Origin of the sequence: Scrofimicrobium canadense, from assembly GCF_009696615.1 — a bacterium.
Classification (GTDB): domain Bacteria; phylum Actinomycetota; class Actinomycetes; order Actinomycetales; family Actinomycetaceae; genus Scrofimicrobium; species Scrofimicrobium canadense.
Window position 1 is genome coordinate 1 of record NZ_VULO01000004.1, and the last position, 57,671, is coordinate 57,671.

57 protein-coding genes, 1 tRNA gene and 1 riboswitch (1 of these 59 running past the window's edge) are annotated in these 57,671 nt (G+C 51.1%); of the genes, 19 read left to right on the forward strand and 39 right to left on the reverse strand.

Translation table 11 applies throughout. From position 1 onward, the window contains the following. Positions 1–446: 446 nt before the first annotated feature. Positions 447–523: transfer RNA gene (locus FYJ24_RS03675), tRNA-Pro, on the reverse strand. A gap of 81 nt (positions 524–604) precedes the next feature. Here FYJ24_RS03675 and proB point away from each other — a divergent pair. The 11 genes from proB to FYJ24_RS03730 all read left to right on the forward strand — a co-directional run bounded on the left by proB (position 605) and on the right by FYJ24_RS03730 (position 12,636). Then, positions 605–1,750, forward strand: coding sequence for a glutamate 5-kinase (proB, locus tag FYJ24_RS03680; RefSeq protein ID WP_318656507.1), 1,146 nt, complete (start codon positions 605–607; stop codon positions 1,748–1,750). A gap of 13 nt (positions 1,751–1,763) precedes the next feature. Further along, positions 1,764–3,023: a glutamate-5-semialdehyde dehydrogenase gene (locus FYJ24_RS03685; RefSeq protein WP_154543730.1), complete on the forward strand. Its 1,260-nt coding sequence runs from the start codon at positions 1,764–1,766 to the stop codon at positions 3,021–3,023. Further along, entirely contained in the window at positions 2,987–4,369 is a 1,383-nt protein-coding gene (locus FYJ24_RS03690; RefSeq protein ID WP_206192481.1) for an aldehyde dehydrogenase family protein, read from the forward strand. Before FYJ24_RS03685 ends, FYJ24_RS03690 begins: the two co-directional genes overlap by 37 nt. Then, a complete protein-coding gene (locus FYJ24_RS03695; RefSeq protein ID WP_206192482.1) occupies positions 4,356–5,381 on the forward strand; it encodes a glycosyltransferase family 2 protein in 1,026 nt (341 codons plus the stop codon). Before FYJ24_RS03690 ends, FYJ24_RS03695 begins: the two co-directional genes overlap by 14 nt. Positions 5,382–5,400: 19 nt before the next feature. Beyond that, entirely contained in the window at positions 5,401–6,258 is an 858-nt protein-coding gene (locus FYJ24_RS03700; protein ID WP_154543732.1) for a potassium channel family protein, read from the forward strand. Positions 6,259–6,349: 91 nt separating this feature from the next. Beyond that, positions 6,350–7,414, forward strand: coding sequence for an N-acetyl-gamma-glutamyl-phosphate reductase (gene argC / locus FYJ24_RS03705; RefSeq protein ID WP_154543734.1), 1,065 nt, complete (start codon positions 6,350–6,352; stop codon positions 7,412–7,414). Then, positions 7,411–8,568, forward strand: a complete 1,158-nt coding sequence (gene argJ / locus FYJ24_RS03710) for a bifunctional glutamate N-acetyltransferase/amino-acid acetyltransferase ArgJ (protein ID WP_154543736.1) — start codon at positions 7,411–7,413, stop codon at positions 8,566–8,568. Before argC ends, argJ begins: the two co-directional genes overlap by 4 nt. Continuing rightward, positions 8,565–9,476, forward strand: a complete 912-nt coding sequence (gene argB, locus FYJ24_RS03715) for an acetylglutamate kinase (RefSeq protein ID WP_154543738.1) — start codon at positions 8,565–8,567, stop codon at positions 9,474–9,476. Before argJ ends, argB begins: the two co-directional genes overlap by 4 nt. Continuing rightward, positions 9,439–10,656: an acetylornithine transaminase gene (locus tag FYJ24_RS03720; RefSeq protein WP_225871981.1), complete on the forward strand. Its 1,218-nt coding sequence runs from the start codon at positions 9,439–9,441 to the stop codon at positions 10,654–10,656. Before argB ends, FYJ24_RS03720 begins: the two co-directional genes overlap by 38 nt. After that, positions 10,653–11,468 (forward strand): PfkB family carbohydrate kinase, encoded by an 816-nt coding sequence (locus FYJ24_RS03725; protein WP_154543740.1) that lies wholly within the window; start codon positions 10,653–10,655, stop codon positions 11,466–11,468. The genes FYJ24_RS03720 and FYJ24_RS03725 overlap by 4 nt, the downstream gene beginning before the upstream one ends. A gap of 103 nt (positions 11,469–11,571) precedes the next feature. Next, a complete protein-coding gene (locus FYJ24_RS03730) occupies positions 11,572–12,636 on the forward strand; it encodes an aspartate-semialdehyde dehydrogenase (RefSeq protein WP_154543742.1) in 1,065 nt (354 codons plus the stop codon). A gap of 116 nt (positions 12,637–12,752) precedes the next feature. On the opposite strand, the gene thrB is transcribed toward FYJ24_RS03730, so the two are convergent. The 8 genes from thrB to phoU all read right to left on the reverse strand — a co-directional run bounded on the left by thrB (position 12,753) and on the right by phoU (position 20,679). Further along, entirely contained in the window at positions 12,753–13,694 is a 942-nt protein-coding gene (thrB, locus tag FYJ24_RS03735; protein ID WP_154543744.1) for a homoserine kinase, read from the reverse strand. Further along, the gene (thrC, locus tag FYJ24_RS03740) at positions 13,679–14,746 is read right to left on the reverse strand and encodes a threonine synthase (protein WP_154543746.1); all 1,068 of its coding nucleotides are present in this window, start codon (positions 14,744–14,746) and stop codon (positions 13,679–13,681) included. The genes thrB and thrC overlap by 16 nt, the downstream gene beginning before the upstream one ends. Position 14,747: 1 nt before the next feature. Further along, positions 14,748–15,968, reverse strand: a complete 1,221-nt coding sequence (locus FYJ24_RS03745) for a cobalamin-independent methionine synthase II family protein (RefSeq protein WP_154543748.1) — start codon at positions 15,966–15,968, stop codon at positions 14,748–14,750. Between the two features lie 89 nt (positions 15,969–16,057). Then, entirely contained in the window at positions 16,058–16,837 is a 780-nt protein-coding gene (pstB, locus tag FYJ24_RS03750) for a phosphate ABC transporter ATP-binding protein PstB (protein ID WP_154543750.1), read from the reverse strand. Then, the gene (pstA, locus tag FYJ24_RS03755) at positions 16,834–17,934 is read right to left on the reverse strand and encodes a phosphate ABC transporter permease PstA (protein ID WP_154543752.1); all 1,101 of its coding nucleotides are present in this window, start codon (positions 17,932–17,934) and stop codon (positions 16,834–16,836) included. Before pstA ends, pstB begins: the two co-directional genes overlap by 4 nt. Beyond that, the gene (gene pstC, locus FYJ24_RS03760) at positions 17,927–18,877 is read right to left on the reverse strand and encodes a phosphate ABC transporter permease subunit PstC (protein WP_318656508.1); all 951 of its coding nucleotides are present in this window, start codon (positions 18,875–18,877) and stop codon (positions 17,927–17,929) included. Before pstC ends, pstA begins: the two co-directional genes overlap by 8 nt. Before the next feature lie 9 nt (positions 18,878–18,886). Further along, positions 18,887–20,011: a phosphate ABC transporter substrate-binding protein PstS gene (gene pstS, locus FYJ24_RS03765; RefSeq protein ID WP_206192483.1), complete on the reverse strand. Its 1,125-nt coding sequence runs from the start codon at positions 20,009–20,011 to the stop codon at positions 18,887–18,889. Positions 20,012–20,028: 17 nt separating this feature from the next. Then, the gene (gene phoU, locus FYJ24_RS03770) at positions 20,029–20,679 is read right to left on the reverse strand and encodes a phosphate signaling complex protein PhoU (protein WP_154543756.1); all 651 of its coding nucleotides are present in this window, start codon (positions 20,677–20,679) and stop codon (positions 20,029–20,031) included. Between the two features lie 123 nt (positions 20,680–20,802). On the opposite strand from phoU, the gene FYJ24_RS03775 reads away from it, so the two are divergent. The 4 genes from FYJ24_RS03775 to FYJ24_RS03790 are packed head-to-tail and all read left to right on the forward strand — an operon-like array spanning position 20,803 to position 25,783. Continuing rightward, positions 20,803–21,927: a sensor histidine kinase gene (locus FYJ24_RS03775; RefSeq protein ID WP_154543758.1), complete on the forward strand. Its 1,125-nt coding sequence runs from the start codon at positions 20,803–20,805 to the stop codon at positions 21,925–21,927. Continuing rightward, positions 21,902–22,585 carry a response regulator transcription factor gene (locus FYJ24_RS03780; protein ID WP_154543760.1) on the forward strand — a complete coding sequence of 228 codons (684 nt, stop codon included), beginning with the start codon at positions 21,902–21,904 and terminating at the stop codon, positions 22,583–22,585. Before FYJ24_RS03775 ends, FYJ24_RS03780 begins: the two co-directional genes overlap by 26 nt. Before the next feature lie 24 nt (positions 22,586–22,609). After that, complete coding sequence (locus tag FYJ24_RS03785) at positions 22,610–24,025, forward strand: L,D-transpeptidase family protein (RefSeq protein ID WP_154543762.1); 1,416 nt, start codon at positions 22,610–22,612, stop codon at positions 24,023–24,025. Between the two features lie 21 nt (positions 24,026–24,046). Beyond that, positions 24,047–25,783, forward strand: a complete 1,737-nt coding sequence (locus FYJ24_RS03790) for an FUSC family protein (protein WP_154543764.1) — start codon at positions 24,047–24,049, stop codon at positions 25,781–25,783. A gap of 31 nt (positions 25,784–25,814) precedes the next feature. Here the strand turns inward: FYJ24_RS03790 and FYJ24_RS03795 are convergent, their stop codons facing one another. Genes FYJ24_RS03795 through FYJ24_RS03805 form a run of 3 tightly spaced genes read right to left on the reverse strand, consistent with a single transcriptional unit; the run spans position 25,815 to position 29,584 of the window. Then, positions 25,815–26,585 (reverse strand): SGNH/GDSL hydrolase family protein, encoded by a 771-nt coding sequence (locus tag FYJ24_RS03795; RefSeq protein WP_154543766.1) that lies wholly within the window; start codon positions 26,583–26,585, stop codon positions 25,815–25,817. Beyond that, positions 26,582–28,024: a ribosome biogenesis GTPase Der gene (gene der / locus FYJ24_RS03800; protein WP_154543768.1), complete on the reverse strand. Its 1,443-nt coding sequence runs from the start codon at positions 28,022–28,024 to the stop codon at positions 26,582–26,584. The genes FYJ24_RS03795 and der overlap by 4 nt, the downstream gene beginning before the upstream one ends. Before the next feature lie 12 nt (positions 28,025–28,036). Next, positions 28,037–29,584, reverse strand: coding sequence for a UDP-N-acetylmuramoyl-L-alanyl-D-glutamate--2,6-diaminopimelate ligase (locus tag FYJ24_RS03805; RefSeq protein ID WP_154543770.1), 1,548 nt, complete (start codon positions 29,582–29,584; stop codon positions 28,037–28,039). Between the two features lie 131 nt (positions 29,585–29,715). On the opposite strand from FYJ24_RS03805, the gene FYJ24_RS03810 reads away from it, so the two are divergent. The 4 genes from FYJ24_RS03810 (at position 29,716) to FYJ24_RS03825 (ending at position 31,845) form a co-directional block, all read left to right on the forward strand. Continuing rightward, entirely contained in the window at positions 29,716–30,159 is a 444-nt protein-coding gene (locus FYJ24_RS03810) for an FHA domain-containing protein (protein ID WP_154543772.1), read from the forward strand. Next, positions 30,156–30,908, forward strand: coding sequence for a transcriptional regulator FtsR (gene ftsR / locus FYJ24_RS03815; RefSeq protein WP_154543774.1), 753 nt, complete (start codon positions 30,156–30,158; stop codon positions 30,906–30,908). Before FYJ24_RS03810 ends, ftsR begins: the two co-directional genes overlap by 4 nt. 149 nt (positions 30,909–31,057) lie before the next feature. Continuing rightward, positions 31,058–31,570 (forward strand): MerR family transcriptional regulator, encoded by a 513-nt coding sequence (locus FYJ24_RS03820; RefSeq protein ID WP_154544031.1) that lies wholly within the window; start codon positions 31,058–31,060, stop codon positions 31,568–31,570. Beyond that, a complete protein-coding gene (locus FYJ24_RS03825) occupies positions 31,567–31,845 on the forward strand; it encodes a hypothetical protein (RefSeq protein ID WP_154543776.1) in 279 nt (92 codons plus the stop codon). Before FYJ24_RS03820 ends, FYJ24_RS03825 begins: the two co-directional genes overlap by 4 nt. Before the next feature lie 45 nt (positions 31,846–31,890). Here FYJ24_RS03825 and lnt read toward each other — a convergent pair whose 3' ends face one another. From lnt to ruvX, 27 genes are all read right to left on the reverse strand, one after another. Next, the gene (lnt, locus tag FYJ24_RS03830; RefSeq protein WP_154543778.1) at positions 31,891–33,435 is read right to left on the reverse strand and encodes an apolipoprotein N-acyltransferase; all 1,545 of its coding nucleotides are present in this window, start codon (positions 33,433–33,435) and stop codon (positions 31,891–31,893) included. Beyond that, on the reverse strand, positions 33,423–36,122 hold the full coding sequence (locus FYJ24_RS03835) for a DEAD/DEAH box helicase (RefSeq protein WP_154543780.1): 2,700 nt from the start codon (positions 36,120–36,122) through the stop codon (positions 33,423–33,425). Before FYJ24_RS03835 ends, lnt begins: the two co-directional genes overlap by 13 nt. Further along, entirely contained in the window at positions 36,119–37,051 is a 933-nt protein-coding gene (locus FYJ24_RS03840) for a helix-turn-helix transcriptional regulator (protein WP_206192484.1), read from the reverse strand. The genes FYJ24_RS03835 and FYJ24_RS03840 overlap by 4 nt, the downstream gene beginning before the upstream one ends. After that, positions 37,038–37,949 (reverse strand): helix-turn-helix transcriptional regulator, encoded by a 912-nt coding sequence (locus tag FYJ24_RS03845; protein WP_154543784.1) that lies wholly within the window; start codon positions 37,947–37,949, stop codon positions 37,038–37,040. Before FYJ24_RS03845 ends, FYJ24_RS03840 begins: the two co-directional genes overlap by 14 nt. Before the next feature lie 6 nt (positions 37,950–37,955). Beyond that, complete coding sequence (hisG, locus tag FYJ24_RS03850; RefSeq protein ID WP_154543786.1) at positions 37,956–38,804, reverse strand: ATP phosphoribosyltransferase; 849 nt, start codon at positions 38,802–38,804, stop codon at positions 37,956–37,958. Between the two features lie 7 nt (positions 38,805–38,811). Beyond that, entirely contained in the window at positions 38,812–39,075 is a 264-nt protein-coding gene (locus FYJ24_RS03855; protein ID WP_154543788.1) for a phosphoribosyl-ATP diphosphatase, read from the reverse strand. A gap of 34 nt (positions 39,076–39,109) precedes the next feature. Further along, positions 39,110–40,138 (reverse strand): ABC transporter substrate-binding protein, encoded by a 1,029-nt coding sequence (locus tag FYJ24_RS03860; RefSeq protein ID WP_206192485.1) that lies wholly within the window; start codon positions 40,136–40,138, stop codon positions 39,110–39,112. Further along, complete coding sequence (locus tag FYJ24_RS03865; protein WP_154543791.1) at positions 40,135–40,929, reverse strand: ABC transporter permease; 795 nt, start codon at positions 40,927–40,929, stop codon at positions 40,135–40,137. Before FYJ24_RS03865 ends, FYJ24_RS03860 begins: the two co-directional genes overlap by 4 nt. A gap of 51 nt (positions 40,930–40,980) precedes the next feature. Then, a riboswitch (FMN riboswitch) is annotated at positions 40,981–41,104 on the reverse strand. A 36-nt stretch (positions 41,105–41,140) separates the two neighbouring features. Beyond that, on the reverse strand, positions 41,141–41,791 hold the full coding sequence (rpe, locus tag FYJ24_RS03870; RefSeq protein ID WP_154543793.1) for a ribulose-phosphate 3-epimerase: 651 nt from the start codon (positions 41,789–41,791) through the stop codon (positions 41,141–41,143). A gap of 75 nt (positions 41,792–41,866) precedes the next feature. Then, a complete protein-coding gene (locus FYJ24_RS03875; RefSeq protein WP_154543795.1) occupies positions 41,867–43,309 on the reverse strand; it encodes a transcription antitermination factor NusB in 1,443 nt (480 codons plus the stop codon). Beyond that, on the reverse strand, positions 43,306–44,238 hold the full coding sequence (gene fmt / locus FYJ24_RS03880; RefSeq protein ID WP_318656509.1) for a methionyl-tRNA formyltransferase: 933 nt from the start codon (positions 44,236–44,238) through the stop codon (positions 43,306–43,308). Before fmt ends, FYJ24_RS03875 begins: the two co-directional genes overlap by 4 nt. Positions 44,239–44,269: 31 nt before the next feature. Continuing rightward, entirely contained in the window at positions 44,270–46,147 is a 1,878-nt protein-coding gene (locus FYJ24_RS03885; protein WP_206192486.1) for a primosomal protein N' family DNA-binding protein, read from the reverse strand. After that, positions 46,062–47,267 carry a methionine adenosyltransferase gene (gene metK / locus FYJ24_RS03890; RefSeq protein WP_154543799.1) on the reverse strand — a complete coding sequence of 402 codons (1,206 nt, stop codon included), beginning with the start codon at positions 47,265–47,267 and terminating at the stop codon, positions 46,062–46,064. Before metK ends, FYJ24_RS03885 begins: the two co-directional genes overlap by 86 nt. A 9-nt stretch (positions 47,268–47,276) precedes the next feature. Then, positions 47,277–48,509 (reverse strand): bifunctional phosphopantothenoylcysteine decarboxylase/phosphopantothenate--cysteine ligase CoaBC, encoded by a 1,233-nt coding sequence (coaBC, locus tag FYJ24_RS03895; protein ID WP_154543801.1) that lies wholly within the window; start codon positions 48,507–48,509, stop codon positions 47,277–47,279. After that, positions 48,475–48,738 (reverse strand): DNA-directed RNA polymerase subunit omega, encoded by a 264-nt coding sequence (gene rpoZ, locus FYJ24_RS03900; RefSeq protein WP_318656510.1) that lies wholly within the window; start codon positions 48,736–48,738, stop codon positions 48,475–48,477. The genes coaBC and rpoZ overlap by 35 nt, the downstream gene beginning before the upstream one ends. Before the next feature lie 38 nt (positions 48,739–48,776). Next, entirely contained in the window at positions 48,777–49,334 is a 558-nt protein-coding gene (gene gmk / locus FYJ24_RS03905; RefSeq protein ID WP_318656511.1) for a guanylate kinase, read from the reverse strand. A gap of 19 nt (positions 49,335–49,353) precedes the next feature. Beyond that, positions 49,354–49,665 carry an integration host factor, actinobacterial type gene (gene mihF, locus FYJ24_RS03910; RefSeq protein ID WP_154543805.1) on the reverse strand — a complete coding sequence of 104 codons (312 nt, stop codon included), beginning with the start codon at positions 49,663–49,665 and terminating at the stop codon, positions 49,354–49,356. Positions 49,666–49,802: 137 nt separating this feature from the next. Next, entirely contained in the window at positions 49,803–50,348 is a 546-nt protein-coding gene (gene nusB / locus FYJ24_RS03915) for a transcription antitermination factor NusB (RefSeq protein ID WP_154543807.1), read from the reverse strand. Continuing rightward, positions 50,341–50,904, reverse strand: coding sequence for an elongation factor P (gene efp / locus FYJ24_RS03920; RefSeq protein WP_318656512.1), 564 nt, complete (start codon positions 50,902–50,904; stop codon positions 50,341–50,343). The genes nusB and efp overlap by 8 nt, the downstream gene beginning before the upstream one ends. A 33-nt stretch (positions 50,905–50,937) precedes the next feature. Then, the gene (locus FYJ24_RS03925; protein ID WP_154543809.1) at positions 50,938–51,429 is read right to left on the reverse strand and encodes a nucleoside/nucleotide kinase family protein; all 492 of its coding nucleotides are present in this window, start codon (positions 51,427–51,429) and stop codon (positions 50,938–50,940) included. Then, entirely contained in the window at positions 51,422–52,501 is a 1,080-nt protein-coding gene (gene aroB / locus FYJ24_RS03930) for a 3-dehydroquinate synthase (RefSeq protein ID WP_154543811.1), read from the reverse strand. Before aroB ends, FYJ24_RS03925 begins: the two co-directional genes overlap by 8 nt. After that, the gene (locus FYJ24_RS03935; RefSeq protein ID WP_154543813.1) at positions 52,492–53,016 is read right to left on the reverse strand and encodes a shikimate kinase; all 525 of its coding nucleotides are present in this window, start codon (positions 53,014–53,016) and stop codon (positions 52,492–52,494) included. Before FYJ24_RS03935 ends, aroB begins: the two co-directional genes overlap by 10 nt. Continuing rightward, positions 53,006–54,235 carry a chorismate synthase gene (aroC, locus tag FYJ24_RS03940; RefSeq protein ID WP_154543815.1) on the reverse strand — a complete coding sequence of 410 codons (1,230 nt, stop codon included), beginning with the start codon at positions 54,233–54,235 and terminating at the stop codon, positions 53,006–53,008. Before aroC ends, FYJ24_RS03935 begins: the two co-directional genes overlap by 11 nt. A gap of 56 nt (positions 54,236–54,291) precedes the next feature. Then, positions 54,292–54,861, reverse strand: coding sequence for a prepilin peptidase (locus FYJ24_RS03945; protein WP_154543817.1), 570 nt, complete (start codon positions 54,859–54,861; stop codon positions 54,292–54,294). Positions 54,862–54,863: 2 nt separating this feature from the next. After that, a complete protein-coding gene (locus tag FYJ24_RS03950; RefSeq protein ID WP_154543819.1) occupies positions 54,864–55,700 on the reverse strand; it encodes a shikimate dehydrogenase family protein in 837 nt (278 codons plus the stop codon). 23 nt (positions 55,701–55,723) lie between these two features. Further along, positions 55,724–57,292 carry an endolytic transglycosylase MltG gene (mltG, locus tag FYJ24_RS13345; RefSeq protein WP_318656513.1) on the reverse strand — a complete coding sequence of 523 codons (1,569 nt, stop codon included), beginning with the start codon at positions 57,290–57,292 and terminating at the stop codon, positions 55,724–55,726. Then, a protein-coding gene (ruvX, locus tag FYJ24_RS03960; RefSeq protein WP_318656514.1) for a Holliday junction resolvase RuvX crosses the window boundary here: on the reverse strand, positions 57,285–57,671 show its 3' portion. The gene runs 102 nt beyond the window's last position; only the last 387 of its 489 coding nucleotides appear in the window; the start codon falls outside the window, past its right edge — the gene reads right to left on this strand; the stop codon is at positions 57,285–57,287. The genes mltG and ruvX overlap by 8 nt, the downstream gene beginning before the upstream one ends.

The following is a 57,671-nucleotide window of genomic DNA, read 5'->3' on the forward strand; positions in this document are numbered from 1 at the left end:
TTTCAAACTCACCAAAGCCTGAAGAATCAACGTAGGATCAGAGACAGTGAAGGTGTTTCTATTATCTTTTTGGATCACACCTAAAAGTATGAAACACCTTCACACCCCACCAAAGTCCGAAGAGCCGCATAATATCGTTCGTCAGCCACCACCATCTGCCCCAACCTTTCGGAAGGCCGCAAAGCACGAAGAACAGTTCCTCGAAGTTTTTTGACGGGTATCTAGTTTTTTCATCTCTCACCGCATTGCGTGAAATTCAAACGCTTCCATTTACCGCATACTGGGCGATGTGGTAGCTGCCGGGGCGGCATGCAGCCCCGTGTACGGTTTTATAACCCCGTACGTGGGAAGGGGAAATCCAGGACCCTTTATAGGGGACTAGTTAGGGGATTAGCACCCGTTTCTGGGAAAAACTGGCTAGATCGTTGAAATCTAGTCAGTTCCTTTGGTCGGGCTGACAGGATTTGAACCTGCGACCCCTTGACCCCCAGTCAAGTGCGCTACCAAGCTGCGCCACAGCCCGTGGAAACAACAAGGATGAGTTTAGTGCTTGTGCTCCTGAGAGCAAAATCCATCATTGTGTTGCCCTTGTTAGGATCATGAGGTGGACATTCCTCTTCGACAGCGTTCCGATATTGCCAAAGCCGCGCGCGTGGTGGTGAAAGTGGGTTCTTCTTCTCTCACACAACCGGGAGGCCATCTGGATGTCAATAAACTCAATTATTTGGTAAGAGTGCTGGCCACACACCGTTTGGATACTGGTGAAGTGGTGTTAGTCTCTAGTGGCGCTCAAGCTGCGGCGATGGGACCACTAAACCTCCCAACAAAGCCGCGCGACTTGGCAACTGCGCAGGCCGCGGCCTCAGTTGGGCAAGGTCTTCTTATGGCACACTACACACAGGCCTTCCAGATTTTTGGCCTTCCTGTGGGGCAAGTTCTTCTCACGGCGGAGGATGTGTTGCGGCGATCGCAGTATCGCAACGCTCGTCGCGCTCTAGAACGTTTACTGTCGCTGGGAGTAGTACCCGTCATCAACGAGAATGACACCGTTGCAACAGATGAAATTCGTTTTGGTGATAACGATCGGCTTGCAGCGTTAGTCGCCCACCTCGTACATGCTGATGTGCTTGTGATGCTCACTGATGTTGACGCTCTTTATACCGCACCCCCGAAGCTCCCGACAGCTGAGAAGATTCGGGAAGTTCACCGCTTTGATGAAGTTGAACATTTGGATATTCGAGCGCGAGGATCCGCTGTAGGCACCGGAGGCATGGTGACGAAAGTGCAGGCGGCCGCTATCGCTAGTTCTTCGGGGATCCCTGTACTGCTCACCTCCGCGGATTTAATTGAGGAAGCACTCACAGGCGCGGACGTAGGAACGTGGTTTCACCCGACAGGCAAGCGCCTACCTCGTAGACAATTATGGTTGGCCTACGCTGCAGAAATTGCGGGCCGGATTATTGTTGATGAGGGCGCTGTGCGAGCGATTGCCGAGAGGAATGCTTCTTTATTGCCAGCAGGAGTGGTGCGTGCCGAAGGTGATTTCAAAGCAGGACAACCAGTGGAAATAGCCTCTCGGGAGGGAACAGCTATTGCACGTGGACTATCGGGATACAGCTCGCCACAAATCGGTGAGGTGAAGGGGCTCTCTATGGATGAAATTAGTGCAAAGCTGGGGGAGGAACTCGCTCACGAAGTGGTCCACCGTGATGAATTGGTGGTCATGGCACGGCATCGACGACTGAAGTAAGTAGGATTGATTCATGGATAACGCTGTTGCTGAGATCGCAAAAAAAGCACGTGTTGCATCACGCCAGCTGGCAATTGCAACTCGGGGAATGAAAGATGCTGGCCTCTATGCGATGGCCGAGGCATTGGTCGACATGGACGCCATGATATTGCAGGCCAACAAGGATGATGTCGAAAAGGGAAAAGAAAACGGCCTCACGCCAGGGCTCATCGACCGACTCACACTCACTTCAGAGCGGATCCGACAGATTTCGCAGGCTTTGAAAGATCTGGCGTCGTTGCCAGATCCTGTCGGTGAAGTATTGCGCGGTTCAACATTGCCGAATGGATTGCGTTTAAGGCAGCTCGCTGTTCCTATGGGAGTAGTGGGAATGATTTACGAGGCTCGCCCCAATGTTACTGTCGATGCTGCAGGACTAGGTCTCAAAAGTGGCAACGCAGTGATTCTGCGTGGTGGAAGTGCTGCGTTGGAATCCAATATGGCCATAGTGAGTGTCCTCAGTGAAGCTCTTGAGTCGGTGGGGTTACCTGCGGACGCTGTACAGTCTATTGACACGCTGGGACGGGAAGGCAGTGTCGCGCTTATGCGAGCCCGCGGACTTGTCGATGTCTTAGTGCCGCGTGGAGGCGCCGGGCTTATTCAGACAGTCGTGAAAGAAGCACAGGTTCCCGTCATAGAAACGGGTGTGGGTAATTGTCATATTTACGTCGATAGAGACGTTGACCAAGACCAAGCATTGCGCATCGTTGTCAATTCCAAAACCCAACGCAACTCTGTTTGCAATGCCGCTGAAACTCTGCTTGTCCATAGAGAGCAGGCCGCCACGTTCCTTCCCTCGGTAGTGCGCGCACTTGTCGACAAAGGGGTCACGGTTCATGCAGATGATGAAACCCTGTCTGTCGTCGGTAAGATGCCTGGGGTAGTAGCTGCCATTGATGATGATTGGGCGACTGAATATCTAGGACCTGAGATGGCAGTCGGGGTGGTACCTGACATTGATGCTGCTATTGCACATATTGGCACATGGTCATCGGGGCATACCGAAGCGATTTGTACAACTAGTTTGGCCGCTTCGGAAAAATTCACCAGTGAAGTTGATTCGGCTGTTGTCAATATCAACGCGTCAACGCGTTTCACTGATGGTGGAGAGTTTGGCTTAGGTGCAGAGATAGGGATATCAACGCAGAAACTGCACGCCCGAGGTCCGATGGGGCTTGGCGAGTTGACGACGACAAAGTGGATCGTTATGGGGGATGGACAGATTCGGGAATGATTGGTCCTAGTATTACGGTCCGACGGCAGCGTCTAGAGGGTCTACAGAAATTTCTGATTGACCACCACCAGATTATAAAAGATGCTCTCTATAGCGACCTTCGTAAGAGCCCCCAGGAAGCAGATTTAACGGAAATTGGTGTGGTGCTCTCTGAAATCGGGTGCGCACTAAAGAACCTCGACAATTGGATGCGGCCTCGGCGGCTACGGCTCCCACTTTCCTATTTGCCTGCGTCGGCTTCTCTGGTTCCTGAACCCTTAGGAAGTGTGCTGATCATTTCGCCGTGGAACTATCCACTTCAGTTGGCTTTAGCCCCGCTAGTTGGCGCTCTCGCCGCCGGAAACACTGCAACGATTAAACCTTCGGAACTTGCGCCTGCTACTGCAGAAATACTGAGTCTTGTTCCTCATTATGTGCCTGGCGTCTCCGTAGTTCTAGGTGGGGTAGAGGAAACTACTGCTCTTCTTACGCAAGACTTTGACCATATTTTTTTCACTGGAGGAGGTGCCGTTGGGCGAATTGTGATGGAAGCGGCGGCGAAGAACCTCACGCCAGTTACTTTGGAATTAGGAGGCAAGTCTCCAACCTGGCTTGACTCGTCAGTGAATTTGGGCGCTGCCGCGCGACGAATTGCCTGGGCAAAGTTTATCAATGCTGGCCAGACCTGTGTTGCTCCCGACTATCTAATGTGCCCGCCTTCGATGGTTGATGATGTAGTTGCGGCCATCAATAATGCTGTACATGCGATGTGGGGAAAGAATCCGCAAGATAGTCACGATTACGGAAGAATTATTAACGATAGACATTTTGAGCGTTTGCTTGCTCTCAAACCTGATGCTATTTCGGACCGAAACGATCTCTATGTAGCTCCTACAGTATTTGCCGCTGAAAATACAACTCATGACAGTATGTCTGAAGAGATATTCGGGCCTCTTCTGCCAGTTATTGGTATGGAACTGGCAGAAGCAATTGAGTATGTCAAAAGCGGCCCTAAACCGCTGGCAATCTATGTTTTTGGTCGTGAAGCAAAGAAACATTTTGTTGAACAGACTAGTTCAGGGGCCGTAGGTTCAGGCGTTGCGTTACTACAGGCAGGGGCTACTGGAATTCCATTTGGAGGTATCGGCGCTTCAGGGATGGGCGCCTATCATGGCAAATCCTCGTGGAATACCTTTACTCACATGAAACCAGTTATTTCAAAGCCGCTGTTTCCTGACACGCTTAGAATGATCCAACCGCCGTATAGTCCACTAAAAACAGCTATTATCCATATGGTTGCGCGTATCGAAAATACATGGGGCAGCCTCGCACGAAGGGGAAGGAGAGAGCTGAGTGAAGGTTCTTAGTGTCGTTGTTCCGTGTTACAACTCCGCCGATTACATGCATCGGTGCATAGACTCACTTCTCGTAGGGGCTGAGGACGTCGAAATCATTATCGTCGATGATGGCTCCACAGACAGTACCGCAAGTATTGCCGATTTCTATGCCGCTACCTTCCCTCACCTCGTGAGAGTAATCCACCAGGAAAATGGAGGGCATGGTGCGGCCGTCAATGCTGGTATCGCGGCTACACAAGGCACCTATGTTAAAATCGTTGATTCAGATGACTGGCTCTCGCCACAGGCGTATGCGACTGTTTTGGAGCTTTTGCGGTCATTCGTGGATAAAGACCGTCAAATTGATTTAGTCGTTAGTAATTTTGTGTATGAAACCGAAGACAAGCGACACAAGAGAGTGTCACGCTACACCAACTGTCTTCCATTAGATCGAGAATTCTCCTGGGCTAGTATCGGCCGATTCCGTCTTTGGCAATACATGTTGATGCACTCGCTTATCTATCGCACAGAAATCTTACGTGAGTGCGGACTTCAGCTGCCGCATCACAGTTTTTACGTAGATAATTTGTATGCTTTTATTCCTCTTCCTTCAGTACAGCGCTTGTACTATGCCAATATAGACCTCTATCGCTATTTCATCGGGCGAGAAGATCAGTCGGTAAATGAAACAGTAATGATCGGGCGGCTCGATCAACAAACTCGAATAAATCGAGAAATGTTCCGTTTTTTCTCACAGGTGCGTAGGCAGCCAGGACTCCCTGAGGCATTATTGCGGTACATGGCCCACTATCTACAAATCATCACAATGGTCTCGTCCATGATGGCATTAGTATCCAGGGACAGAGCCACGATACAAGGAAAAGAACAGTTTTGGGATGACCTTCGCCGTGAAGATCCGCAGTTGACAGACTACATGCGTAAACGTTTCTTCGGGCAATTAGTGAATCTTCCCGGTAGAGTTGGTGAAGAGCTAGCCGTTCTTGGGTATAGGGGCGCTCAGAAAGTGATTGGATTCAACTGAGATTCGGGGGGATGCAGAAATGCCCCAGAGTACTGCGAGCGATAGGGCGTTGCAGGGGCCTCGGCAATTACGCAAGAAATTAAAACAACGGTATGAGCGTTGGGAACAGCTGACGGTATGGCCTATGTTTATACTCTCCATCGTTTTCGTGGGAGTAAGCGCATATCTGATCGCAGCTCCATCGACGATGACTGCCAAACTGAGCTACACATTATTACTCGTTATGCTGATATTGTGGAGCCTTTTTATTCTGGATTATTTTGTCCGAATGGTCTTATCCGATAATCGGTGGCGTTTTTTTCAAACGCAGGCTTTTGAGTTAGTGGCACTCCTCATCCCTTATTTGCGTCCGTTCCTGCTGATACGGTACATATGGCGTCTACAATTCTTCAGGAGGCACGGCGCAGCAGGTCTTCGTATGCGTGCCCTTATATCTATTTCCCTCTTTGCCTTGTGTTATGTTTACACAATCTCAACATTGGTATTTCTTTTCGAAAGAGTCGATCCCAAAGCAAATATCGTCAACTGGGGAGACGCAATGTGGTGGGGTTTTACGACGATTTCCACGGTAGGATATGGAGATTTTACGCCGGTAACGGTCACGGGACGACTATTGGCCATTTGTTTGATGGTGGGAGGAATCTTCATTGTTGGTGTTACATCAGCGACGATGATCTCTGCATTCAATGATGAGCTAAAACACTACCTACACCACCATAGCGGTGAAAAGGTCAAGGAAAATGAAGAAAAACATGATGATGGTCGGATCCTCATGGATGCACTCTCAGTCGGTGAGCTAGAAACGGAGTATGCAAAACCGACACACTTGGATAGTGATTCAGTCAAACAAGCAAAGAGTCCCCAAGCTGAGTCTTAATAGAAAACACGATGTGTAGGAGCGAGGATTAATTCGCCCACAATGCGACACTCCCATCAGCGTGAGTGTATATTCAGCTAAAGTAATAAGTATGCATAATGGAACACGGTATCGCATCGCAGTGGCGGGAGCTTCTGGCTATGCGGGGGGAGAAATCCTTCGTATATTGTCGGGGCACCCCTCCTGTGAGATTGGCGTTCTCACCGCACATTCTCAGGTGGGGCAGCTAGTAGGCAAGGTTCAACCACATCTACGATCGCTAGCGCATAGGCGCTTTGAAGATACAACCCCAGAAAACTTCATTGGTCATGACGTCGTATTTCTCGCGCTTCCTCATGGCAAATCAGGGGAAATTTCCGATGCTATTGCACAGCTTGCACCAGAATGTCTCATTATCGACTGTGGTGCCGACCATCGCTTGATTGATGTCGAGGCATGGGACGAGTTTTATGGGGGCAGTTTTCACGCCCCCTGGGTCTATGGGGTACCAGAACTTCTTGTGGGGAAGACAAAACAGCGCGATAATCTTATTGGTGCTCAACGGATTGCAGCTCCGGGATGTAACGCCTCGACCGTAGCGCTTGCCTTGACCCCCGGTATTAGCGCAGGAGTTATCGACGGATCCGACGTTGTTGCAGTATTAGCAGTGGGGCCCTCTGGGGCTGGGAAGTCTCTCAAACCTAATCTGTTAGCTTCTGAGATCCTCGGCTCAGCCAGTCCGTATGCTGTCGGGGGAGTGCACCGGCATATTCCAGAAATTCAGCAGGCTCTTCGGGGTGCGGGTGGAGAAGACATCCGTATTAGCTTTACACCGGTACTAGTTCCTATGTCGCGTGGAATTTTGGCAACATGCAGCGCGCCGCTGTCGCCTGGAGTGGATGCTGCCACGGTACGTTCCGCTTGGGAAACAGCCTATTCCGATGAACAATTTGTTCAGCTGCTTCCAGAAGGTCAGCATCCTGCTACCGGATGGACTGTTGGCGCGAATACCGTCTTAATGTCAGTGACCGTAGATGAAAAGGCGCAACGAGTAGTGGTTATTGCCGCAGTCGACAACTTAGCTAAAGGAACTGCTGGCGCGGCAGTCCAGTCGATGAATATTGCCTTAGGTCTCCCTGAGGGAGCCGGGCTTAGCGTGAACGGAGTCGCCCCATGAGTGTCACTTGCCCTCAAGGTTTCAGTGCTGCCGGTGTGCATGCCGGGTTAAAAGCCCAAGATAAGCTTGATCTTGCTGTAGTTGTGAATAATGGCCCCAGTCAAGTGGGTACCTGCGTGTTCACGTCTAATAGAGCTAAGGCTAATCCTATTCTGTGGTCACAAAAGGCGATAGAAAGTGGAGTTATTGCCGCAATAGTGCTTAATTCTGGCGGGGCTAACTGTTTCACTGGCCAGTTTGGTTATGACACAACTAAACTCACAGCTGAAGAATCTGCACACATCCTGGGGACGATTCCTTCCCATATTCAAGTGTGCTCTACAGGCCTTATTGGCGAGGGCGGCACTGCCTTCCGTGAAGCTATTGTGAACGCGTTGCCTGTAGCTTTTTCGCAGGCTTCTGCAGACGGAGGGGACCGTGCAGCTCAAGCGATCATGACAACTGACACCGTTGCGAAAACAGCGGAATATCAGGGGGATGGCTGGTCTATCGGAGCGATGGCAAAGGGGGCCGGGATGCTGGCCCCTGGCCTGGCAACCATGTTGGTAGTGATCACAACGGACGCCGACATCAGCCAGCCAGTTGCACAGCATGCCCTCAAAGTCGCTACCTCAGTCTCTTTTGATCGGCTTGATGCTGATGGGTGTATGTCAACGAACGATCAAGTGACCCTGATGGTTTCCGGTGCCTCTGGTGTACGCGTTGAATCCGATACATTCGTGAACGCGCTTACTGAGGTGTGCATAGAGCTTGCACTAAAACTGCTTTCGGACGCTGAAGGTGCCAGCCACGACATTGCGATCAATGTTACGGGCGCAAGAAGCGTGGAGGACGCCCTGAGTGTTGGACGGTCGGTTGCCCGAAACAACCTTTTCAAAGCAGCAATTTTTGGAAATGACCCCAATTGGGGCAGAGTATTGGCCGCGATCGGTACAACTGATGCTCAATTCGACCCGTACAACGTGGATGTTGCACTCAACGGGGTGAGAGTATGTTCGCAAGGAGAACCTGATCGCCCGCGCGACGAGGTCGACCTCACCGAACGTGAAGTTGTTCTCGACATCGATTTGAAGAGCGGAAACTCGCGCGCAACAATCTGGACGAATGACCTTACCTACGACTATGTACATGAGAACAGTGCCTATTCATCATGAGTAAAATCGCCTTTAGGGATAAAGACCTTTCACAAGCATCTATTTTTGCCAGCACACTTATTTCCTCATTACCGTGGCTGGAAAAACACCGAGGCAAAGTCATCGTTATCAAATTTGGCGGCAATGCCATGATCAATCCAGAACTACAGGCTGCATTTGCCGATGATATTGCGTATCTACGGCATGTGGGTATACAGCCGGTAGTTGTTCACGGCGGTGGTCCCCAAATCACTGAAATGCTGGATCGTCTCGGTATACAGTCTGAGTTCCGGGGTGGCTACCGTGTGACTAACAGAGAGGCAATTGAAGTTGTACGTATGGTCCTACAAGGAATGGTAAATCCGCAGATCGTTTCCCTTATCAATAAACATGGGCCACTGGCCGTTGGATTCAGTGGTGAGGACGCTGCGATCTTCAAAGCGCATAAGATGCAAGCTACCATCGATGGTGACTCCGTTGATCTAGGTTTTGTTGGCGAAGTTGTCGAGGTAGATCCGCGTCCTGTTCTTGAACAACTCAAAGCAGGGAGAATCCCCGTGATCTCGACGATTGCTCCAGACATTGATGACCCGGGGGAAACTCTCAATGTTAACGCTGATCTTGCAGCTGGCGCCCTGGCCGCGGCTCTCAAGGCGTCACGAGCTCTGCTCCTCACCGATGTTGAAGGACTTTATGCGGATTGGCCGCGGCGCGATTCATTGATTTCTCAGATTGCTGTCTCTGAACTTCGTGAGCGCTTACCGTCTTTAGAGTCAGGCATGATTCCAAAAATGCAAGCATGCCTCGACGCCGTTGAAGGTGGAGTCCCTCGCGCGACAGTAATTGATGGGCGAGTACCTCATTCGGTTTTGGTGGAACTATTTACGGACGATGGGATTGGAACCGAAGTTAGGGGAGATGATGAGTGACGAAAACTGGAAGCAGCGCGCACAGAGCAGCATGGTAAATGCCTTCGGAGACCCCCTGGCGTGCATGGTTCGCGGGGAAGGCACACACCTTTATGACTCCACCGGCAAACGCTACCTGGACTTTTTGGGCGGTATAGCGGTCAACTCTTTGGGTCATGCACATCCTGTATTTGTTGATGCTGTAGCGTCACAGGCTACTGTCTTAGGGCACATTTCAAACTTTTTCGTGTCACCCCCCCAAGTGGAATTGGCCGAACGACTACTACGACTGTCTGGAGCTGAAAACGGTGGAAAGGTATTTTTTACCAATTCTGGGACAGAGGCAGTAGAGGCTGGACTCAAGCTTGCAAGGCTCCACGCGAATAAATACGGCAAAACGAAGATAATTGCCTTAGAAGGCGCCTTCCATGGACGCAGCATGGGCGCACTGTCACTGACGTCTAAAGCAAAATATCGGGACCCGTTTGCGCCGATGCTCCCCGGAGTCATCCATATTCCGGCAACCTTGGATGCCTTAGAAGACACATTTGATGATGACGTCGCAGCACTCTTTGTCGAACCCATCCAGGGAGAAGCTGGCGTACAACAACTACCGGAAGGCTTTCTTGAGCGCGCTCGGCAACTAACTGATTCTCATAGTGCACTTCTTATTTTTGATGAAGTTCAAACCGGTGCTGGCAGAACGGGGAGCTGGTTTGCCTGGCAGCTTGAGGGTGTCAAACCTGATGCCCTCACAGCCGCTAAGGGGCTTGCTGGAGGCTTTCCTATTGGTGCTCTGGTCGTTTTCTCTTCCTGCGCCGATTTGTTCTATCCGGGATCGCACGGGACTACGTTTGGGGGCAATCCACTTGCGACACACACCGCTAACGAAGTGTTGAGCTATATCGAAAGTGAAGGCATCCTTGCCAATGTAAAGGCGCAGGGTGAAGCTCTACGCAACGGAATCATGGCGTTGGAAAGTTCTTCAGTGAAGGAAGTCAGAGGAGAAGGTCTCCTATTGGGAGTAGAGCTTAATGAGCCTGTTGCTCCTGTAGTCGCCAAAAGAGCTTTCGACAAAGGCCTCATTATTAATGCCCCGTCAGATAGGGTCATACGATTGGCGCCACCACTCATCATTTCGGATGACGACGTTCAGGAATTCCTAGAGCTCTTTACGCTAGCACTCGAAGAACCCTCATGAGAATTGTCGCGTTAGGTCTCCTCACACTCGATGTTATTCAACGAGTAGGCACTTACCCGGCCCAAAATGAAAAGACTGTCGCGGATGAGACTATTCTCGATTTTGGAGGTCCTGCTGCTAATGCGGCTGCTGCGGCGGCGACTCTTGGTAGTGACACCACGCTCATATCAGCTATAGACGATGCTCCGCCGTCAATACTTGTCAAGGATTTGTTATCCTCGACAAGAGTTGACTTTGTTGCATTGTCCGAGGAGCAACCCGTTCCTGTCGCAACAGTGATTGTCTCTCAGAAATCCGGGGATCGAGCCGTCGTATCGTCATACAAGTCTCTTCCAACGTACAATCGTCTGGCTCACGGGCTGCCTCCATGCGACGTGCTATTACTAGATGGGCATCATCTCTCGAGTGCCATTGAGGCTGCCACTATCGCGAAAGATCGTGGTACTCCGATTATCCTCGACGGGGGATCGTGGAAAACAGGCCTTGATGAGCTTTTGCCAATGGTTGATGTAGCCATTTTGTCCGAAGATTTCGCTGGCCCCGCCGACTACGTAATGCCTTGTAAGTTCGTGGCGATTACCCACGGGCAAGATAATATCGAAATAGTTGCTCCCGAGAAAAGATTCATTTCTGTGCCACAGGTCGACGCCGTCAATACCCTGGGTGCGGGCGATGTTTTTCATGGCGCGTTTGCCCACTATATAGCAGGTTGGCCACTCACAATATCGGAAGTCCAATGCGCCCTTTCGCGGGCAGGCGAAGTGGCATCGTCGTTTTGCGCTAACCCGAGTACCCGTCTGCAGCTGCGATGAGAGAATACATGGTCGAGGTATGGACTGACATTTGTCCAAGAATATAGATGGTCTACGTTTGACCTGATACTGACATAGAAGTGTCACTGATGAAAGGAAGAAAATGGGCAACTTAACGGTAGCCGTTGTTGGAGCAACTGGGCAGGTAGGTGGCGTTATGCGCAAATTACTTGCTGAAAGAGACTTCCCTCTGACTACTATTCGTTACTTTGCCTCAGCACGATCAGCGGGAAAAAAGCTACCGTGGGGTAATCAAGAAGTTGTCGTTGAAGACCTAGAGTCCGCTAGCGTCGAGGACTTGCGCGGAATCGATATTGCTTTGTTTTCTGCGGGGGCAACCGCATCGAAGGCCTACGCTCCGCGATTCGCAGAGGCTGGCGCTGTCGTCATAGATAATTCTTCCGGTTGGCGCAAGGACCCACAAGTTCCTCTTATTGTCTCCGAAGTCAACCCACATGCGATTAAAGAGCGTCCGCTTGGAATCATTGCTAATCCTAACTGCACGACTATGGCAATCATGCCAGCTTTGCGTGCTCTAGCGAATGAATCACCGTTAGAACGCCTGCGTGTAGCAACGTACCAAGCGGTATCGGGGTCTGGGCTCTCCGGTGTTCGTGAACTAGGGTCCCAGGTACGTGAACTTGTTACTTCCGGGCAACCGATAGAAGAACTTACCTTTTCAGGCGATGCTGTGCACTTTCCAATTCCGCAAGTGTATGTAGCGCCAATTGCTTTTGATGTGGTTGCGCAAGCAGGAAACTTCGTTGATGACGGTAGTGGCGAAACGGACGAAGAACAGAAGCTTCGTTTTGAATCGCGAAAAATTCTCGAGCTTCCTGATCTCGCTGTTGCAGGAACATGCGTTCGAGTTCCCGTATTCACCGGGCACTCCCTCGTAGTACATGCTGAGTTTGCTGCACCATTGAGTGCCGAGCGTGCGACAGAGATTCTGTCAGGGGCACCCGGAGTTGTGTTAAGCGAGGTACCTTCGCCTCTTGAAGCAGCAGGAAATGACCCAACATTTGTGGGACGCGTCCGTCAAGATCAATCGGTCCCTGAAGGTCGAGGACTGGTTTTCTTTGCAGCAGCTGATAATCTTCGCAAGGGTGCCGCACTCAATGCCATCCAAGTAGCTGAGCTAGTTGCTGAAGAAATCGCTACAGCTTAACAGCCTCATGTGCTCTTGTATTTGAGCTATGAAACTGCTGTGTGGGGATAGGTGAAACTAGCACCCACACAGCAGTTTTGGCGTTGAGCAATATGGTAAAGACTGAAAGATCTCCCTCAATCTTCTGTGAGTAGACGTGCTCCATGGCCAGGCGTTAGCCTATGCACTGAATAGGAACCATGAGGGTCCAGCCTCTTCAATGACTCTTCGGCTTCATCAAAGCGATCACTGGTGAGTAATACCAATACAGTTGGTCCTGCTCCAGAGATGAACGCACCGTATCCGTCCTTCCGAAGTCCCTCAACAAGCGCCATAGAAGAGGGCATGAGGGAAGTACGGGCATTCTGGTGCAGTCGGTCAGAGGTTGCCGTATGGAAGAGGCCCGGTTCTTCCGCCATCGCATGGACCAAAAGAGCCGTTCGTGAAGCATTGGCCACAGCATCAGTGAGAGGTACTTCTAGTGGTAGAACCCCTCGTGCAGTTGTTGTAGCTAGCTCGAACGATGGAACCAGAGCAAGAACGGCAACGTCTGGATGGATCCTTGAACGCCGAGCGCGCACTCCTGCATCAGGGGTATCTACGTCGGCCCCGCCCCAGGTAATCACGAAACCACCCAACACAGCAGGAGCCACATTGTCTGCGTGCCCCTCGCGCCGATAGGCTTCACGCAGAAGCCACTCTCGGTCAACTGGCTCATCTGCACGCGCCAAACCCCAGCCAAGCAGTAGACCTGCCACCAATGCTGCAGACGACGAACCTAGACCGCGTCCGTGGGGTATTGTGTTGTGTGCGGTGAGTCGGAGACCCGGTGTATGGGTACCAAGATCGTCCAAAGCCTCGAGAACGGTCGCGATGACGAGATGCGTCTTATCACGGGGAACTGAAGACTGTCCTTCACCCGTAACCTCAGCAACGAATCCTTGATTCGTGACCTGAATCGTCGTAGAGTCGTACCAATTCAAGGCCAATCCGAGTGAATCAAAGCCGGGGCCAAGATTAGCACTTGTGGCAGGGACCTGGACAGTGACGGATCGTCCAGGAGTTAGTTGAGTCCGCACGCAGCTGCCACCTGGTACACATCTGCTGACACAATTTCGGTTTCGATATCTCGTCCCAACAGCGCTGTATCAATGTCCTTGAGTCCGTTGCCCGTGACGGTAATAGCAAAACGCAGCCCACTGGGTACCTGCCCGGCTGCTTTAAGCTTGAGCAGACCAGCAACCCCAGAAGCCGATGCTGGTTCCACAAATATACCTTCTTGAGAAGCCAAAAGTGCTTGCGCCGCAAGGATTTCCTCGTCAGTAACCGAATTGATGAGTCCACCTGACTCATCGCGTGCCGCAATGGCAAATTCCGCAGAGGCGGGATTCCCGATCCTAATAGCAGTAGCAATAGTCTCAGGCTCACTCACGGGGTGCCCCAAAACTAAAGGTGCAGCTCCTGCTGCTTGGAAACCCCACATTTTCGGTTTTCTAGTAGCCTTCCCTGCCTCGAAATATTCTTTATAGCCTTTCCAATATGCCGTAATATTTCCAGCATTTCCCACTGGAAGAAGATGTACATCCGGCGCATCCCCAAGCGCATCAATAATCTCAAAAGACCCGGTCTTTTGGCCTTCAATTCGATTAGGGTTAACGGAATTTACTAAGGCAATAGGATAGTGTTCTTCCAGTTTGCGTGCCACCAAAAGGCAATCATCGAAGTTGCCATCAATTTGCACAATTTTCGCGCCGTAGACAATCGATTGAGCCAGTTTCCCTTTTGCTATTTTCCCAGCTGGCAATAAAACAACCGGCGTCATTCCAGCGCGAACTGCATAGGCAGCTGCTGAAGCAGAGGTGTTTCCTGTCGATGCGCATACAACAGCTTTTGCACCTTCAGCAGCAGCAACGCTGACGGCAACTGTCATACCGCGATCCTTGAAGGAACCGGTGGGGTTAGCTCCCTCAACCTTAATCCATACATCTCCATCAACAGCTTCTGACAGTGTTGGAGCATGAACGAGGGGAGTGGATCCTTCCCCTAGAGAAATAACCGGGCCATCAGGTGTGATTGGTAACCATTCACGGTAGCGTTCTATAAGTCCCTGTTGGACGATGGATTCTGACATTTCAACCCCACAATTCAGTTGTTGCTAGCTGAGCTCCCTCAACCAGAGCCGCCAATTTTGCCCAGGCAATTTGCCCGTGGATACGACCGCCTAGGCCACAGTCCGTTGACGCAATTACATTTTCGCGTCCGACAAGTTGTGCGTAGCGAATGATACGATCGGCGACTAAACGTGGGTGTTCCACAACATTAGTCGCGTGAGAAACTACTCCAGGAATAATCAGCTTCCCTTCGGGAAGTGCAGTGTTCTCCCACACGCGCCACTCATGTTCATGGCGGACATTCGCTCCTTCAAAGGAATAAGCACCGGCCCGAATGGTGAGCATGAGATCGACAATGTCCTCAAAAGGAAGATCTGTAGTGTGAGGTCCATGCCATGAGCCCCAACATAGGTGGAAACGAATACGGTCTTCGGGTAGATCACGAAGAGCATAGTTGAGGGCTTCCACCCTGACTTTCGTGAATGCTAAGTAATCTTCAGTCGAAGGCTCAGGAGTGATCTGATCGAAAGCTTCAGCAATTGAGGGGTCGTCGATTTGTAGAATCAAACCTTCATCAATGATCGCCTGGTATTCCTCACGCAGTACATCGGCCCACGCATAGAGCCATTCTTCGTCCGATGAATAGTACTCATTACCGATCCGACTAGCTGAGCCTGGCGACAGTGCGGTGATGAATCCTTCTTCAGCGCCCGTTTCCTCAACGGCAGCTTTCATGTTTGCGATGTCGACTGCTAGAGCATCGTGACCAATATATGAAAGAGGTCCGGTTGCTTTTGGGAAAGATTTGGCTCCCTCAGACCGTATGGATACGCCCGAAGTGGGGTCAGTATATGCATCGTGAAAAGCAGTCCAATCGCGACGATAGCTAAAACCAGTAAGCTGCGGATTTCCCGGCTCAGAAATGACATTGCTATCTGTCCACATCGTGTCGCTGGACAGTTCAAGTCCTCCGGTTCGGGCAAATGAATAGGTCCACCAGGCCCCAAAATCCAGCTTGGAGCTCATCGCTTTTCCATACTCACCGTCGCCAACGATATCGAGGCCCGTATCAATTTGACGTTCAACTAATTCCAGCACCTGCTCTTCAAGGAATGAGGAAAAAGCATCCCATCCGCCAGGATATTCGCCTTCGGTCCAAAGCTTGTTGGCTTGTAAAAGAGCCTCAGTTCTAGGTAAGGACCCAGCCTGTGTTGTCAAAATCCGGTCTGAAGAGTCGAGCATTCGTGCCTCCGGCTGTGAATTGTTCCGAAGTGAATGTACCTCAGACCGGCCTTATTTGTCCTTGTTGACTAGTGGGTGAGAAAGGCGCGCTACCCGAAACGACCTGACACGTAGTCCTCAGTAGCCTTATGTGTCGGATTCGAAAAAATTGTTTTGGTCGGTCCATATTCAATGAGTTTCCCCGGTTGCCCGGTTCCCGAGACATTGAAGAATGCCGTGTAATCAGATACGCGTGCGGCCTGCTGCATGTTGTGGGTGACAATCGTGATTGTGTAGTCGTTCTTCAACTCCGCAATGAGGTCTTCAATCGCGAGAGTGGAGATTGGATCAAGAGCCGAGCACGGCTCATCCATGAGAATGACTTCTGGGGATACTGCGATCGCCCGTGCAATGCATAGGCGTTGCTGTTGACCACCGGAAAGAGAAGACCCTGATTGGTTCAGACGGTCCTTTACTTCATTCCACAGATTTGCTTTTGTCAGTGAACTCTCGACAAGATCAGCAGCATCAGTCTTGGAGATCTTACGATTGTTGAGTCGCACACCAGCCAAGACGTTTTCCGCAATCGACATGGTGGGGAAGGGGTTGGGACGTTGAAAAACCATTCCAACCCGGCGTCTAACTAACACAGGGTCAACGGAGTCACCGTATAAATCTTCGCCATTGACAAGGACCTCACCGTCAATATGCGCGCCGGGAATCACCTCATGCATTCGGTTGAGTGTCCGCAGCAGAGTTGACTTTCCACAGCCGGAAGGGCCAATAAAGGCAGTAACTGATTGAGGTTCAATGCTCATATTGATTTCAGAAACTGCCAAGAACTTCCCGTAATAGACGTTCAAATTGTCGATATCAATGCGGGTACTCATTTCACATTCCTTCGTGCTAAACGGGAGATAAAACGTGCCACTAGATTGAGAGCTACAACTATGAGGATGAGGGTGAGCGCACCTGCCCAGGCACGATCCACATATGCTTGGGCATCTGCTCCCTGACTCATAAATGAGTTGTAAACGAAAACTGGGAGAGTCATCATGGGACCGTCAAAAAGGTTGTAGTTCATCGAATGCGTAAATCCTGAAACTATGAGAAGTGGCGCAGTCTCACCAACAACGCGGGAGATAGCTAGCATGATTCCGGTTGTGATACCCGGTAGAGCTGTAGGCAAGACAACTTTAGTGATGGTGCGCCAACGAGGTACGCCTAGGGCATAGCTTGCTTCGCGAAGGTCAGCCGGTACCAATCGCAGCATCTCTTCAGAGGAGCGCACCACAACTGGAATCATGAGAATAGACAGTGCAACGGACCCCGCAAAACCATTTTGAGAGCCAGGCCCCAAGATCATCAGGAATAGGGAGTATGCGAATAGACCAGCAACTATCGACGGAATCCCGGTCATCACATCAACAAAAAATGTAATTGCTCGAGTAATCTTTTTCCCGCTGCCATACTCAACAATGTAAATCGCCGTAAGTAGGCCGATTGGAACTGAGATAAGAGCAGCGAAAAGAGTGACTTCCACTGTTCCTATAATCGCGTGAAGTGCGCCTCCTCCTTGCCCAACTACTCCTCGCATTGAGTTGGTGAAAAAGAGTGCGTCCATTCTGGCAATGCCGCCAACGATTACGGTCCATAGAAGTGAGACAAGCGGAGCAACTGCAACTACGAAAGCACTCCATACCAAGGTAGACATGAGTCGATCGAAAGCTCGTCTCTTGCCCTCAACGACCCTGGCAAGGATGTAGATGACAACTATCCAGATCAACACCGCAACCAGGAGAGGTCCCAACCACGACACGGGGCGATTGCCCGCTATGTCAATCAATGCGCTGATTCCCACCAGCAATATAACGATACCTATGAGGCTTCCTGCAGGAACCCATTGAGGCAGGCGCGCTGTTACAAGAGGCGCGGAAGAATCCAGCTGCACTATTTTCTCTTTCGATGCGACCGCGGTATCAAGCATTGTTTCCCCTCCGGATGATCCAACGCGCCAACATATTGACGACGAGGGTAATCGCGAACAGAACGAGCCCCGTTGCAATCAATGTGTTGACACCGATTCCGAAAGCCTCGGGAAAGTTCAATGCGATGTTCGCTGCGATGGTGTTGGGATTTTGCGTGGTCAAAAGGGCAAACGAGATGATTGCTGCCGGTGAGAGAACCATAGCGACCGCCATCGTTTCTCCTAGTGCGCGGCCAAGCCCAAGCATCATCGCAGAGATAATTCCAGGACGTCCGTGGGGCAGAACCGCTGTTCGAACCATTTCCCATCGCGTAGCTCCAAGGGCTAACGCGGCTTCTTGCTGCAATACGGGAGTTTGAACGAACACTTCTCGGCTCATGGCGGTCATGATCGGAAGAATCATGACCGCCAGAACCAATGCAGCAGTCAAAGCTGTACGGCCTGTACCCGAAGCGGGTCCTTGGAAAAGCGGAATCCAGCCGAGATTTTCGGTCAACCAAACATAGATTGGTTGAACGGCTGGCGCTAAGACCCCGATTCCCCAAAGACCAAAGACGACAGAAGGAACGGCCGCCAAAAGGTCAATAACGTAGCCAAAAGGCTTGGCTAATGACCGTGGTGCGTAGTGTGAAACGAAGAGTGCGACTGCGATCGATATCGGTGTCGCTATGAGTAGTGCAATTAATGCAACCCATATAGTACCGAAGGCGAACGGCAACACATAGGACCAGAAACTTGATGAATCACCTGGCAGTTCTTCTGCTGGTGCTATGAGAGCTGGGACTGATTGTGCCAATAAGAAGGCACTCACTGCAATCAGTATTCCAAGAATAAGCAGTCCTGATCCGAAGGCTGCCCCATAAAAGATTCGGTCTCCCATACGATGCGAAGAGCCGGAATCTTCAAGGAGGCGTTTTTCTTCAGCCACCTCAGTTGCACTCACCGATTCCACCTATTTGATTGAAGCGATAGCAGCTTCGATTGCCGTACGGGTATCAGCTGATATTGGAGCTGATCCTGCACCTTCTGCAGCAACCTTTTGTCCCTCTTCACTAGCGATGAAGCTGGCGTAATCTTTGACAAATGCGGCGTCCTTCTCGTCAGCGTATGATTCGCAGACAATCAGGTAGGACACTAGGACGAGAGGGTATGCGCCCTCGGCAGTAGTTGCACGGTCTAGTTTCACAGCTAAATCGTGTTCGCTACGTCCATCAACCATTGGTGAAGCATCAACAACTGCCGCGGCACCTTCAGGTGAATATTTGACGAAGGATTCGCCTACTTTGAGTGCAACGGTGTTCAGATCGCCAATCTTTGAAGCATCGGCATATCCGATTGTTCCTTGGCCGTTGGTCACTGATGAAATGACGCCGGATGTCCCTTGTGCACCGTCAGCTCCCGCAAAATCACCGGGGAAAGCCTCTTCAGCTTCTGCTGGCCAAGCTTCTGGAGCAGTGGCGTGGAGATAATCAGTGAAGTTTTTGGTTGTACCCGAGTCATCCGACCGATACACCACTGTGATTTGTGAATCTGGGAGTGTGGCGTCGGAATTGAGTGCCGCTATAGCAGGATCGTTCCAGTTACTGATCTCGCCTTTGAAAATTCTGGCGAGAGTGTCGGGGTCGAGATTGAGTGCATCGACACCTTCAACGTTGAATACAACGGCGATAGGGGAGATGTACACCGGAAGGTCGATCGCCTTAGAGCCGTCAGCACAGCGCGCGAAGGTTCCTTCTAGTTCTTCGTCTTTGAGGTATGAGTCGCTTCCTGCATAGACAGTTGCACCCTCGATGAACTGTTTGCGACCATCCCCAGAACCGACAGGGCTGTAGTTGATGGTTACATCAGGGTTCTTCTCTTGGAATGCCGCGATCCAGGAGGCTTGGGCTGCTTCCTGTGCTGATGCGCCTGCTCCAGCGAATGTACCTGACAATGCCGAGGCTGTGGTTTCAGAGCCACTCTGTCCAGATTGGCTGGAGGTACCCCCGGACTCTGGCTTGGACGACTCATTTGCCGCGCATCCTGTCATTGCCAGGGCTGCAACTAGAGCCGTGATAGTAGCAAGAGATTTCTTCACTATTCTTTCTCCATTTCTCATGCGTCACCGGCGCGTTCGCCGGAAACAAGGTAGAGGACATTGTCGGTGATAGACACCGCATGGTCCCCAAATCTTTCGTGGTATCGAGAGGCTAAAGTCGCATCTACGACCACCGTGGCATCGCCTTCGAAATCACGGTCAAGTACCTGGGCAAAAATACCCGCATGGAGCGCGTCGATTTCATCGTCCATTTCGCGGATCTGCGCCGCAAAAGTGAGGTCAAAAGACTTCAACAGAGCAACGACCGCGGTCGCCGCGTCAACATCCAATTGCCGCATTTTCGAGAAGGGGCGTTCTAGAGAACGTGGAACTACAGAATCTGGGAACCGATAGCGCGCAAACAAAGCAATATGCTCAGCGAGGTCTCCCATTCTCTCCAGATGCCCACCTATACGCATGGCGGAAATCATGAGCCGTAAATCCGATGCGACAGGTTGCTGGCGGACTAATATGTCAAGGACGAACTCGTCTAGCTCTGTAGCCTTCTCGTCAATGATCTGGTCGCCTTTCACAATCGCTTCTGCCAGATTCAAATCGGAATTGTGGAAGGCCTCAGTTGCGCCGGTGATCGCTTTTTCTATCAGTTCGGCCAACTCGACTAGACGCTGTCTGGTTTCCTCTAGTTCCTCTTGGAATGCATCACGCATGTATCTCTACCTATTCTTCGGCTTCAGTTATCTTCTGTCACCGAGATGAATAGACAGACACATCAACGTGAATTCTTGGTGAACTCTTGAGGAAGGTTCGATGAACCGCCGTACCATTGACGTGTGACTGACTTTTTTCATTGGCTGATCCTTGGTGCAGCCCTCTTGGGAGTCGTAATAGGTGTCTTAACTACTCAAGGTGTTCACTCAGTTATTAGAGCCGTGAAATCTTCACGTACAAGAATCTCACCAGATCTTGAAGCAACTCTCGAAGAAGTTCCACTCATCGCCTTAGTCTTTGATCGTTCTCTTAGCATTATTGGGATGAATCGCGCAGCGAGAGAACATCCAGTGACGGTAGAGACATTGCAAACTTCCTCATGGTTTCGCAGCTATCTGCGTGAAACCGCTCACTCACGTATGGCTTTGGTGCGACCATCAAATGAGTTGGAACCCTATTGGGCTCATCTTTATGCACTAGAAGATGGTGCCGTGGTCGCTTTAGTCATGGACGACCAGGACAAATACGACACAGAAAGCCTACGCCGAGAGTTTGTTGCCAATGCCAGTCACGAACTCAATACGCCAGTGGCAGCACTCTCTCTTCTCTCAGAGGCTATCATCGCTGCGGACGGAGACCCCGAGCGGATACGGCATTTTACAGCCTCATTGAGTCAAGAAATTGAACGTCTTTCTCGGCTTACGAAAGATATTGCTCGACTTTCAGAAGCACAAAGTGGATGGGAGACCGATGCGTTAGAACCCATAGATATGGTGACTCTGGTACATAACGTAGTTTCAGAGCACCAGACTTTGGCAGCAAATGTCAACATTGAACTTGTCGTGGAACCCCGGGACCAGCCTCTCGTAGTCTCAGGTGAAGAGCGAAGCCTTAAAGTGGCAGTAACGAACCTAGTGGAAAATGCGATCAAATATAGTGCTGGTGGGACCCGTGTTTCATTGGGATTTGGACACGGTGAGAGTATAGGCTGGATCACAGTAACCGATCAGGGGATTGGCATCGAACCTGAACAACAGCCCCATATTTTTAAGCGTTTTTATCGCGTGGACAAGGGGCGCTCTCGACGCAGTGGCGGTACCGGCCTAGGATTGGCGATTGCCCGCAATACGGCACGCTCCCTACGAGGCGATCTCACGGTATGGTCACAACCAGGAATAGGCTCTACATTTACATTGCGATTGCCCTTAGTGAAGGAAGACGATGGCACTAGAAATACTGTTAGTTGAAGATGAGCTATCAATTGCTGAGCCCTTGGCCTACCTACTGGAGGCAGAGGGATACAGAGTGCGAGTCGCTACTGATGGAGACCGAGCACTCGATGAGTTTTCCTCCAGGCGCCCAGATCTCATACTGCTCGATCTCATGCTTCCAGGGACACCAGGTCTGGACGTGTGCCGGCGAATACGCTCCACATCAGATGTCCCTGTCATTGTTCTATCTGCAAAGTCGTCAGAAGTTGACCGCATCGTTGGGTTGGAACTGGGTGCGGACGACTATGTCACGAAACCGTATTCCTCACGAGAATTGCTCGCCCGTATTAAATCGGTAATGCGACGCTTTAGTCGACGGGATATTGGCGAGGATATAGAAAGCCTGAGCCACGAACACGTCACATTGGACCTCTCACGGCATGTTCTCCTGGTCAATGGTGAAGAAACCCCTCTCCCTCGAAAAGAATTTGAGCTCTTGGAACTGCTCATGTCGAACGCTGGGCGGGTAGTAACTCGCGACCGTCTTATCGCTCTGGTATGGGGAAGCGATTACTTTGGTGACACGAAAACATTAGATGTTCATATCAAACGGCTGCGGGACAAAATCGAGAGAGAGCCGGGAATGCCGCGTTTGATCCATACAGTACGCGGCGTGGGCTATAGATTCTCATGACCGAAACTTCGTATACTCGCGCTTGTGAGTAAACGATTGTGGTGGATTCTTGGCATAGTAGTTGCCTTTGTGCTTGTTGTGGCCGCGGCCGGGTCCTATTACGCATTTCATTTTAAGGATCGGGCTTTACCTGGTGCCAGTGTCGCAGGCCAGTCCGTGTCTGGACTCTCTGGCGAAGAAATTGTTGATGACACTCATAGCCGTTTTGCTGACGCTGCAATCACTATCGTGATAGGCGAGGAGCGTACTACGGCAAAACTCTCAGAACTTGGCTACGTTCTCGACGCAGAAGAAACCACAGCACAGGTACTCGCGCCAAACACGAGTATCGTCTCACGCTTTTCGGCGGCATTCTCTCCTCGTAATATCGACCCTGTATATAGTGTTGATGAGAAGCAGGAAGAGACGTATATAGAAAACCTCATCGAAAAGTATGGGGAAGCAAAGAAAGACGCCTCTGTTGAGCTTTCTGATGGAGGCAATTCCTTCGTTGTCACACCTGCGGTAGTGGGACGGGAAATCGAGGGCGATACTCTCAAACAAACTGCGAGGGCCGCGGCGCTTGCTCTTAAACCAGCTACCGTTGAACTGTCCTTGTCGGAGGTACAGCCAGAAGTCTCAACTCAAGCAGCCCAGCAAGCTGCCGATGATGCAAATACGGTTGTGGGGCTCGATATCTCCATCACTGACGGTATTGACACGCACACTCCCACCGAGGTCGAAAAAGCGTCATGGGTCAATATATCTGCTGATAAAGCTGAAATCGATAAAGATAAAGTGACTGCGTGGGTAGAAGCTGCCGCCCTAGCTAGTAACGTCGAACCTACGCCTGGGGTGAGGAATGTCAACTCGCGAGGCGATGTTGTCTCTACTGTCAGCGAAGGCGGGATCGGTTGGAAAGCGAAGAACGCCAAAGAAGTTGCCGATGAGGTAATCCATGCAATGGAGAACCGTGAGGCGTATTACGGTGACTTTGACTATGACAAAATTACTTCTGAACAGTGGAATGACCGTCTCATTGCTGATGGCGCGGAAAACCTGGCTTATCAGGCTGCACCTGGCGAAAAATGGATAGACATTGATTTGTCCAATTACACGGTGTCTGCCTATGAAGGATCAACGATTGTCAGAGGTCCTGTGAGTATGGTTCCTGGTGCACCAGTTACACCGACCGTGACCGGAGTTTACAAGACATATTTGCAGTTCCCCACGCAGACCATGCGGGGGCTCAACGCCGATGGAAGCCGTTATGAGACTCCCGACGTTCCATGGGCTACCTACTTTCATGAAGGATATGCGCTACATGGGGCGTATTGGCGAGACAGCTTCGGGTATGGAGGCGAGGCTGGCTCACATGGATGTATCAACATGCCTGTCGATGAAGCCGAGTGGTTCTATGACTTTGCGGGTATCGGCACGACGGTTGCCAGCCATTACTAACTAGAACTGGCGGGGGGAGGTATGCGTGGGGCGCAGATAGCTTGGCTCAAACATACACTGAGCTCCTCACATCCTCATCTTGTTTGGCAAAGCTCGCTGCGGGCGGCGCTGACAATCGGCGTACCATTTTTTATCGGTTCGGCGACGGGCTTCCTTCCCGAGGCGATGTGGATGTCATTTGCAGCGATGTTCTTCACCGCCTCTGAAAAACCTGGCGTTCTCTATCAACAGACTGTGAGAAAAGTAGTATTCGTCGCCCCATGCGCATTTTGCTCCTTCTTTTCCGGCTACATCAGTGATATTACGACGTGGGTACATTTTGTGTTCTTAGTCGTTGTAGCTTTTTTCGCAGGGACATTAGCAACATGGAGTCAATATTTTTCTACAGCGGCCATGCAAGTAATGATGATTACCTCCATGGTCACTGGTATGTCGGACAGGCCCTACTGGCGCTATGCCATATTCTTTCTTATGGGCGCAGGCCTCTATGCAATCGGCGTCATCATTCAAGGTATCATTACGCAGCGCGTGTCGGAAGTGTCGGTATTGAACACAGGCATTACGACGCTTGCGAAGAACTGCCGTCAGCGAGCGAAACGCGATAGTAGCCAAAGCCGAATGGAAAACGAACAAGAAACCTCTAATTTCGCGGCAGCCTTTGCACAGGCTGCAGTTCCTGACCTCATGTTTGGCCGGTATCGCGAAGTGTTACAAGCGCTAGATCAGACCTATGCTCAGGCGCTGTTGATGGACACGCCCTCTGACCTATTGACTTTGGCCTCGGCGTTGGAGTCACTCCTACAGGGGAACGTAAAATACACCGACCTTGCAGCATTTCCAACGCTACACCGGGCATATGAGAGGTACATAAGCTCTGACGACCACTCAAATCGTGAAGCGCTATTGCCTGAAACCAACGCCTTAGAAATCGCCCACGGAAAACGATGGACTTCATTCGCCTTGTCTAGCGGGGTTCGATTGGCGTTATGTTTTTCGATTGGAATGCTCATTGGCTTCTTGTTGCCTATTGATCATCTCTTTTGGGTTGCAACAACTGTAGCAATGGTAATGACACCCAACATGTCTGCAGTTGTTGGTAGGGCGGTTCAAAGAATCGTCGGAGCATTCGTCGGGGTTGGACTGGCCACTGTCATTCTTTGGCTAGATAATTCGAGCTTCTGGCTCGCAAGTTGGATTACCATCATGGCATTCGCGTTGCCATGGATAGGTTCTGCGTCGGGAGTATACAAACAGTTCTTTATGGTCCCTATTGTCCTCTTTTTTGGTGACATCATTATCCCTGGCCCCCATGACCCCCATTATTACGGTTCTGAAAGACTCCTGGCGACTGTTATCGCTGCAATTATCATTTATGTATTCGGGTATCTAGTGTGGCCGAAAGTGCGTGAGCCTGAATTCCAAGAATATTTTGTTCCTTTATATAAGGCGTTGACCGACTATGCCACATTAGTTCAGGCTTCCGGAGCTTCACTTCACACAACCTTTGTGCAACGAGAACGAGTTTATAAGCAATTGTCTAGTTTTATACAAAAGCTCCGGGTAGCTGTTGCTGAGCCTCCACCTACTTCAAACATCGCGGAAAGATGGATACCCGTTGCCATGTCGGCGGCAGCAATGTGTGACGCGGCGACTACGTATATGGAAGACTCACACAACCTGGATGCGACGGGCGATTCTCTCGACTTGGCTACTGAGAACCTATCCAAGCGCGTTGCATTTGCATCGTCTACGGTCTAGCTCTTCAACCGTTGCAATGGTGCAACGGGACCTATGTCGGAAAGTTTGTCAGATACGGAAGTTTTGCAGAGCGTCCATCACCTGACGATTTCCCAGTTAGTCTGCGTTTGATCCACGGGGCAACGTGTTGACGATAATAGGTAACATCACCAAAATGACGGTTTACTCCATCGTTGAGCGCCTCATTAATGCTCCAATATGGAGGTGGCGTCAGACCCAGTGCATTTAGAGAGTTCATGGCGACCTTCATATGCCCTGCACGGCCCAGATGAAGTCCGTCTTCAGACCAATACTGCGGAGCGCGCAAAGTGAGGTCATGGAAATTGTCGCAATAGGTTACTCCTGCGAGATTTCCAGCCCATTGTCCTGTCACATCTGTGAATTCTCCAGCACGGGCATGAAAGAGCTTTCCTAGTGGCAGATGGTCACAGGGGTCAGGTCCTGCCAACAGTAGTACTGCAATTCCTGCATTTCGAATTTTCGATACAGCCTGTTTGACCATGGCTGTCGTTTCCGCAAGCGGGAAATTGGGACGTAAAATATCATTTCCCCCTCCGTTAAAAGAAATCAGGTCTGGCTTCATTTCAATTGCGACGTCAAGTTGCTCATCCAGTACTTGCCGCAGTTTTCTACCTCGAATGGCAAGATTTGCGTAGAGAAACGGGTCGTTATCCACAGTACTTTTATGGAACGCCAGTCCTTCTGCAACTCGATCCGCCCATCCCCGCAAAGTACCATCCTGACGGGGATCCCCTAGCCCTTCGGTAAAACTGTCACCGATAGCAACATAGCTATTGATCAACGCCTTCTCCTTTCACGTACTCGCACAGAGATTTGTATTGGTGAACCATTGAATCCAAATTCTTCCCGGAGGCGTCGTTCAATAAACCTGCGGTAGGTGGGTTCAAGAAAACCCGTGGCGAAAAGAACGAAACGTGGGGGACACGTGGCAGCCTGGGTTCCAAAGAGAATCCGTGGCTGTTTGCCTGAACGAACAGGATGAGGATTTGCTGCTGTGAGCTTGCCCAAAAAAGAGTTGAGTTTTCCGGTCGAAATTCGTGTTTCCCACCCGTCCAAGGCGGTATTGAGAGCCTTAGTAATCCTATTGACGTGCCACGTTGTTTTAGCAGAAAGGTTGATGCGAGGTGCCCACTCGACTTGATTGAGATCTAGCTCTTCTTCACGCTCTAAATCGTATCGACGATCTTCATCTACGAGGTCCCATTTGTTATTGACAATGACTAGGGCTCGGCCTGCATCAACCACTTGCTGAACAACGCGCACATCCTGTTCTGTCAGTGAAACTGAAGCATCAACAAGGACCAAGGCAACTTCGGCACGCTCTAGAGCGGTTTGAGTCCTCAAAGAAGCGTAATAATCTGCGCCCGTAGTCTTGTGAACCCTCCGACGAATTCCAGCGGTGTCGATAAACTCCCATAATCGTCCGTCAAGATCAACAATCTCATCGACAGGGTCACGGGTTGTACCCGCCATGTCATGGACAACCGCCCGTTCCTCACCAGCAAGCGCGTTGAGAAGTGAAGACTTACCGACATTGGGGCGGCCGACTAAAGCTACTCTTCGCAGACCAGTACGATTGTGATGTTCGGAATATCCGGCGGATGGTGGAAGCTGTCCAACAGCCGCATCCAATAGGTCCCCGGTTCCCCGTCCGTGAAGCGCTGAGATGGGGAAAGGCTCTCCAAGGCCAAGTGACCAAAGAGAATATGAATCGGCCTCTTGCTTCGAAGAGTCAACTTTATTGGCAGCAATGACGACAGGTTTTCCTTTACGCCGCAAAAGTTCTACAACTCTTTCATCCGTGGCGGTTGCCCCCACAGTGGCGTCAACAACCAGAATAACAACATCGGCCATATCGACAGCAATTTCTGCTTGGTCAGCAACTTGCTTGGACAGGCCAGCCACATCAACTTCCCAGCCACCTGTGTCCACTAGCTGAAAATCTCTACCAGCCCATTCGGCCTTATGCATAACTCGGTCACGAGTAACGCCGGGAATATTTTGCACTACGGCTTCACGGCGGCCCAATATGCGGTTCACTAACGTCGACTTTCCAACGTTGGGACGCCCAATAACTGCAAGTACGGGAAGTGCCGCTGGCTCCTCTATATCTGGATGAGCGTCAGTTTGAGTAGTGAGAAGATCAAGATCCTCCTCTTCCAAATCATATTGGAGCAGGTTGGCCCGCATCAGTTCTTCATCGTGAACGGAATCAGTCATAAAAAGTCTCTCTTACAGGGGAGCCGTGAGCACTTCGGTTGCCACAATCGTATCGCTGTATGCGTGAAACACTCCCATTATCTCTTGGGAAGCTTCCGATCCCTTTCCGGTAATCATGACAAGGTCTCCAACAGATGCCGCTTGAATTGCCATCCTCGTGGCGTCACGACGGCATTGTGATACCTCTGTTACGCCCTCAAGAGTGGGACGAACACGGGCAATACCCCTCATTAGATATGCGCGAATCGACGCGGGGTCTTCGGTTCTAGGATTTTCATCCGTTACCCAGAGAATGTCTGCCATTTCCGCAGCAATCTCACCCAGCTCTTCCCGTTTCGAAGCATCTCTGTCTCCGTCGGTGCCGAAGACAAGAATGATGCGTCCTTTGACCAGTGGCCTTACCGTTTCTAAGAGAGCTCGAAGCGCCTCTGGAGTATGTGCATAGTCCACTAGTACACGAGGCTGCCGCGCCTCATCGGATGGCACCAGCTCCATCCTTCCAGCAACTGGGGGAGTGTGACCAACGCCCCTGATAGCTTCTTCGATGGGTACACCCGCCTGAGTTGCCGCGAGGATAGCAACTGCCGCATTTTGGACGTTAACTGCTCCGGGGATAGGAGAAAAGGCCTCATACGCTATGCCTTCAGGCGAAACAAGAGTGAATGCAGTGCCCCATCTGTCCTCACGAGGTCCAAACCAGGATACCGACCAGTGATGATCCATATTCACACCACTGGGAGTTTCTGTCAGTGCAGAGACCGTCACGATGGGGATACTTGCTTCCGAAGCTAATCGTCTACCCCACGAATCATCGGTGCACACAACTCCAGCCCGAGCGTGCTCTGGAGTAAAGAGAAGTGCCTTTGCTTGGAAGTACTTGTCCATCGTGTGGTAGTAATCCAGGTGGTCATGTTGAAGATTTGTGAAAGCTACGGCATCGAACATAAGTCCGTCGAGGCGTCCCAAGGACATCGCATGCGCCGATGCCTCAACGACCACAGCTCCACGATTCTCTTGGGCAGCAACAGCTAAACCTCGCTGAACCACTGGTGCTTCAGCAGTTGTTCTGAGCATATATTGGGGACGGCCATCAACATCAATCATGCCCGTTGCCATGAGTCCTACCTCACCGCATGTAGAGCCTAAAGCCGAACGCACCATATAGCTAGTCGTCGTCTTTCCGTTGGTGCCGGTGACTGCCACTGTTTTCAGATGTTGGTGTGAACCACCATAGAAACGAACGGCTAGCTCGGCTGCAACGCTGCGAGGATCCTCAACAATGATGGTTGGAGCCCCACTCACATGTGCAGCCCCCACCATATCTGTCACAACGGCGACCGCGCCCTGCTTAATAGCACTTTCTGCAAAGCGAGCTCCATGATGGTGTTCCCCGGGCACTCCTACAAATAACCAACCTGGCTCTAGGTCGTGCGAATCTAGGCTGATTCCCTCAATTTCTACATCGGGGATCTCTGAGGAATGTACGCCCTCCACACCATCAAGCAAATCTCTGAGAGATCGCACCGACAAATTGGGCCGATATTGTTGACCTATGCTCATAGAGCCTATGATAGTCGGGTCTAGATTCCCTCTTGACCTTAGCGTCTGGGTGAGCGGATGGGTAGACTGGTGTATGCGCCAAGAAACTACTAGAGTTTCTACGTACTATCGCAGTGATCTGAGGAGGCAGCATGACTGAACCCGAAGTGGATCCAACACAAACCACGATGTTTAACGGGGGATTGGAACCAGAGGTAGCAGATTTGGTTCACGTTCCGCTGTCTTCCAGAGACCAGGCGGCCGTCAATCAGCTTCCGGCAGGAACTGCACTTCTCATTGTGCAACGAGGGCCAAATACAGGCGCCAGATTTCTGCTTGACGCAGCCGTAACAAATGCTGGGCGTTCTCCAAAGGCCGATATTTTTCTCGATGATGTGACGGTTTCGCGAAAACATTGCCAGTTTATTGCTCAAGACGGTGGTTTTCTCGTGCGGGACTCGGGTGCGCTCAATGGAACATACGTAAATCGTGAGCGCGTAGACCAAGCACTTCTGAGCGCGGGGGATGAGGTACAGATTGGAAAATATCGTTTGACCTATCACCCCGCACCAGCAGGTGGCACCGTATCTGAATGAGTAACTTGAGTACTGCGGCCCTGCCGCACGATGAGATTGGTCCTGGTACATGGCCCAGGGGAGTGGACCGCACTCCAAAATATTCAATCGGCGTACTGGTAGGACTGCTGAAGGAAGAGTTTCCAGCAACTACTGTTTCCAAGATTCGTTTTCTCGAAGATCAGGGGCTAGTAAAGCCTTTCCGCACCGGATCGGGCTACCGGAAGTATTCTCCAGCGGATCTTGAGCGTATTCGTTTTATTCTTGCACAACAACGTGATTCGTATGCCCCACTCAAAATAATTCATGAACAGCTTGAAGCACTTGATGGCGGCTACGACATAGGCCCGGAGCCTGCAGCACGCCTGGTTTCTTCAGAAGGTGAAGTCGTCGTACCTCAAGGGCAGAGCGTTACTTTACGTACACTGCGAGAAGTCACAGGTGCACCGAGTGACATTATCGAAGAGTGTGTCCGTGTCGGATTGATTCATCCTGATTTGGGCGGACGATTCCCGGCCAGGGCAGTCAAGGTCGTTACTCTAGTACAAAAACTAGGGGAGAGCGGTGTACAGGCACGATCACTGCGAGGGGTACGTGTCAGTGCAGATCGTTGCGCTGACCTAGTTGAGCGTGTCATCACATCGCGGGAGAATCGCTCTCGACCTGGCGACCGAGAGCGCAATCGATCCCAAGCAGAGCAACTCAGTGAAAACATATCTGACCTGCATAATGAGATATTTGTTTTAGCCGTGGCTGCTCTTCTAGAATAGGAATAACCCTAAACCTGAACTTGAACTTCAAGGCACGCCGCACTAATGATTGACCCAGAGAGCTTTCAGACCTAACGTTTACGTATAGTAGTAATATCCCTTCACAGTAGGAGCCAGGCGTGAGTATAAGGAACGAGCCAAGGCAGAAGATGCTTTTTGGTGATCCTCTGGCAGAGGTTGATATTGCAGCCGGGTATAGAGGTCCAATTGCATGCCAGGCCGCCGGAATAACCTATCGCCAATTAGATTACTGGGCTCGCACCGGGCTTGTTGTTCCATCTATTAGGGGAGCAAAAGGATCGGGGTCGCAGAGGCTATATTCTTTTAAAGACATACTGGTCCTCAAAGTTGTCAAACGGTTGCTTGATGCGGGAGTGTCCCTACAACAGGTACGTACAGCTGTTGGTCAACTAGCTCATCGCGGTGTTGACGACTTATCGACAATTACGCTCATGAGTGACGGAGCCTCTGTCTATGAATGTACCTCGGCAGATGAGATCGTTGATCTTCTTGAGGGAGGCCAGGGCGTATTTGGAATAGCAGTTGGCAAGGTGTGGCGTGAAGTCGAAGGCTCTCTGGCAGAATTTCCTGTTGAGGGCGGAAATGTCGTCGGTCTCGATGAACTAGCTGACCGGCGCAACAGACGTCGCAATGCATCATGACTGAAGCGGAGCGAGTCGTAGATATTGATGTCCGCGGTGCCGGGCTTGACTACGATTTCCTAGCTGTTGCTCTCAAAGAAGCAAAGTCTCAGAGATTATGTGGATCATTTCGAGCCAGCGAAGACACGACAACCTTAACCATTCACCTTGAAGGTATGGGCTATCAGATTGACTCTTTCTTAAACTGGCTTAGGTCCAACAGTAGAGGACAGATTTTTCGGATCGATGTGGCGTCTGGAGTGAGGGAGAACTGGCAAAGTCTGCAAGTTCTCTAAAACTCTTTCAACTTGACATAATGTACATTATCGGATCAACATGTACTATTTTCGCATCTTTTTTACGATACCTACGCCTATAAATATGCTGCCTAACAATAGAGTTGCTGCTATGGCCGTTCGTGCCAGTGGCTCAGCAACTACAGCAGCGGGTGTAATCGTAGTCCTCAAAGGTAGTGTGTCAACGAGATTGCCAGCAACCTGTCGCTGGGTTGACGTGAGGATCGATCCGTCTGGACGAATGAGTGCTGAGACACCGTTGGTGGATACTTGCATTGCGGCACGTGAGAATTCAGCGGCTCGGAATTGCGCCATCTGGAGCTGTTGGGTCGATTCAGTCGAATCAACGAATTGTGCATTGTTCGTTGGAATGACAATGATTTCTCCGCCGAGCACGACTCCTTCAGAAAAAATCGGTTCGTCGGCAGCCTCAAAACAGATTCCTATAGCAATAGGAAGATCACGTCCGTCATTGAGCCTCACGTTGAGTATCCCTGGATTATCAACAGGTACCATGTCTACAGAAATCTGTGCGGCTTCACTAGCCAGCCATTCTGATAACTGTCGATATGGAACGTATTCACCCCAAGGAACTGGATGTTGCTTTCCATATTTATGCTGGTCTAACCCTGTTTCCGGATACCAAATGCCCATCCAGTTATAGCGAATATCATCCACATATTCTTGAAAGCCAGCCAAAAGCGGGACATTGACAGCTTCACTGGCTTGAGCCACTATTTCATCGGTTATGCGTGAGGCTGCTGGGTCGCGATCTAGCGCATTCTCACCCCAGATAACCAAATCTACATTTGGATGGTCAATAATCATCTTTTCAGTCTCCCGAAGATGATTAGCTGATACTTTCCCTTCGACGGAGTATGTTTCTTCCTGAGGAATATCGACATTTCCTTGGACTGCCGCAACAGTGACGGCACCTGATTGTTGCGTATTGGGTAAGCTAATGAGCATTGGAGCTATCAGAGCCGCAGTAAATCCTCCAGCAAGTGCCCAGCGCAGTATGGGTGAAGGCTTATGTTTCAGGGACAAAGCATAACGAAGAATCACTGCTAAAAACATGACGGCAAAGGACACCAATGTTTCGCCACCTAATGGAGCTAGAGTCAGCAGTGGTGAATCTACCTGTGCATAGGCGACTTTTCCCCAAGAAAACCCTCCAAAAGGTACTCTCGATCGAAGTTGCTCAATGCCAACCCACAACAATGAAGCAATGAATGCTTCCCCCCACCAAGTGCGACACCACGCGCAGTGTCGGCTAGCCGCAAAAAAAGTTCCCCAAAGAGTCAGTGACGCTGCTTGCGCGACACTGAGCGCGATCCAGGGAGCCACACTCCCCGGAACTGCGACAAGAAGCCACGATATATGAGGCAGAAAGAATCCTATCCCCCAAAGAAACCCGTACCACGCTCCCCTGCCTACCGTGACGTTATCAGTGGCAGCAACCAAAAGAGCCAGTGAAGGAAATACAAGAAACCACAAGCCGACATCGGGAAATGAAGCCCACATAAAAAGTGCTGAGAAAGCAAGTTGTGAGTATCCAATGAGTCGTTCACGCACGGTTACTCGCTCCACGCGACAACTCCTCGGCGGAGCAGACTGCAGGCCTCATTGGCCCGCGCTGAAAACTTTGCATCTCCTAGACGAGTGAGTTGCTGCAATAGGTCGACAGTCTGACGCATCCATCGGACAAAATCACCGCCAGTGATTTCCGCATCGGGCAAAATTGATGAAAGTGTCGCTCCCCCGGCCCACCGGTACGTGATATCAATAAGATCACCTGCTGGCGCCGATGTGCGTTCCAACCCGGCCGTCTTTTCGGCGCTCGAGACGTCTCGGAATGCCTTCCCAAGATCAGCCCACGCCTGTCTAAGAGCTGGTGTGGGAATATAAGGATCCATTCCTCCTACATCGCTGCGGGGCTCATATGCCAAACAGCAAGCAAACCCGGCCAATTCTTGGGCTGTCAGTTGATTGAAAACTCCACGGCTAAATGCCAACGCGACCAATAAGTCGCGCTCGCCAAATATCCGGCGCAAGTCAGTTCCGCGCCCAGTTACTTCATCAGCTTCAAGGAACTTCAATTCATGCAATACCTGTCGGACCTGGTCAAACTCTGCAGCAATGGAAGATGTTCGAGAATTTATTTGGTTTCTGAGGCGACGACATTCCCGTTCCAGTCTTACCCACTCGTGTCCCGGAACCGCATGAAGTTCCCGATCGGGACACGAGTGCACTGGATGGGAACGCAGGCGAAGTTCGATATCTGATATTTCTTCGCTCAGACGCAACATTGTTGGATTCGTGATTTCTCGCGGGTGCGATGCATTCTTAGCGATACTGCGCACTTGTTTAGCAACGCTTTGGCGGTCACGTAAGCGCCTGGCACCCCCAGACGGCACTCTCATATGCCCCACAACATGTGGGCCTCGTGCCATGTCGGCCGGGCCCAGAGTGAAAACTTTAGCGTCTTCACCAACAACACGAATCAGTGGTGTATCAAAACTACGATCTGCGCCAACGACAACTACGGCACTGCGCCATCTGCGTCCCTTGCGATAGTGGATTACCTGTCCAGGCTTCGATTTACGCAGTGTCTTGGTAGCAAAGACAATATTTCCTTCTCGCGACGCTCGCGAAAGCTCCTTTTGGGCCCGGGTAAGGTCCTCCCTCAGTCCGAAATACTCTGCAGCATCACCCTTGCTACAAGCGATTCTTTCTTGCACAGAATGAAGTTTCGCTTCGGCTTTTCTCAGTTTGGCTGCGAGACCAACAATTGCATCGTCAGCTTGGAACTGAGCAAAACTCGATTCCAAGACACGTCTAGCTTGTTCAACATCCGCCCTGGACAAGAGATTAACAACCATGTTGTAGCCGGGGAAAAAAGCACTCTTGAGGGGATAGCTGTGGCGAGTCGCTAGTTGTGCTACTTCTTCGGCTGACACCACCCCCCGTCCCAACACAACCGCGTGACCCTCTACATCAATGCCACGTCTGCCAGCGCGACCTGTGAGTTGTGTGTATTCTCCCGGGCTCAAGCGGACGTGCTCTGAGCCATTCCATTTTTCTAAAGATTCAATGACAACAGTGCGAGCGGGCATATTGATACCTAAAGCCAAAGTTTCAGTCGCAAACACCACCTTCACAAGGCCCAAAGAAAAGAGTTTTTCGACAGTTTCTTTAAGGATCGGCAACATACCCGCATGATGTGCAGCAATGCCATTTTCTAGTGCACTCTGCAACGAAGCCAGTCCGAGGATGCCATGGTCAGCTATTGGAATGGCTTGTGTCGCCTGTTCTGCGATAGCTGCAATCTGTTTTTGCTCCTTTTCCGTTGTAAAGGAGAGTCCTTCGAGAAGCAGACTTGACACCGCCTCATCACATGCAGCCCGCGAAAAAATGAACTCAATCATGGGGAGGAATCCAACCCGCTGAACTGCCCTCGCCACCTTAGGCCTGTTCACAAGACTAGGAATCGGGCGGCGTCCTTTCCGCGGTGCATGCTCGGCAATATCAGCCAGTAACTGTGGATTCAGCCGAGGTGGAGCGCCGCTCTCAGCACGTGCTTGCGCATTCTCGTCAGCGTAGAGATTATAGATTCGCTTGCCCACCATCATGTGTTGGTACAGTGGCACGGGCCGCTTGTAGGAGACCACAATCTTGCAGTTGCCTCTCACCTCAGACAACCACTGACCAAATTCCTCGAGGTTAGACACCGTCGCAGATAGTGAGACTGTTTGGACGTGCTCTGGAAGTTGAATTAGCACTTCTTCCCACACTGGGCCACGAACACGATCGGCCAAGTAGTGGATTTCATCGAGGACAACCATTCGTAGATTGCGCAGATCAGCACCAGCGTAAATCATATTCCGTAAGACTTCAGTGGTCATTACCACCACATCAGCTTGCGGATTTATCGAGGTGTCGCCGGTAAGTAAACCGACGCGTTGTGGACCGAATCTTTCACAAAACTCCCGGAACTTTTGGTTAGAAAGCGCTTTAATTGGCGTCGTATAAAATGCTCTTCCACCAGAGGATAGCGCCATATGAACGCCGCCCTCCCCCACTACTGTTTTACCAGCTCCCGTAGGTGCTGCAACCAACACGGAGAAGCCCTCCGCTAAGGCTTCTAACGCCTCGACCTGGAAAGAGTCCGGGGTAAAAGGCAAAGACTCGACAAAACTGTTGACTCCCGTTTTCTCCCGTGTCTGAAAATCTCTGAACCGTTCCATGCGCTCAGCTGGACTTAGGTCATCATTCATGGTTTCCACTCCGCCCAAGTGTTCTTCGCCCGCTTCGCGCTCTCCTGCGCCAACGTCAAGTACCGATCGGGGGTAACTGAAATGATATCGTCATACATCCACACTAGCCGCCCTACAATCCATTTCTCGTCCCAGGCACGCAAGCTGACACTAATCGAGTCTTTAGCCTTTTTGACCTTTGCCGACGGCAGATCTGCCAGGCGCCACAATGCTGACGGGCGAAGAACTACCTCGCATAAGGGGTCACGTTTTCTTCGACCTGGTCCCTTTTCAAGCTGGCTTTGCTCGGTAACCTTTAGTCGGTGAATACGATCTAGGCGAAATGCGCGTTCACTGCGTGCCTGATGGCACCAGGCTTGCACAATCCACCCGTCTTCAACCTGATAGAGAACAAAAGGATCAATGACGCGAGTACTCTTTTGCCCCTTTGCAGACAGATACTCCACCTCAACACTACGACGGCCCTGGATGGCAATACGTAATTGCTGATAGAAACTAATTCCGGTCATATCTGACAGGATATGAACCTCGCCGTCGCTAACCTCACTGTTAGTGAGGGAGACAATCTTTGCTGCAAGACGAGGTAGCATTTCTCTTTCTTGTGGACTCATCGTCGGTGCCAATACTTCAAGTCCACTGAGCAAGAGAGATGCTTCTGCGCTTGTAATACTAAAAGCTGAAGCAAGTGGGCGTTCATCACTGAGCTGCAAGCAATCGGACTCCGTATACAAGCTGTAGTCAAAAAAGAAGGGTCTTTCTAGGCGCCCATCTCCTTCAGATGCCTCAATAAGTCTCTCAATATCAGCGCGAATCTCTGGAAGAGAACATGCGAAGTGCGCGGCGGTTTCCGCTGTACTGATACCCGGATTTTCACGAATAAAATCTGAAAGCCGGGCTAAACGCAGCAAGAGAAGATCATTGCGTTCCATGTTCCTCCCCGCGACTTGCATTAATTATTCTAAGGAGACGCTCCCGAAGCTCTGGAGGACCAAGAACTACAACATCGCTGGCATTTTCCAATATGAGTCTTTCCCATAAAGCAGAATCGCTGTTTTTTCCTTGGCAGCGATCCCATTCCTGGTCTACCGGTTCTATCAATGTGCACATATTTCGTACAAGTGGCGCCACGTCACGGCGCACCATGAGGATTGGTGCAATGCGGAATATATCAGGTGGTCGTGCTTGGGGACCAGGCCCGTCCTCCCCTGCCTCTCCAATAAGGTTCACGTCTCCCTGTATACGACCGACACGGAATAGACGTTCAGCCCAGCGGTTGAGATCAAAACCCCATAGGTAGAGAGCGCGTCCATGGGCAAGAAGTCGCCAAGGCGTAACATCTCTGTGCTCAACCCCCTTACGTGATGCGTACGTGAATGCCACAGGATGATGACGTGCTACAGCATAAAACAATGTTGGAACTATTCCGCTGCCCTCGAGGCGCGTCTTTACGGTTCCCTGCAAACTCTCATTCGCGAAAATACTTAACCGTGCTAGAAGAGCAGCTCCGTCCGCTTCTGAGTCCCATGCCCCTGCTGCGTCTGCTAGCAGGCCAGCTTCGGTGGGTGAAAAAGTAACACGTTGGTCGCTTCGGCTCTCTGCACCAAGTCGATAACGAGGAGTCTCAAGTTCACCCCTCGTTTCGACAAACATACCCAGGTCCCGAAGCATTTTTATGTCACGTTCAAAAGCCCGCAAAAAGGCATCGTCCGAAAGGCCTTCATAGCCTGGAACCATTGAGCGTAGGGTGTCGCGAGTATGTCCTATTTGAGTATCAGCTAACACTCTTGTCAAAACAAGAAGTCTTGTTCCAGCATCGACTGCGGCCACGTTAGACTAAGCCAATCGTGAGGACGCTAACTCGGTCACGATAATTCCCTGTGCTCCAATTCCCAGTAGTTGATCCATGACTTTATTTACTTCGTCGCGTTCAACGACAACGCGCACTGCCAACCAATCGGGGTCAGCCAAGGGCGAAACGGTTGGAGACTCAAACCCTGGTGCGATCTTGACTGCCAATGAAAGATCATTTGCTTTAAGGTTGTAATCCACCAGGACATGACGCCGGGCGACGAGTACCCCTTGGAGTCTTCTTGACAAAACTCGCAGTGCTGGGTGATCAACATGGGTGTGCGTTGTGATCAGAACAGCTTCAGAGCTGAGAATCGGGTCACCAAAAATCTCCAGCCCTGCGGCTCGCAAAGTAGAGCCTGTTTCCACTACGTCTGCTATGAGATCAGCGACTCCCAGTTGGACCGAGGACTCAACTGCTCCATCGAGGTGAACGACAGTCGCTGAGATTCCCCGATCCTTGAGAAATCTATTGACTAAATGGTCATACGAAGCCGCAACCCTTTTGCCTTCAATATCGGCAATCGATGAAAACTGGCCAATGGGTCCCGCAAATCGAAACTGTGAGCGACCAAAACCCAGCGGCTCATACTCGATTGCCTCAGTTTCCGAATCTAAGAGCAAATCCCGACCGGTGATACCCGCATGTACGTGACCCGCACCGACATATACGGCAATATCGCGGGGCCTCAAGAAAAAAATACGTACATCATTGTCAGGATCTTCGATCACAAGCTCCCGACCACGACGCTTGCACCGATAGCCAGCTTCAGAAAGCATGGAAACAGACGCTTCAGAGAGCGAACCTTTGTTGGGCAGAGCTATTTGTAGCATTGTTTCCTCACAGGTGGCGGTAGATATCGTCGAGTGTCAGGCCGCGAGCAATCATCATGACTTGTGCGTGATAAAGCAGCTGTGAAATCTCTAAGGCACAGGCTTCATCACTTTCATGTTCTGCGGCCATCCACACCTCTGCAGCTTCTTCAACTACTTTTTTACCAATGAAGTGGATGCCTTTATCTAGCTCTTGTACAGTCCCAGAATCAACGGGTCGCTCGCTTGCTTTGCGCTGAAGATCTTCGAAGAGCTCCTCAAATGTCGTCATGCTCCCAGGATACGCGGTTATCTCCGGTCTCTTCTCACTGACTCACGTACTGGTTAGTCGCTGCGCCTTCCGCATGCTCGGCAACAGCTGGGTCTCCGAGAACTTCTGCTAAGAAAGGTCCCATCTTTTCCCACCGTTCAAGGTCTTGGGTAGCATCAGCACCATGTTCTCCCACCCACAGTGGAATCGTTGCTGCCAGCGTGGCTTTTGCTCCGGCACGCGCGCCGGGATCAGAGAGAGTATCATCCCATTTGGCGCTCACTTCGAGAGCATACGTGGGGTTAGCCGCAATTTTGTCCATAGCAGCGGTGAGCGAGTCTACTAGATGTTTTGCGTTGCGTTCATTATCGGCGAGCCAAGCTTGAGTTGTGATAATACTTGCTCCTACAAGTGGAACATCATCAGGCAGTGGTAACGATCGCGCGGCAAAATCCATTTCTTGGAGTTGTACCGCATCGGAATTAGAGAATCCAACTATCGCATCGACTTCACCGCTGACAAGAGATGCTGCCTGCGTAAATCCAACGGGAACGACAGTAATATCATCCCTTGCGAGACCCGCCTCGTCCAGTGCCGCCAGCAAGCCGAACCAGTTTGAGCCGAATTCTCCCGGAAGACCCACCCGTTTTCCTTTGAGATCTGCAAAGCTGGTAATAGGTGAGCCTTCAGGCACGATGATTTCTACAGGATATTCCTGATAGAAAGCTCCGATAGACACGATATCTACACCTTGCGCTCTCGCCTGGAGTACCTCGTCACCTGATGCAATTACGACATCTTCATCACCTGATATAAGCGCAGAAAAGAGACCTTCATCAGCGCCGTGGTGCCGAACTGACACTCCTAGCCCAGCTGATGTAAATATCGAGTCCTCAGCGGCAACGTAGACGGGAGAAAACTGGACGTTGGGGACGTAGGTAAGCCCCAGCGTTAAAGGTTTTCCGTTGGTTGAGACCTCGACAACTTCCTCTGTTGCTGATTGAGAAGGGCTCACTCCTCCCCCACAGCCTGTAAGCATGAGTAGTGTGGAAGCAGCAATGACCATTGCTGTCGTTTTCTTCATCGGGAACTCCTTATCCATGTGTGACGGCGCTGCTGCACTGCCCTTTTTCCGGATCGTTCGAATGCGTAGACAACGGAATACAAAGACATAGCCAGTAGACACAGCACCGCGACCGTCACGAACATTCCTGCAGTATCCAGATTGTGTTGCTGTTGGGATAGGAGTGAACCCAAGCCTGTTCCCCCCATAACCATTTCACCGATGACTGCGCCGGTGATCGACAACGTGAAACCATTGCGAACACCAGCCAACATTGATGGCATGACGAGGGGAAGTTCAATAGACCAGATCATGCGCCAACCTGACGCACCATCGAGGCTAGCGGCGTCCAAAATATCCTGGTCGAGGTGGCGTAAACCAACCGTAGTAGAGACCAGGATTGGGAAAAACACCATGAGTGCACACAGCAATACGATGGCGCCAAATCCTCTGCCTACCCACAGGACTAGGAGAGGAGCCAAAGCAATTGCAGGAATTGCCTGTGTGGCGCCAAGAAATGGTTGTAATGCTGCATTGATAATCGAACTGCGGTAAATCAGCCAACTCACGGGGACTGCGACTAATGCGCCAGCAATAGATCCAGTAACCGCCTCGGCAAGAGTAATACCAACACGGTTCCAAAACCACGATTCACCAGCCAGTGCTACTGCTCGACTGACAAAATTCGAAGGGGACGGAAAAAATAGGCTCGATGTGCCACCGACACCAGCTGCCAAGGCCCATACTCCAATGAGTACTGCGAGCAATAGTAGTGGGGCCGATATCGCGACAAAACGCGACGAGTGCGCCATCGGGCTTTCCTTTCCGGCCCCGGGGCGCTCAAATGCAGGCAACGTATATCGCCTGTGCTTCTCCCATCCGGACTTTAACCGTCGGTACTGGAGTTTCACCAGTTCAACCACCTCAAAAAGGCGGGTCGCGGACTCTAACCGCCGGCTCGGATTTTCACCGACCCCGAAGCAACAGGCACTATTATGCCACAGCGTGGCGCAACTGCATGGGTCAGGAAAGAATCTCTCTGAAAGCCAAAACCTCTACAGATGGATCTTCAGCAGAAAACAAAGCCGAACCAATGACAAAATTATCGGCACCTGCCGCTAATGCTTCGTGAATAGTCTCGCGGTTCACTCCCCCATCCACCTGAACTTCGACATCGAGATTTCGCTCTCGGATGGCGTTCTTCACAGCACGGACTTTCCCCAGTGTATTAGGTAAGAATTTTTGTCCGCCAAATCCAGGTTCAACTGTCATGATGAGGACTAGATCGAATTCTTCAAGGTGATCAAGAATGGGCTCAACTGGCGTGCCTGGGCGAAGAGCCACGCCAGCTTTGGCCCCCATATTTCTCAGCTCACGGGCTAGACGAATGGGCGCAGTGGCAGCTTCCCAGTGAAAGGTCACAACAGTGCTACCTGCAGTAACATAGTCCGGAGCCCATCGGTCAGGAGCTTCGATCATGAGATGTGTATCAATGGGCAGTTCCGTTACTCCCGCCACAGCCTGAACTATTGGCACTCCCCACGATAGATTGGGTACAAAGTGACCGTCCATCACATCTACGTGTACACGATCAGCAGCAGAGATTGCCTCAATTTCGTCGGCGAGGTGGGCAATGTCTGAGTTAAGTATTGAAGGGCTGATTTTTGCGTTCATGTGCACAAGCCTACCTGTATCATTCGATGGTCTATTGCGAACTCAGGTAGGCAACCCAAAAGAACCGACGTTTTCTTATCGCACTTTCCGCAACAGAGCAATGAACATAGCATCGCTGTTGTGAACATCGGGCCATAATTGCACCGTATACGGGGCGATACCGGAACCGCTATCGGAGTTTATCGCGTCAGGAGTCACCCCAGTTGATAGTGCTCTTGCATCTATGAGTTCCACCTCCCCGCCTGAAAGAGCCATATCGACCTGGTCGAGGGTTTCTTCCACTTGAGGGGTACAAGTGACCCAGGCAATCACACCACCGGGCCTTGTCGCACGGATTCCTGCCTGGAAGAGGTCTCGCTGGAGTGGTAGTAGCTCATCAAGATCGTGCGAATGATGACGCCAGCGAGATTCAGGTCTGCGCCGCAATGAACCCAATCCAGAACAGGGGGCATCAACCAAAACACGATCAAAAAGGTATCCAGCTGCAAAATGTCGCCCATCGCCCACTACGACATCCACATTATCGAGTGCTTGGGTAGAACGTTCGACAAGCCGCGCCCGTTTGGGATTGATTTCATTAGCGACGACTGTCGTGCCTTTGGGTGCCAACGATGCAAGAAGGGCAGTCTTTCCACCTGGTCCTGCACACAGGTCAAGCCATCTTTCGTCGGAGCCTTCTAGAGGTGCCGTCGCCAGGAGAATAGCAGCTAACTGCGAACCTTGATCTTGAGCTGCAGCATGACCTGAGCGGATGGAAGGTAGTGCAGCCGGATCGCCTCCATCAAGGAATACCGAATACGGCGTCAGATTTCCCGGATAGGGATCTCCTTCAAGTATCTCTCGAGACTCGTCGAGAAGTTCATCTCGCGAAATAAGGCCAGGACGGGCAACAAGATTGACAGCAGGAGCCTTGTTATTGGCCTGGAGAACTCTTTCTAAATCGGAAGGCTGCCGTCCGTGCGCGGTTAATGCATCTGCGAAGCTTTGCGCCACCCATTGTGGATGGGAAGTCTTTGCAGCAATTCTCTCAATATGACCAGTGATATGATCGAATACCTCATCTATCTCTTGCTCGGTTGCACGAGTGATTGAGCGCAATACCGCGTTGACCATTCTTGCGGGGCCATCGGAAGTAGCTTCCCTCGCAAGATCGACGCTCTCCGCCACTGCCGCGTGGTCTGGAACTCGCATGAAAAGAAGTTGATACGCACCTAGTCGGAGTATTTCTAGGACCGTCGGGTCCAGCTGAGACAACGGACGCGAACAGTAGCGGGCCAGAACCGTGTCAAGATATCCGCGTTGGCGCAGCGTCCCGTAGACAAGCTCAGAAGTGAACGCTGAATCACGAAAGGAAAACTTGCTATTCGACTGTTGTTCAGCTCGCAATGCTTTCGGGAGAACTAGATTAGCGAAGGCACCTCCCTGTTCAACTTGCTCTAGTACGGAAAGTGCTACGGCCCGCGGGCGATCCGCAGAGCGCTTCGGACGATAGCTCTGTTTAGTGCGCCTCTGACTCATAAAGACACTTCTCCCAAACGCACGTCTCCCACCCGGGCGCCACGAGCCCAATCAGTACTGGCCATCCATTTCTTTCCAGCGGGGGCGACCTCTCCCAAGCGGACCGCGCCATCTCTACAGCCCACAAGGACAGCTTTTTTCGTTGCGAACACCTGACCTGGAGAAAGCTCATCAATGTCTGGAAGAGGCGTTATAGGGCCTATCTTCATGGGTGTGCCCCGAAGAGTTGTCCATGCACCAGGAGCTGGCGTAACGGCACGAACATGCGCGTCGAGAACCTCAGGGGACTCAGAGAAGTCGATAAAACCATCGCTACGCGAGAGTTGTCGAGCATACGTTGCTCCCTCCGTCGCCTGCGGCACAGGAACCTCCCCCTGATTGATCGCCCTGACTACATTGACAACCTGTAAAGCTCCCTTGAGAGAAAGACTCTCGAGAAGAGCACCAGAGGTTTCATCACCGCGCAGAGGAAACACCTGGCGTGAATACACGGGGCCGGTGTCTAAGCCTTCATCGAGCTGGAATACGGAGGTAGCTACCTCGGCGTCTCGATTCCAGATTGCGTGTTGCACGGGAGCGGCTCCCCTCCACCTAGGCAAATCAGAAAAGTGAAGGTTAATCCAGCCGCGTCGAGGTGCTTCTAAAACATCTGGTTTCAAAATAGCGCCATAGGCCACGACTACCCCTATATCGGGGACGAGACTTTTGATGCGTTCTAGCGTATCTACGTCGCTTGGCTGGGATGTCTCGATCAGAGGTATCCCGTTCTCGGATGCATATGTAGCCACGGGTGAAGGAACCAGGGTTGCTTTGCGCCCTTTGCGTGCAGGCGGTCGAGTTAAGACTCCAACAACGGTGTTGTCACTATCGTTGAGCGCACGAAGGGTGGGAAGAGCAACTTCGGGAGTGCCCGCAAAAAGGATGTTCACATTCCCATCTTAGCTGTCACGCATTTATGTGTTAGAAAAGCTCTGGCGGGTTGACGGTTACGTGAATTGTCGGTTTTCTCTCAAGACTGCGTGCGATACGGATAGCTTGTATCTCACGCATGAGCTCCATTGCTTGCGCTGGCCTACAGGCCACAATGGTGCGGACTATTGTGCGAGCAGAAAATAACGATCCGTCATCGTTATCAGACTCCCTTTCGACCGTTCCCACGATGTGTACCGCTGGTACTAAAGGTACCTTCTCTAAAGCGGTAGCGACCTCGCTCACGGCGTGTGATTCACCATCAAGTGCCACCATCCACCGCGCGGGGAAAAACCCGAGTTCTTCGCGTTCGGCCAACTGAGCGCGCACAGCTGGCACAGGATTCCACAGCGATAAAGCCCGCACAATTTGAGGGTCGGTTTCTCCGATTAACATAACATGAGCGCCTGCTTCTGCCATAGCGAAAGTACTAAACCATCGCCTCAATGCAATGTCGAGGGCATCAAGTCTTTCACTGAAAGTCAATAGGTGGGCTTCAGTTACGATCACGGATGCATAACCGTGCTGAACGGCGGGCTCGGCCCCCGGAGTTGCTACGACAATGCGCGGTCGTCTGTCCAGTGTGCGGACAATGGACGTTGACGATGCAGAAACTACAACTGGAGTTCCGGGAAATGCCCGACCTAAGTCGCTTCCCATCCGCTGAGCTCCTAATCGTATCGTCACTTCCCCATCGTCGATTTCTATTCCAGGCCCCGGAACCTGTATGAGGACTGGTCCCCTATCTAGGTTTTGTCTGATAAGTGAAAAAGCCGAATCAGGAAGACCATGAAAAGCTGAAGTACCTTCTCTTTCAAAACTCTCAGGGCCTGTAACTCTCACTTTTGGGCACATGTCACGCATGATGCTATGTGAGACAGGAGGCTCAACAGCCCAGTGGCTATCAACCATTGCTTGGGTTTTGACAGTCCGGGAGAATGAAGCCGCAATTATTCCCAGTCCCTCATTGACACTGCGGGCGACCGCTATGTCTAGGGCATCAGCCTGCGGCGTGCGCCGCGAACGGGAGAGGTCAGAATCTCCATCCCATGTGACGATGATTGCCTCATCCCCAACGGGAGTCCACACGGCAGCTAGCGTTCCTACCACAACTTGAAAATCTCCACGGAGCGCCCGTACGTGAGTACGGAACCGTTGAACGGGAGACGCCTCTGAAACCTGTAGTCCTATTGCGCTACTACCGCTTTCAGCTTTGAGCCACTCAAACAGTTTCGCAGCTTGCCAACCAGTAGGGACGGTAATAATCACCTGTATGTCCTGGTTTGACGCCCATTGAAGGAGTCCTGCCAATGATGCCCGAATACGATGAGGAATTCCGGTTGCAACTATCCGTGCATTCGGTGCTAGTTGAGTGCCCGGATAGAGGGCATCTAGAGGCATTTTTCCTTCGAACATTGGCTTATGTTGTGGCGGTCCTGAAAGTTCTTTTTCTACCGCGGCTCTGCGCAAAGGAATAGCCATAGACAGGACCTGCGATAGTGTCGCGCAGTAGCGCTGAGCTACATACCTGTAAGTGCGCAACATCCGCTCGGTAAAAAGAGGAATCGTAGAAGTTACTGCCAAGATAGGCGATGGATCATGTGTCGATGAATCGGCCATCGACACAATCCACCCGTTAACGCGTCTACCTCCCCACATGACGCGCACCAGTGATCCTACGTGTGCTTTTGACGTGAACTTCTCCGGTACAAGGTAATCGAATGGCCGGTCCAGATGAGCTACATCAACATCAACAACTACATGTGCGATAGTAGACATGCCATCATTGCGCTGCAAATGCTGTACTGCGTAAAACCTCTGCGCGCGAAGTGTCTTCCCACGCAAATTCAGCTCTACCGAAGTGACCATAAGACGCAGTCTGTTGATAAGAAATGTCGAGCAAACCGAGGTCACGAATAATTGCCAATGGACGTAAATCAAAGACTGTTTCAACCGCGGTGGAGATGGCCTGCTCCGGAATAATGCCCGTACCAAAGGTATCGACAGAAACCGACACCGGTCTGGCACTACCAATAGCGTAGGCTATCTGTACTTGAGCCCGATCTGCCAGTCCCGCAGCGACGATAGTCTTGGCTATCCAACGTGCGGCATAGGCCCCCGAACGATCGACCTTCGAGGGGTCTTTCCCAGAGAATGCACCCCCGCCATGTGGGGCAGCCCCACCATACGTATCGACGATAATCTTGCGGCCAGTCAGACCTGCATCACCCGCTGGACCTCCGATAACGAATCTTCCCGATGGATTGATGAGGAGCCGCACGTCCGACCAATCTAGTCCTAGGTCCTCCTCAGCCAAGACCGCATCAATAACGTGAGTTTTGATACGTCCTTGGAGATCTTCGCTATCCCACTGGTCACTATGTTGTGTTGAGACAACGATTGTGTCAATTGCTACTGGTTTCCCACCCTCATAGGCCAGCGTGACCTGCGTCTTTCCATCTGGGTAGAGTCCCTCAACAATTCCTTCTTTACGAACCTGCGCTAGGCGCCTGGCCAACCGGTGAGCAAACCAAATCGGGGCAGGCATGAAGTCAGGCGTTTCTCTAGAAGCATAACCAAACATCATTCCCTGATCCCCTGCCCCTTGCTTGTCAAGGGGATCAGATGAGTTCTCCACGCGTTCCTCATGAGAGCGCGAGACTCCCTGCGCAATATCGGGACTCTGGGCGCTGATAGAAACTGAGATTCCACAGCTATTTCCATCGAAACTTGCCTGAGAGCTGTCGTATCCAATGCCGCACACCACCGCGCGAACAATCTCAGGAATCTCAACGTAGGCGGTGGTTGAAATCTCACCAGCTACATGGACGAGGCCGGTAGTAGCCAGTGTTTCCACAGCAACACGTGCGTGGCGATCCTGTTTCAATATTGCATCAAGAATTGCATCTGAAATCTGGTCACAGACCTTGTCGGGATGTCCTTCTGTCACGGATTCAGCTGTAATAAGAGTACGTGAGGTTTTATCCATGGATTGATTCTAGGCCGATGCTGCGACAAGTATGTCCACAAGACCTTCCGCAAGGATCTTTTTTTGTCCAGATAGTTGGGCTACCGTATCGCCAGCTGAGTTGAATACGACCAAAGTACTATCGACTTCGCCAAAGCCAATAGATTCACCGACCCTGTTAACTGCAATGTAGTCAGCCCCCTTGCTGTGAACCTTCTGCGCACCGCTTTCAAGATAATTTTCTCCAGTCTCGGCAGCAAATCCAATCACGATACGAGGTTTCAGTGGACTGGCGCATACACTAGCAAGAATGTCGGGATTCTTGACAAGCGTGAGAGTGGGTTCATCCCCCATTGTAGTTTTCTTTAGCTTCACAGACGAGACTTCTGCAGGTCGATAGTCGGCGACGGCAGCCGACATCACCAGGGCGTCTGCACTAGCAAGAAACCTATCGACGGCACTGTGCATCTCCATAGCTGAGTTGACCTGGACGACATGAATACGTGAATCGCCAATAGGGAGAGGTACCGTGCAATGAGCGGCTATGAGGGTGACCTCGGCACCCCGAGCAGCCGCCGATACTGCTAGTTCTACCCCCATACGTCCACTCGAGCGGTTTCCTAGGAAACGGACTGGATCAAGAGGCTCATGGGTACCGCCAGCAGTCACAATCACATGTTTCCCGTGTAGTTCACCGTTCTTGCTATGGCTCACAATCGCGTCAACGATCACATCGGGATCCGGTAAACGCCCCAGCCCAGTATCGCCTGAACTCAGATGTCCGCTTGCCGGAGGAATCACGGTGAAACCACGTTTTTGCAGAACAGAAAAATTCGCCTGCGTCGCTGGGTTAAGCCACATCTGAGTGTGCATCGCAGGTACCAGAATTTTTGGTGCTTTCGAAGCCAAAATAGTTGCCAGCAAAGTCGAATCTGCAAAACCCGCTCTTATCTTTGCAGCCAAATCCGCAGTACAAGGAGCGATCACTATCAATTCTGCCAATCGGGCGAGCTCGACATGCCCCATTGCACTATTGCCAAAAAGAGAATCAACAACGGGATTCTCAGAAAGCTCACTCCATGTGGTCGCGCCGACAAAATGGAGTGAGTCTTCCGTAGGAGCGACGTGAACGTCTACACCCTGTCGCCGCAACTCGCGCACGACATGAACAACCTTATATGCCGCAATACCGGCTCCAACGCCCAGTAACACGGTCGAAGGCAATGAGTTATTTCTTTGCTCCACTGAGTTCCAGCTTGTCATCGACCAGTTCTCTCAAAGCGATGGCAAGTGGTTTCTCATCTGGCTTTACAGGAACCACCGGACCGACAAACTGAACCATATTCGATTCCAACTGCACATTGTATGCATTAATCTGTCGCGCTCTTTTTGCTGCGTAAATCACCAACGCGTATTTGGACTGAGTACGTTCCACTAGCTCATCAATAGGTGGGTATGTAATTCCAACCGGATGTGCAACGATTCCGCTCACTGTGAGACTCTCATTTCTATTGACATTCAACGTTAAGGCTAGTCGAGTCCAAGAAGAGAAGCCAACTTCTGTACCGCATTATCTACATTGTCATTGATCACACAATGATCGAACTCGGAAGCGGCAGCTAGCTCAACCTTTGCGGTCTCCAGTCTTCGCTGACGTTCATCGACACTTTCTGTACCGCGACCCGTTAGTCGTTTTACCAGCTCTTCCCATGACGGCGGAAGGAGAAAAACAAAGACGGCGCTTGGTAATGTCTCACGCACTTGCCGAGCACCATCAAGGTCAATTTCCAAAATGACCGGATGTCCAGCTCTTACTTGTGCTTCGACCCACTCACGAGGCGTTCCATATCTATCGCGTCCGTGTACAGTTGCCCACTCAAGCAAAGCGTCACTGCTAATCAATGTATCGAACTGTTCGTCTGACACAAAGAAATAGTCAGCGCCATCTACTTCGCCCGGCCGGGGCCTTCGCGTTGTAGCAGACACAGAAACCACGATCTGTGGGTAGAGCTCACGCAGTCGTCTAACAACAGTACCTTTTCCTACTGCCGTCGGACCAGCCAATACAAGAATCGGAGGAGTCTTCACTCCTCCGATTCTGCCATGATCAGCTAAAGCGTTTGATGAGTTCCGCACGCTGGACAGGGCCAAGACCGCGTACACGCCTCGACGACGCTATACCGACTTCTTCCATGAGTTGCTGAGCGCGCTGCACGCCCACACGTGGAAGTGACTCCAAAAGAGCCTGTACACGCATCTTGGCAACTGCTTCGTCGCCATCAGCGAGTTCAAATACTTCTGTGAGAGTCATTTCACGGCTTTTGAGTGCGCCTTTGACCTCGGCACGCCTGCGACGTGCAGCGGTTGCCTTCGCAAGTGCTTCCTGGCGTTGCTCTGGTGTTAGCTTTGGTAGCGCCATAACTCTTTACCTTTCAGATCAGTTTCCCAACTCTCCTATGATCTCATTGAATTGGGGTTCGAGCCTGCTGAACGCATCAATCGTACAACTATGTGGGACAAATAGCGCGGCAACAGCGCCAATAAGAGTAAATCTCTTCAGTACTCATCGAGTAACAGATCAAGTTCTTCCTGGTCAACATCTATTTGCTCGGTTGAGGATGCCATTGAACTATTTATATCGTCAACTATGCTTCCATCTGCGATGTCATGTCTAATACCGTCGAGTATCGCGTTGACCGTTGCTGGCGACTGTGCTGTCGAGATGGCTTTCGCAATAGCAACAGCTTCGTCTATCGCAATTACTGGATCCACATCGGGGTTTGCCAGCATTTCCCATACTGCCACGCGCATAATCGCTAGATCGACACCTGGAAGGCGGTCAAGTCCTCCATGACGCTGCCGCGCATTGATGAGAGAGTCAATCTTTCCTAGTTGAGATGCAACTCCCTCTACTATTTGTGCGGCATATGTCGGAAGTGGGGTCTGCGCGGCAGATACGAGCCGGCGTTGATCAAGCAAATCTATCAACGCCCGCGGGGAACGTGTCATTCCCCGCGTCTGGGCCTCAAACAGGATATCGGCAGCCCTTTTCCGAGCCTTGGTTCGTGCTGTAAACCCTTCGCGTCTAGGCACTTTAGTCATTCACCCGACCTGCATACTCACCAGTGCGAGTATCGACTTTGATGCGGGTTCCCTCCTCCATAAATAAGGGAACCTGCACTTCATATCCAGTCTCAACCGTTGCTGGTTTCGTCCCCGCATTCGAACGATCACCTTGCAAGCCCGGCTCCGTATGCGTAATCGTCAAGATGACCGTGGCTGGAAGTTCAACCGACAGCACTTGCTCATTATGGAAAGCAACAATTGCACTTTGGTTATCAATTAAATAGTTGGCGGCATCGCCCACAATAGAGGAAGGAATGTTCACCTGCTCATATGTCGATCCATCCATGAATACGAAATCGTCACCATCGTGGTAAAGATAGGTCATGTCGCGCCGGTCGACCGTAGCTGTTTCGATCTTCATCCCAGCGTTGAAAGTCTTGTCAACCGATTTACCGGACAGAACATTTCGGATCTTCGTACGAACGAACGCTGGTCCTTTACCGGGCTTTACATGTTGAAACTCTAATACCTGCCACAGCTGGCCATCAATAACCATCACAAGACCATTTTTTAGATCATTCGTAGTTGCCACTTTAGTAACTCATCTCTTCGGGAACAGTCGGCGCTATTGTAACGCGAATCGGGAAACTATCTTAGCTGCTACGACTTCTGGTTTTTCATTCTCAGTAGAAAACGAGACCGCACCAGCATTTTTAACTGCCTCTGTAAGAGCACGAACTTGCGCAGCGAATAACGCACGAGGTGTCCCCAGCGCAGCTGTTCGAGGTGCATTGAGGTTGCTGCGTTTTGCAAGCTCAGTAATAGGCGCTTCCAAATGAACGAGGGCAATAGACTCCGATGCTATCGCCTCCAATAGCGACGGATCAGCGGCAGCTGATGGCAAAAGTGACATGATTCCGGGCATGACAAGTTGTCGGTGTGCTACAGAAATAATGTGTTCCTTTGCATGAATTGGATCCTCATAAAGTAAATCATCTAGAGGTGTTTCTAGAAGGTCCTCAGTCTCTACAAACGAACAGTCAAGGACTTTGGCGAGTGATTGCCCCACAGAAGTGCGACCGGCCCCGCTTGCTCCAACAAGAATGACCTCAGGCATGGCGCCCCGCCCAAGTACGGAGAATTGCATCTGGACTGACTTCAATAGAACTTGGTTTTTCAACGCCCTCCAAGAGAACAAATCTCAATTGCGAACCATGTGTTTTCTTATCGGAGTACATAGCATCTAGCAGAGGTTCTATAGGGCCGTCCCAACTTGTAGGAAGTCCTACACTAGAAAAAATCTTTCGGTGCTGATCTACGTCATTCTCACTCAAATATCCCAAGTCCTGTGCAAGTTCAGCTGCAAAAACGCTGCCGATTGCAACGGCCTCGCCATGGCGCACTGTGTAGTTACTGTATTTTTCGATTGCATGAGCCAAAGTATGCCCATAATTCAGGATTTCCCTCAGACCCGTCTCTTTGAGGTCTTGAGACACTACTGTGGCCTTTACTTCAACAGCGCGGGAGATGAGCTCAGTAAGAATATCCTTACCCACCTCAGTTGCCCATTCGACATCCTTTATTAGCGGATTCTCCACAATCAAATTGAGTATTTTTCTATCGGCAATAAATCCACATTTAATGACTTCTCCCAGCCCCGCTCTGTATTCCGCTGCGCTAAGCGTGGTCAATGCGGATATGCTGATTCCCACTGCAATCGGACTATGGAAAGCTCCAATGAGGTTCTTTCCCGCGGGCGAATTGATGCCAGTCTTTCCTCCAACTGCCGCATCCACCATTGCTAAAAGGGACGTAGGTACTTGCAGCACGCCAATCCCCCTCATCCAGGTGGCAGCAACAAACCCAGCTAAGTCTGTGGTGGCACCTCCCCCCAATCCGATGATCACGTCCTGGCGACCGAAGCGTTTTTCGCCTAAAAGATTCCATAGGGACTCAGCTGTCGAAAGTGTTTTCTGCGCCTCACCGTCTTCAGGAATAAACTGCGTCAAACGCACTCCCCGTGCGGCCGCAGCTGTCTGCAACTTCTCTGCGATTGTCTCAACAGCGCGAGGTGCTACAAGTAGCACCTGAGATGCATTTGAAGGAATGTAATCGACAACCTGTGTGAGAACGTCGTCGCCCACGAATACGGGGTAGCCATCATCAGCATGAACAGTGATTATTTGCATAGGTTGAGTCCTTCCATAATCTGTTCGACAACTTCTGATACTGGACCATGAGTACTGACAACCTTGAGATCGCGAACTTGGGCGTGAAGCGGGTCGCGACGTCGGCGTAACATCATTAATGTGTTTTCTGGATCGTCTTTCATTAAAGGACGTCGGTTATTTCGACGTATACGGGAGAGAAGCACCTCATCCGACGCATCAATATGGATCACACACGTAACCGCAATAGTCTCACGGACCTGTGGTGTTTCAATGGCACCGCCGCCTAGAGAAATAATTGCCGGATTGAGCTGGGCATCTTGCACTATTTCACGGACAGTCTCAGCTTCAATTCTACGAAACTCAGCCTCGCCTTTCTCCGCAAAAATGTGAGAGATCGTTGTCGCTGTCTTCTTCTCAATCATTTCATCCATGTCGACCACTGGCACCGAAAGAACTTTGTGAAGCTCTGCGGCTACTCGTGACTTGCCAGCACCGGGGAGACCGACGAGGACAATCGGCAACTCAACGTTCATCTACAGGCCTTAGCCGCGCTGCAATATGATCCTCATACCAGTCCAGTTGAGCTTTGACTTCTCCTACCGAGCGTCCCCCCATGCGCTCTGAAAGAGCCTTTGCAATTTGTAGGCACACCTGTGCCTCAGCAATCACGGCACCTGGTACAACCTGGCATGTGTCAGATCGTTGGTGGAAGGCCTTGGCTTCCCGGCCGGTGGCCAGATCTATCGTTTTAAGGGCCTTGGGGACAGTTGAGATTGGCTTAAATGCGGCTCGCACAACAATAGGTTGTCCATTAGAGGTTCCCCCTTCAATCCCCCCTGCACGGTTAGTCGCGCGAGTAGGGGTTCCATTTTCGTCAAGGAGAATCTCATCATGTGCCTCTGATCCAAAACGCATGGCCTCGGTGAAACCATCACCGATTTCAACACCTTTGACAGATTGAATAGCCATGAGTGATGCGGCTAAGCGCGCATCGAGCTTACCGTCCTCTGATACGTGAGTGCCCAATCCAATAGGAACGTTCCAAGCAACTACTTCAACAATTCCTCCAACAGTGTCACCTGAACGCTTTGCTTCGTCAATGACTTCAATGAACGCAGCTTCTGCTTCCGCGTCGAGAGTTCGCATCTGTGCTTCATCGAGCGCTTCGCGATCTTGAGGCAAAGGGAGATTGGAGTTTTGATTCTTTTTTTCTCCAACTCTCACAACATGACTAATGACATCAATGGAGCTCACAGACTGGAGAAAACTTCTCGCTAATGCACCAAGCACCACTCTTGCTGCCGTTTCACGAGCGGAAGCTCTTTCAAGAATGTCCCTGGCATCATCCAAATCATACGATAGCAGCCCAGCTAAATCTGCGTGACCTGGGCGAGGGCTGGTCAGGCGGCGGTTACGAGCCATCTCGCGTCCGTCACCTTTCCCCGCATCGACATTGAGTGCACCTTCAGGAACAGGGTCAGCGCTCATGACGGTTTCCCACTTGGGCCATTCAGAGTTAGCGATTTCAACGGCTACCGGTGCACCTGTGGTGTATCCGTGCCGCACTCCAGAGATGATCCGGACCTGGTCTTGTTCAAACTTTTGACGAGCCCCCCGTCCATACCCCCTACGACGGATAGAGAGAGCGTGACGAAGCAATTCAGTGGAAACAGGAACTCCAGCTGGTAGGCCCTCCATCAAAGCGATGAGAGCGCAGCCATGAGATTCTCCGGCAGTAGACCATGACAACATAGGACAAGTGTTTCACATCTGAATCTTTTGAGGCGGAGCAGTTCGCTCAAGAAAACTCAGGCACCCATCATGACCCATGTAACCCAGGCCCCACCGATGAGATGAGGGCCAAAGGCAAATTTTGAGTGTCCTCTAAATGCACATATTAGGGACCACAATCCTGCGCTCAAAATTGCTAACACAAGTCCTGTTACCGCCATTGGGGCAAGCCAAAACCCCAGTACGGGAGCCAATAGGACATCCCCGCGCCCCACAGACTTCATCAAGAATCCAATAAGTGTAAATGCCGTCCATATCGAGGCACCTATGAGACGCTGGTCTATTTGAGCAGCTGCGGGAGAGAAAAGACTCAGTGTGATGACCTCTAAGCTCATCAATAGAGTGAGCGTAGTAGGTAAGCGTCTGCTCCAACCATCTATCCACGCAGCAGCCCATCCCAATGTTGCGACTGCTAGTGCCTCAGCTTCTCTGCGCACAAAAATCGTAGCGAATCCCGCTAAGACCGCTCCGCCGACAATTACCGGAGATTGTGCTCGCGGAGAATAGAGAGACAGCTTATGGGCCGAGCGAGTTAGCCACCAAAGGTTCAGTGCAAAGATGCATACGATTGAACCCCACAGTGACATTGCTAAGCTGCGTTCTTTATTGCGTGGTATACAGGTTCAAAGGGCACTTCAATACCACTCCACAATTTGTCCTGCGCTAGCCCCTGGTAGGCAAGCATCCTGAGTGGTGAAAGTACTCTTCCACCGGACTTTCGAAAGCTCGTGGTCAATGGTGAAGTTCCACTGCCATAGGTTACATCGAGAAGTAACTGATTACTACGCGGCTTTAGTGCCACAGCCAGGGCTTCAGTCGCATGCGGAGGAATAGTGGAAATGAGAACATCGGTATCGTGACAGACGCGTTCCACCTGATGGGAATGATGCCACAAGAGCGGGTCGAAGTCAGCGCCGAGCCGTCCCCCCGCCTGCAGAACATTTCCAGCACCAGCAAAGCTACGGCCAATCACCGTAATGTGATCAAATTTCAATGACGTAAGTGCGGCTAAAGCTGATGACGCGGTTGCTCCCGTCCCTAATATGACTGCTTTCTTACCATTACCACCTGTAATAGACCTGCCTGGCATCTCATCGCGGATAGTTTCGACGATGCCGTGTACGTCCGTATTGAATCCAGCTAAGAGTCCTCCAGCGACCACGCAGGTGTTCACTGCCCCCACATTTTTTGCCAGAGCATCCACAGTATCCAAAAACGGAATGACAGATTGTTTGCAGGGCATCGTAATGGCTAAGCCAACACACTGTGAGTCTAGACCTTCCATGAACGATGGAAGAGTCTCACCTGTGACTTCCACGCGTCGAAAATCCCAGTCGAGGTCTGCTAATTCGAATGCACAAGAATGCAAGACAGGTGACAGGGAGTGCTGTATGGGTGAACCAATAACGGCAGCCCAAGGCTTCATATGCCACTATCCTCGATTCTGCTCTAGTTGCAGCGACCCGGATTATCGGAGCACCACTGCTGGAACTTCTTAATATTTGCAGTGTGCTCTTCAAAATTATTTGTGAAGAGAGTTTCACCGGTGTCAAGGTTGACAGTGACAAAATAGAGCCAGTCGCCCTCTGCTGGATTGAGTACCGCCAGGATTGCATCCTGCGATGGATTCGCGATAGGCCCTGGTGGAAGTCCCTTATTAAGTCGAGTGTTATAAGGGTTGTCATCTTCAATATCAGCTTGGGTTGGTATGCCACCGACTTTTCCAACACCGTAAAGCACTGTGGAGTCCATTCCGAGGACTCCATGCACTTCCGTGGTGTCTGCAATTCGATTTTCAATAACTCGCGCCACTTTAGGCATTTCGTCTGTATACACGACTTCGCGTTCCACAATTGATGCTTCGGTGAGGACTCGCATCCAATCAGATTCTGGTACTTCTTGTTCTTCCAAGAAGTCAACAGTTGCAGAGACCATTTCCGTGAGAATACTTTGCGGTGTCGATTCGGGGGTGATCTCGTAGGCGCCTGGGAAGAGCCATCCTTCGAGGTTGTTATTTGCCACATCGGGCAATCCTAAAGCTGCAGGGTCGTCGAAAGCTTTTTTAACATCCTCAGCACTAAACTTATCCATTGCCAGCATGGAGTCACGTACCTGATTATAGGTTTCGCCAGGAATAACCATGACCGCATTGTCTGTTCTGTTTGCATCATCAAGTAGCGCTTCTACCGCCTGGGCAGCTGACATCTGTAATTTGAGAGTGTACGTTCCAGGACGGATCGACGCAGCAGCGGGATTTGCATCAAAGGCTCTGGTAAATGCTTCAATGGACTTGACAACATCAGCCTCATAAAGCTTTTGACCTATCAACGTCCCATAATCACCAGATTCGATGGTAATCGTAGCTTCGCCTGACCCCGGTCCCGGATAATCTGCTCCTTCTTCTGACTGGCTTTGTCCGGCAGAGAACCACCCTAGTTGGTTGCCCACCATCCACAGCGCTCCTCCGATAATCGCGATAATGACGAGGAAAAGCAACGCAAAGATCCATGGATTGCCTTGTTTGCGTCCTTTACGATCTTTCGAACGACGAGGTTCTGCGGACCGACTCGGAAAAAGAGGAAATGCTTCACCACTAGTGTCATTGTTTTCACTACTATCGACGGGAATTGCCCCCGTACTCACAGGGCTAAAGCCGGGAAACTCTCCAATAGTAGAAGACTTCCGCGAAGGTACCGGTTGCTGCGACGAAAGGTCAGAGTTCTTAGGAGTCTCAGCAATTCTGGCGTCAGTGCTTTTAGGCGTTGGAACCCGAACAGCAGGAGCTTGAGAACCAGCGGCCCTTTTTTCTTCAGCTAAACGCAAATCACGTCGCGAAGGAAAAGGCAACTGCGGTGTTGCTTCTTTCGTCGCTGGTGCGGGCGTCCGCACAGATGTCTCTCGCATTTTCTCGGTTGGTTCGGGTGCCCCCTGAGGCTTCTGGGGAATCCTGCTTCCGTGAATGTCGCGTCGGGATGGGAACGGTCGCTCATTACGTCCGCCCGGTGCTCCATCACTCACTCGGTATTTCCTCTCCTCGGGTACACAAACAGACCGGTTCTCCAGGGAGTTCCCCGGATAGCCGCTCAAGATCTAACGCCTGATTCAGAATAATCTGCGCAGCTACTTGGTCCACAATGGACCGGCTTCTGCGCGAGTCAACTCCAGCATCAGCTAGCAAATTATGGGCCTGTCCTGAGCTTAGTCGCTCATCGACCAGACACACACGAGTTTCACCCACGCGTTTTTTAAGTCTATGAGCAAAAGTTCTAGCCATATGTGCCGAAACTCCTTCTGATCCGTTCAAATGCCGAGGAAGGCCCACAACTACTTCAATCGCATTGTATTCGTCAACAAGGTGTACAATGCGACGAATATCACTGCCACGTCGATCGGTACG

What these genes read in the sequence shown, in the direction of transcription:
- FYJ24_RS03685 (WP_154543730.1), top strand. Translation starts at nt 1,764, where the DNA reads ATGGATAACGCTGTTGCTGAGATCGCAAAAAAAGCACGTGTTGCATCA.
- FYJ24_RS03700 (WP_154543732.1), top strand. Translation starts at nt 5,401, where the DNA reads ATGCCCCAGAGTACTGCGAGCGATAGGGCGTTGCAGGGGCCTCGGCAA.
- argC (WP_154543734.1), top strand. Translation starts at nt 6,350, where the DNA reads ATGCATAATGGAACACGGTATCGCATCGCAGTGGCGGGAGCTTCTGGC.
- argJ (WP_154543736.1), top strand. Translation starts at nt 7,411, where the DNA reads ATGAGTGTCACTTGCCCTCAAGGTTTCAGTGCTGCCGGTGTGCATGCC.
- argB (WP_154543738.1), top strand. Translation starts at nt 8,565, where the DNA reads ATGAGTAAAATCGCCTTTAGGGATAAAGACCTTTCACAAGCATCTATT.
- FYJ24_RS03720 (WP_225871981.1), top strand. Translation starts at nt 9,439, where the DNA reads ATGGGATTGGAACCGAAGTTAGGGGAGATGATGAGTGACGAAAACTGG.
- FYJ24_RS03725 (WP_154543740.1), top strand. Translation starts at nt 10,653, where the DNA reads ATGAGAATTGTCGCGTTAGGTCTCCTCACACTCGATGTTATTCAACGA.
- FYJ24_RS03730 (WP_154543742.1), top strand. Translation starts at nt 11,572, where the DNA reads ATGGGCAACTTAACGGTAGCCGTTGTTGGAGCAACTGGGCAGGTAGGT.
- thrC (WP_154543746.1), bottom strand. Translation starts at nt 14,746, where the DNA reads ATGTCAGAATCCATCGTCCAACAGGGACTTATAGAACGCTACCGTGAA.
- FYJ24_RS03745 (WP_154543748.1), bottom strand. Translation starts at nt 15,968, where the DNA reads ATGCTCGACTCTTCAGACCGGATTTTGACAACACAGGCTGGGTCCTTA.
- pstB (WP_154543750.1), bottom strand. Translation starts at nt 16,837, where the DNA reads ATGAGTACCCGCATTGATATCGACAATTTGAACGTCTATTACGGGAAG.
- pstA (WP_154543752.1), bottom strand. Translation starts at nt 17,934, where the DNA reads ATGCTTGATACCGCGGTCGCATCGAAAGAGAAAATAGTGCAGCTGGAT.
- phoU (WP_154543756.1), bottom strand. Translation starts at nt 20,679, where the DNA reads ATGCGTGATGCATTCCAAGAGGAACTAGAGGAAACCAGACAGCGTCTA.
- FYJ24_RS03780 (WP_154543760.1), top strand. Translation starts at nt 21,902, where the DNA reads ATGGCACTAGAAATACTGTTAGTTGAAGATGAGCTATCAATTGCTGAG.
- FYJ24_RS03790 (WP_154543764.1), top strand. Translation starts at nt 24,047, where the DNA reads ATGCGTGGGGCGCAGATAGCTTGGCTCAAACATACACTGAGCTCCTCA.
- der (WP_154543768.1), bottom strand. Translation starts at nt 28,024, where the DNA reads ATGACTGATTCCGTTCACGATGAAGAACTGATGCGGGCCAACCTGCTC.
- FYJ24_RS03805 (WP_154543770.1), bottom strand. Translation starts at nt 29,584, where the DNA reads ATGAGCATAGGTCAACAATATCGGCCCAATTTGTCGGTGCGATCTCTC.
- FYJ24_RS03810 (WP_154543772.1), top strand. Translation starts at nt 29,716, where the DNA reads ATGACTGAACCCGAAGTGGATCCAACACAAACCACGATGTTTAACGGG.
- ftsR (WP_154543774.1), top strand. Translation starts at nt 30,156, where the DNA reads ATGAGTAACTTGAGTACTGCGGCCCTGCCGCACGATGAGATTGGTCCT.
- FYJ24_RS03820 (WP_154544031.1), top strand. Translation starts at nt 31,058, where the DNA reads ATGCTTTTTGGTGATCCTCTGGCAGAGGTTGATATTGCAGCCGGGTAT.
- FYJ24_RS03825 (WP_154543776.1), top strand. Translation starts at nt 31,567, where the DNA reads ATGACTGAAGCGGAGCGAGTCGTAGATATTGATGTCCGCGGTGCCGGG.
- FYJ24_RS03835 (WP_154543780.1), bottom strand. Translation starts at nt 36,122, where the DNA reads ATGAATGATGACCTAAGTCCAGCTGAGCGCATGGAACGGTTCAGAGAT.
- FYJ24_RS03840 (WP_206192484.1), bottom strand. Translation starts at nt 37,051, where the DNA reads ATGGAACGCAATGATCTTCTCTTGCTGCGTTTAGCCCGGCTTTCAGAT.
- hisG (WP_154543786.1), bottom strand. Translation starts at nt 38,804, where the DNA reads ATGCTACAAATAGCTCTGCCCAACAAAGGTTCGCTCTCTGAAGCGTCT.
- FYJ24_RS03855 (WP_154543788.1), bottom strand. Translation starts at nt 39,075, where the DNA reads ATGACGACATTTGAGGAGCTCTTCGAAGATCTTCAGCGCAAAGCAAGC.
- FYJ24_RS03860 (WP_206192485.1), bottom strand. Translation starts at nt 40,138, where the DNA reads ATGAAGAAAACGACAGCAATGGTCATTGCTGCTTCCACACTACTCATG.
- FYJ24_RS03865 (WP_154543791.1), bottom strand. Translation starts at nt 40,929, where the DNA reads ATGGCGCACTCGTCGCGTTTTGTCGCGATATCGGCCCCACTACTATTG.
- rpe (WP_154543793.1), bottom strand. Translation starts at nt 41,791, where the DNA reads ATGAACGCAAAAATCAGCCCTTCAATACTTAACTCAGACATTGCCCAC.
- FYJ24_RS03875 (WP_154543795.1), bottom strand. Translation starts at nt 43,309, where the DNA reads ATGAGTCAGAGGCGCACTAAACAGAGCTATCGTCCGAAGCGCTCTGCG.
- FYJ24_RS03885 (WP_206192486.1), bottom strand. Translation starts at nt 46,147, where the DNA reads ATGGTCACTTCGGTAGAGCTGAATTTGCGTGGGAAGACACTTCGCGCG.
- metK (WP_154543799.1), bottom strand. Translation starts at nt 47,267, where the DNA reads ATGGATAAAACCTCACGTACTCTTATTACAGCTGAATCCGTGACAGAA.
- coaBC (WP_154543801.1), bottom strand. Translation starts at nt 48,509, where the DNA reads ATGACAAGCTGGAACTCAGTGGAGCAAAGAAATAACTCATTGCCTTCG.
- mihF (WP_154543805.1), bottom strand. Translation starts at nt 49,665, where the DNA reads ATGGCGCTACCAAAGCTAACACCAGAGCAACGCCAGGAAGCACTTGCG.
- nusB (WP_154543807.1), bottom strand. Translation starts at nt 50,348, where the DNA reads ATGACTAAAGTGCCTAGACGCGAAGGGTTTACAGCACGAACCAAGGCT.
- FYJ24_RS03925 (WP_154543809.1), bottom strand. Translation starts at nt 51,429, where the DNA reads ATGCCTGAGGTCATTCTTGTTGGAGCAAGCGGGGCCGGTCGCACTTCT.
- aroB (WP_154543811.1), bottom strand. Translation starts at nt 52,501, where the DNA reads ATGCAAATAATCACTGTTCATGCTGATGATGGCTACCCCGTATTCGTG.
- FYJ24_RS03935 (WP_154543813.1), bottom strand. Translation starts at nt 53,016, where the DNA reads ATGAACGTTGAGTTGCCGATTGTCCTCGTCGGTCTCCCCGGTGCTGGC.
- aroC (WP_154543815.1), bottom strand. Translation starts at nt 54,235, where the DNA reads ATGTTGTCATGGTCTACTGCCGGAGAATCTCATGGCTGCGCTCTCATC.
- FYJ24_RS03945 (WP_154543817.1), bottom strand. Translation starts at nt 54,861, where the DNA reads ATGTCACTGTGGGGTTCAATCGTATGCATCTTTGCACTGAACCTTTGG.
- FYJ24_RS03950 (WP_154543819.1), bottom strand. Translation starts at nt 55,700, where the DNA reads ATGAAGCCTTGGGCTGCCGTTATTGGTTCACCCATACAGCACTCCCTG.